This is a genomic window from Sphingomonas benefaciens (assembly GCF_052907485.1).
In genome coordinates this window covers 1-54087 of record NZ_JBREIC010000004.1, presented here as the reverse complement: position 1 = coordinate 54087, position 54087 = coordinate 1, and the positions used below count along the sequence as shown (strand labels likewise).

General features: G+C 67.2%; 59 protein-coding genes and 1 tRNA gene (1 of these 60 only partly in view). 30 read left to right on the top strand and 30 right to left on the bottom strand.

Going from position 1 to position 54087, the window contains the following annotated elements; all coding sequences use genetic code 11:
• Positions 1-337, top strand: the final stretch of a protein-coding gene (locus ACU5AX_RS13660) for an NADPH:quinone oxidoreductase family protein (protein ID WP_446691391.1). 668 nt of this gene lie to the left of the window's left edge; only the last 337 of its 1005 coding nucleotides appear in the window; its start codon lies beyond the left edge, outside the window; its stop codon occupies positions 335-337.
• 3 nt (positions 338-340) lie between these two features.
• On the opposite strand, the gene ACU5AX_RS13655 is transcribed toward ACU5AX_RS13660, so the two are convergent.
• Entirely contained in the window at positions 341-481 is a 141-nt protein-coding gene (locus ACU5AX_RS13655) for a hypothetical protein (protein ID WP_446691390.1), read from the bottom strand.
• A gap of 170 nt (positions 482-651) precedes the next feature.
• Here ACU5AX_RS13655 and ACU5AX_RS13650 point away from each other — a divergent pair, with 170 nt between their 5' ends.
• From ACU5AX_RS13650 to nadA, 9 genes are all read left to right on the top strand, one after another.
• Positions 652-975: a DUF1476 domain-containing protein gene (locus ACU5AX_RS13650; RefSeq protein ID WP_198354823.1), complete on the top strand. Its 324-nt coding sequence runs from the start codon at positions 652-654 to the stop codon at positions 973-975.
• 7 nt (positions 976-982) lie between these two features.
• Positions 983-1213 (top strand): BolA family protein, encoded by a 231-nt coding sequence (locus ACU5AX_RS13645; protein WP_198354824.1) that lies wholly within the window; start codon positions 983-985, stop codon positions 1211-1213.
• An 11-nt stretch (positions 1214-1224) separates the two neighbouring features.
• On the top strand, positions 1225-1536 hold the full coding sequence (gene grxD / locus ACU5AX_RS13640; RefSeq protein WP_446691389.1) for a Grx4 family monothiol glutaredoxin: 312 nt from the start codon (positions 1225-1227) through the stop codon (positions 1534-1536).
• A gap of 31 nt (positions 1537-1567) precedes the next feature.
• On the top strand, positions 1568-2824 hold the full coding sequence (locus tag ACU5AX_RS13635) for a glycosyltransferase (RefSeq protein WP_446691388.1): 1257 nt from the start codon (positions 1568-1570) through the stop codon (positions 2822-2824).
• 299 nt (positions 2825-3123) lie between these two features.
• On the top strand, positions 3124-3492 hold the full coding sequence (locus tag ACU5AX_RS13630; RefSeq protein ID WP_446691387.1) for a BlaI/MecI/CopY family transcriptional regulator: 369 nt from the start codon (positions 3124-3126) through the stop codon (positions 3490-3492).
• On the top strand, positions 3489-5069 hold the full coding sequence (locus ACU5AX_RS13625) for a M56 family metallopeptidase (protein WP_446691386.1): 1581 nt from the start codon (positions 3489-3491) through the stop codon (positions 5067-5069). Before ACU5AX_RS13630 ends, ACU5AX_RS13625 begins: the two co-directional genes overlap by 4 nt.
• Positions 5070-5146: 77 nt before the next feature.
• Positions 5147-6007 carry an MBL fold metallo-hydrolase gene (locus ACU5AX_RS13620; RefSeq protein WP_446691385.1) on the top strand — a complete coding sequence of 287 codons (861 nt, stop codon included), beginning with the start codon at positions 5147-5149 and terminating at the stop codon, positions 6005-6007.
• Complete coding sequence (locus ACU5AX_RS13615) at positions 5989-6729, top strand: DUF4230 domain-containing protein (RefSeq protein WP_446691384.1); 741 nt, start codon at positions 5989-5991, stop codon at positions 6727-6729. The genes ACU5AX_RS13620 and ACU5AX_RS13615 overlap by 19 nt, the downstream gene beginning before the upstream one ends.
• A gap of 41 nt (positions 6730-6770) precedes the next feature.
• Positions 6771-7769 (top strand): quinolinate synthase NadA, encoded by a 999-nt coding sequence (nadA, locus tag ACU5AX_RS13610; protein WP_446691383.1) that lies wholly within the window; start codon positions 6771-6773, stop codon positions 7767-7769.
• A gap of 4 nt (positions 7770-7773) precedes the next feature.
• On the opposite strand, the gene ACU5AX_RS13605 is transcribed toward nadA, so the two are convergent.
• Complete coding sequence (locus ACU5AX_RS13605) at positions 7774-7977, bottom strand: hypothetical protein (protein ID WP_446691382.1); 204 nt, start codon at positions 7975-7977, stop codon at positions 7774-7776.
• An 82-nt stretch (positions 7978-8059) separates the two neighbouring features.
• Here ACU5AX_RS13605 and nadC point away from each other — a divergent pair, with 82 nt between their 5' ends.
• The 3 genes from nadC to ACU5AX_RS13590 all read left to right on the top strand — a co-directional run bounded on the left by nadC (position 8060) and on the right by ACU5AX_RS13590 (position 10134).
• Positions 8060-8908 carry a carboxylating nicotinate-nucleotide diphosphorylase gene (gene nadC, locus ACU5AX_RS13600; protein WP_446691381.1) on the top strand — a complete coding sequence of 283 codons (849 nt, stop codon included), beginning with the start codon at positions 8060-8062 and terminating at the stop codon, positions 8906-8908.
• A 72-nt stretch (positions 8909-8980) separates the two neighbouring features.
• Positions 8981-9424: a hypothetical protein gene (locus tag ACU5AX_RS13595; protein WP_446691380.1), complete on the top strand. Its 444-nt coding sequence runs from the start codon at positions 8981-8983 to the stop codon at positions 9422-9424.
• Positions 9421-10134: a ribonuclease T2 family protein gene (locus ACU5AX_RS13590; protein ID WP_446691379.1), complete on the top strand. Its 714-nt coding sequence runs from the start codon at positions 9421-9423 to the stop codon at positions 10132-10134. The genes ACU5AX_RS13595 and ACU5AX_RS13590 overlap by 4 nt, the downstream gene beginning before the upstream one ends.
• A gap of 42 nt (positions 10135-10176) precedes the next feature.
• On the opposite strand, the gene ahpF is transcribed toward ACU5AX_RS13590, so the two are convergent.
• The 3 genes from ahpF to ACU5AX_RS13575 form a co-directional block, all read right to left on the bottom strand.
• Positions 10177-11763 (bottom strand): alkyl hydroperoxide reductase subunit F, encoded by a 1587-nt coding sequence (gene ahpF, locus ACU5AX_RS13585; protein WP_446691378.1) that lies wholly within the window; start codon positions 11761-11763, stop codon positions 10177-10179.
• Positions 11764-11986: 223 nt separating this feature from the next.
• On the bottom strand, positions 11987-12550 hold the full coding sequence (ahpC, locus tag ACU5AX_RS13580) for an alkyl hydroperoxide reductase subunit C (protein WP_446691377.1): 564 nt from the start codon (positions 12548-12550) through the stop codon (positions 11987-11989).
• Positions 12551-12710: 160 nt separating this feature from the next.
• Positions 12711-13484 carry a sulfite exporter TauE/SafE family protein gene (locus ACU5AX_RS13575; RefSeq protein WP_446691376.1) on the bottom strand — a complete coding sequence of 258 codons (774 nt, stop codon included), beginning with the start codon at positions 13482-13484 and terminating at the stop codon, positions 12711-12713.
• A 173-nt stretch (positions 13485-13657) separates the two neighbouring features.
• Between ACU5AX_RS13575 and epsC the strand changes: the two genes are divergently transcribed.
• Both epsC and ACU5AX_RS13565 read left to right on the top strand, forming a co-directional pair.
• Positions 13658-14356: a serine O-acetyltransferase EpsC gene (gene epsC, locus ACU5AX_RS13570; RefSeq protein WP_198354839.1), complete on the top strand. Its 699-nt coding sequence runs from the start codon at positions 13658-13660 to the stop codon at positions 14354-14356.
• On the top strand, positions 14356-14694 hold the full coding sequence (locus tag ACU5AX_RS13565; RefSeq protein WP_198354840.1) for a DUF2794 domain-containing protein: 339 nt from the start codon (positions 14356-14358) through the stop codon (positions 14692-14694). The genes epsC and ACU5AX_RS13565 overlap by 1 nt, the downstream gene beginning before the upstream one ends.
• 95 nt (positions 14695-14789) lie before the next feature.
• On the opposite strand, the gene ACU5AX_RS13560 is transcribed toward ACU5AX_RS13565, so the two are convergent.
• From ACU5AX_RS13560 to ACU5AX_RS13515, 10 genes are all read right to left on the bottom strand, one after another.
• Positions 14790-15818 carry a hypothetical protein gene (locus ACU5AX_RS13560; RefSeq protein WP_446691375.1) on the bottom strand — a complete coding sequence of 343 codons (1029 nt, stop codon included), beginning with the start codon at positions 15816-15818 and terminating at the stop codon, positions 14790-14792.
• Positions 15819-15982: 164 nt separating this feature from the next.
• Entirely contained in the window at positions 15983-16891 is a 909-nt protein-coding gene (locus ACU5AX_RS13555) for an SDR family NAD(P)-dependent oxidoreductase (RefSeq protein ID WP_446691374.1), read from the bottom strand.
• Between the two features lie 89 nt (positions 16892-16980).
• Positions 16981-17415: a hypothetical protein gene (locus tag ACU5AX_RS13550; RefSeq protein ID WP_446691373.1), complete on the bottom strand. Its 435-nt coding sequence runs from the start codon at positions 17413-17415 to the stop codon at positions 16981-16983.
• A gap of 121 nt (positions 17416-17536) precedes the next feature.
• On the bottom strand, positions 17537-18229 hold the full coding sequence (phoB, locus tag ACU5AX_RS13545; protein WP_198354844.1) for a phosphate regulon transcriptional regulator PhoB: 693 nt from the start codon (positions 18227-18229) through the stop codon (positions 17537-17539).
• Positions 18229-18927, bottom strand: a complete 699-nt coding sequence (gene phoU, locus ACU5AX_RS13540) for a phosphate signaling complex protein PhoU (RefSeq protein ID WP_198354845.1) — start codon at positions 18925-18927, stop codon at positions 18229-18231. Before phoU ends, phoB begins: the two co-directional genes overlap by 1 nt.
• Complete coding sequence (gene pstB / locus ACU5AX_RS13535; RefSeq protein WP_446691622.1) at positions 18927-19694, bottom strand: phosphate ABC transporter ATP-binding protein PstB; 768 nt, start codon at positions 19692-19694, stop codon at positions 18927-18929. Before pstB ends, phoU begins: the two co-directional genes overlap by 1 nt.
• Positions 19688-20986: a phosphate ABC transporter permease PstA gene (gene pstA / locus ACU5AX_RS13530; RefSeq protein WP_446691372.1), complete on the bottom strand. Its 1299-nt coding sequence runs from the start codon at positions 20984-20986 to the stop codon at positions 19688-19690. Before pstA ends, pstB begins: the two co-directional genes overlap by 7 nt.
• Entirely contained in the window at positions 20979-22355 is a 1377-nt protein-coding gene (pstC, locus tag ACU5AX_RS13525) for a phosphate ABC transporter permease subunit PstC (protein WP_446691371.1), read from the bottom strand. Before pstC ends, pstA begins: the two co-directional genes overlap by 8 nt.
• The gene (locus tag ACU5AX_RS13520) at positions 22352-23395 is read right to left on the bottom strand and encodes a substrate-binding domain-containing protein (RefSeq protein ID WP_446691370.1); all 1044 of its coding nucleotides are present in this window, start codon (positions 23393-23395) and stop codon (positions 22352-22354) included. Before ACU5AX_RS13520 ends, pstC begins: the two co-directional genes overlap by 4 nt.
• A 25-nt stretch (positions 23396-23420) precedes the next feature.
• Positions 23421-24671, bottom strand: a complete 1251-nt coding sequence (locus ACU5AX_RS13515) for an ATP-binding protein (protein WP_446691369.1) — start codon at positions 24669-24671, stop codon at positions 23421-23423.
• 140 nt (positions 24672-24811) lie between these two features.
• On the opposite strand from ACU5AX_RS13515, the gene ACU5AX_RS13510 reads away from it, so the two are divergent.
• From ACU5AX_RS13510 to ACU5AX_RS13495, 4 genes are read left to right on the top strand one after another with little or no spacing between them, the layout of a single operon-like run.
• Positions 24812-25222 carry a hypothetical protein gene (locus ACU5AX_RS13510; protein WP_446691368.1) on the top strand — a complete coding sequence of 137 codons (411 nt, stop codon included), beginning with the start codon at positions 24812-24814 and terminating at the stop codon, positions 25220-25222.
• Between the two features lie 4 nt (positions 25223-25226).
• Positions 25227-25493, top strand: a complete 267-nt coding sequence (locus ACU5AX_RS13505) for an HPr-rel-A system PqqD family peptide chaperone (RefSeq protein WP_446691367.1) — start codon at positions 25227-25229, stop codon at positions 25491-25493.
• Positions 25490-26344, top strand: a complete 855-nt coding sequence (locus ACU5AX_RS13500; protein WP_446691366.1) for an HprK-related kinase A — start codon at positions 25490-25492, stop codon at positions 26342-26344. Before ACU5AX_RS13505 ends, ACU5AX_RS13500 begins: the two co-directional genes overlap by 4 nt.
• Positions 26329-27315, top strand: coding sequence for a nucleotidyltransferase domain-containing protein (locus ACU5AX_RS13495; protein WP_446691365.1), 987 nt, complete (start codon positions 26329-26331; stop codon positions 27313-27315). The genes ACU5AX_RS13500 and ACU5AX_RS13495 overlap by 16 nt, the downstream gene beginning before the upstream one ends.
• 14 nt (positions 27316-27329) lie before the next feature.
• Here the strand turns inward: ACU5AX_RS13495 and ACU5AX_RS13490 are convergent, their stop codons facing one another.
• Positions 27330-28025: an HAD hydrolase-like protein gene (locus ACU5AX_RS13490; RefSeq protein WP_446691364.1), complete on the bottom strand. Its 696-nt coding sequence runs from the start codon at positions 28023-28025 to the stop codon at positions 27330-27332.
• Positions 28026-28084: 59 nt separating this feature from the next.
• Here ACU5AX_RS13490 and glmU point away from each other — a divergent pair, with 59 nt between their 5' ends.
• Both glmU and glmS read left to right on the top strand, forming a co-directional pair.
• Positions 28085-29437, top strand: coding sequence for a bifunctional UDP-N-acetylglucosamine diphosphorylase/glucosamine-1-phosphate N-acetyltransferase GlmU (gene glmU, locus ACU5AX_RS13485; RefSeq protein WP_446691363.1), 1353 nt, complete (start codon positions 28085-28087; stop codon positions 29435-29437).
• A gap of 76 nt (positions 29438-29513) precedes the next feature.
• Entirely contained in the window at positions 29514-31337 is a 1824-nt protein-coding gene (gene glmS, locus ACU5AX_RS13480; protein WP_446691362.1) for a glutamine--fructose-6-phosphate transaminase (isomerizing), read from the top strand.
• 82 nt (positions 31338-31419) lie between these two features.
• Here glmS and ACU5AX_RS13475 read toward each other — a convergent pair whose 3' ends face one another.
• Positions 31420-32706 carry a glycoside hydrolase family 130 protein gene (locus ACU5AX_RS13475; protein WP_446691361.1) on the bottom strand — a complete coding sequence of 429 codons (1287 nt, stop codon included), beginning with the start codon at positions 32704-32706 and terminating at the stop codon, positions 31420-31422.
• 165 nt (positions 32707-32871) lie between these two features.
• Between ACU5AX_RS13475 and ACU5AX_RS13470 the strand changes: the two genes are divergently transcribed.
• From ACU5AX_RS13470 to ACU5AX_RS13460, 3 genes are read left to right on the top strand one after another with little or no spacing between them, the layout of a single operon-like run.
• Entirely contained in the window at positions 32872-33786 is a 915-nt protein-coding gene (locus ACU5AX_RS13470; RefSeq protein ID WP_446691360.1) for an ROK family protein, read from the top strand.
• A 49-nt stretch (positions 33787-33835) separates the two neighbouring features.
• A complete protein-coding gene (locus ACU5AX_RS13465) occupies positions 33836-35740 on the top strand; it encodes a putative bifunctional diguanylate cyclase/phosphodiesterase (RefSeq protein WP_446691359.1) in 1905 nt (634 codons plus the stop codon).
• Positions 35740-37593: a CHASE4 domain-containing protein gene (locus ACU5AX_RS13460; RefSeq protein WP_446691358.1), complete on the top strand. Its 1854-nt coding sequence runs from the start codon at positions 35740-35742 to the stop codon at positions 37591-37593. The genes ACU5AX_RS13465 and ACU5AX_RS13460 overlap by 1 nt, the downstream gene beginning before the upstream one ends.
• Before the next feature lie 12 nt (positions 37594-37605).
• Here the strand turns inward: ACU5AX_RS13460 and ACU5AX_RS13455 are convergent, their stop codons facing one another.
• Together ACU5AX_RS13455 and dinB are read right to left on the bottom strand one after the other, a co-directional pair.
• Entirely contained in the window at positions 37606-38742 is a 1137-nt protein-coding gene (locus ACU5AX_RS13455) for an SET domain-containing protein (RefSeq protein WP_446691357.1), read from the bottom strand.
• A gap of 59 nt (positions 38743-38801) precedes the next feature.
• On the bottom strand, positions 38802-39908 hold the full coding sequence (gene dinB / locus ACU5AX_RS13450) for a DNA polymerase IV (protein ID WP_446691356.1): 1107 nt from the start codon (positions 39906-39908) through the stop codon (positions 38802-38804).
• Between the two features lie 68 nt (positions 39909-39976).
• Here dinB and ACU5AX_RS13445 point away from each other — a divergent pair, with 68 nt between their 5' ends.
• A complete protein-coding gene (locus tag ACU5AX_RS13445; protein ID WP_446691355.1) occupies positions 39977-40591 on the top strand; it encodes a cysteine hydrolase family protein in 615 nt (204 codons plus the stop codon).
• Between the two features lie 4 nt (positions 40592-40595).
• On the opposite strand, the gene ACU5AX_RS13440 is transcribed toward ACU5AX_RS13445, so the two are convergent.
• Positions 40596-40672 (bottom strand) — tRNA-Pro (locus ACU5AX_RS13440).
• Positions 40673-40770: 98 nt separating this feature from the next.
• Between ACU5AX_RS13440 and pnuC the strand changes: the two genes are divergently transcribed.
• Positions 40771-41382 (top strand): nicotinamide riboside transporter PnuC, encoded by a 612-nt coding sequence (gene pnuC, locus ACU5AX_RS13435; RefSeq protein WP_446691354.1) that lies wholly within the window; start codon positions 40771-40773, stop codon positions 41380-41382.
• Positions 41379-41933 (top strand): AAA family ATPase, encoded by a 555-nt coding sequence (locus tag ACU5AX_RS13430; RefSeq protein ID WP_446691353.1) that lies wholly within the window; start codon positions 41379-41381, stop codon positions 41931-41933. Before pnuC ends, ACU5AX_RS13430 begins: the two co-directional genes overlap by 4 nt.
• Here ACU5AX_RS13430 and ACU5AX_RS13425 read toward each other — a convergent pair.
• Positions 41920-42921, bottom strand: a complete 1002-nt coding sequence (locus ACU5AX_RS13425; protein WP_446691352.1) for a CsgG/HfaB family protein — start codon at positions 42919-42921, stop codon at positions 41920-41922. The genes ACU5AX_RS13430 and ACU5AX_RS13425 overlap by 14 nt on opposite strands.
• 136 nt (positions 42922-43057) lie before the next feature.
• On the opposite strand from ACU5AX_RS13425, the gene lepA reads away from it, so the two are divergent.
• Entirely contained in the window at positions 43058-44869 is a 1812-nt protein-coding gene (gene lepA, locus ACU5AX_RS13420) for a translation elongation factor 4 (RefSeq protein ID WP_446691351.1), read from the top strand.
• Positions 44870-45352: 483 nt separating this feature from the next.
• Here the strand turns inward: lepA and ACU5AX_RS13415 are convergent, their stop codons facing one another.
• The 5 genes from ACU5AX_RS13415 to ACU5AX_RS13395 all read right to left on the bottom strand — a co-directional run bounded on the left by ACU5AX_RS13415 (position 45353) and on the right by ACU5AX_RS13395 (position 49331).
• The gene (locus ACU5AX_RS13415) at positions 45353-45808 is read right to left on the bottom strand and encodes a hypothetical protein (RefSeq protein ID WP_446691350.1); all 456 of its coding nucleotides are present in this window, start codon (positions 45806-45808) and stop codon (positions 45353-45355) included.
• Positions 45809-46385: 577 nt separating this feature from the next.
• Positions 46386-46622, bottom strand: a complete 237-nt coding sequence (locus ACU5AX_RS13410) for a hypothetical protein (protein WP_446691349.1) — start codon at positions 46620-46622, stop codon at positions 46386-46388.
• Positions 46619-47245 carry a hypothetical protein gene (locus tag ACU5AX_RS13405; RefSeq protein ID WP_446691348.1) on the bottom strand — a complete coding sequence of 209 codons (627 nt, stop codon included), beginning with the start codon at positions 47243-47245 and terminating at the stop codon, positions 46619-46621. The genes ACU5AX_RS13410 and ACU5AX_RS13405 overlap by 4 nt, the downstream gene beginning before the upstream one ends.
• A gap of 45 nt (positions 47246-47290) precedes the next feature.
• On the bottom strand, positions 47291-47521 hold the full coding sequence (locus tag ACU5AX_RS13400) for a KTSC domain-containing protein (RefSeq protein ID WP_446691347.1): 231 nt from the start codon (positions 47519-47521) through the stop codon (positions 47291-47293).
• 73 nt (positions 47522-47594) lie between these two features.
• Entirely contained in the window at positions 47595-49331 is a 1737-nt protein-coding gene (locus ACU5AX_RS13395) for a DEAD/DEAH box helicase (protein WP_446691346.1), read from the bottom strand.
• A 61-nt stretch (positions 49332-49392) separates the two neighbouring features.
• Here ACU5AX_RS13395 and ACU5AX_RS13390 point away from each other — a divergent pair, with 61 nt between their 5' ends.
• The gene (locus ACU5AX_RS13390; protein WP_446691345.1) at positions 49393-49611 is read left to right on the top strand and encodes a hypothetical protein; all 219 of its coding nucleotides are present in this window, start codon (positions 49393-49395) and stop codon (positions 49609-49611) included.
• A gap of 17 nt (positions 49612-49628) precedes the next feature.
• On the opposite strand, the gene ACU5AX_RS13385 is transcribed toward ACU5AX_RS13390, so the two are convergent.
• Positions 49629-50807 (bottom strand): BaiN/RdsA family NAD(P)/FAD-dependent oxidoreductase, encoded by a 1179-nt coding sequence (locus ACU5AX_RS13385; protein ID WP_446691344.1) that lies wholly within the window; start codon positions 50805-50807, stop codon positions 49629-49631.
• 143 nt (positions 50808-50950) lie between these two features.
• On the opposite strand from ACU5AX_RS13385, the gene ACU5AX_RS13380 reads away from it, so the two are divergent.
• Entirely contained in the window at positions 50951-51781 is an 831-nt protein-coding gene (locus ACU5AX_RS13380) for an HpcH/HpaI aldolase/citrate lyase family protein (protein WP_446691343.1), read from the top strand.
• Between the two features lie 37 nt (positions 51782-51818).
• On the opposite strand, the gene ACU5AX_RS13375 is transcribed toward ACU5AX_RS13380, so the two are convergent.
• The 3 genes from ACU5AX_RS13375 to ACU5AX_RS13365 all read right to left on the bottom strand — a co-directional run bounded on the left by ACU5AX_RS13375 (position 51819) and on the right by ACU5AX_RS13365 (position 53272).
• Positions 51819-52202, bottom strand: coding sequence for a glycine zipper 2TM domain-containing protein (locus tag ACU5AX_RS13375; protein ID WP_198354873.1), 384 nt, complete (start codon positions 52200-52202; stop codon positions 51819-51821).
• 87 nt (positions 52203-52289) lie between these two features.
• Entirely contained in the window at positions 52290-52940 is a 651-nt protein-coding gene (locus ACU5AX_RS13370; protein WP_446691342.1) for a peptidylprolyl isomerase, read from the bottom strand.
• A 134-nt stretch (positions 52941-53074) separates the two neighbouring features.
• A complete protein-coding gene (locus tag ACU5AX_RS13365) occupies positions 53075-53272 on the bottom strand; it encodes a hypothetical protein (RefSeq protein WP_446691341.1) in 198 nt (65 codons plus the stop codon).
• Between the last annotated feature and the right edge of the window lie 815 nt (positions 53273-54087).

Here is a 54087-nt window from a genome sequence, read left to right as displayed (position 1 = left end):
GGTCGGCGGCGACTATGCGGAGCCGGCCTTGCGCGCGATCGGCTGGGAGGGGCGGTATCTCGTCGTCGGCTTCCCGGCCGGCATCCCGCGCCTGCCGCTCAACCTCACGCTGCTGAAAAGCTGCGACGTCTGCGGCGTTTTCTGGGGCGCCTTCGCTGCCCGCGATCCGCAGGCCAACCAGGCGCATGTCGCAACGCTGATGCGGCTGTGGCAGGACGGGCGAATCACCCCGCGGGTGACGCAGACCTATCCGCTGGCTCGCGGCGGCGAGGCGATCTCGGTGATGGCCTCGCGTCAGGCCATCGGCAAGCTGGTCGTGACCCTCGACGAGGGGTGACGCTCAGACGATCGCCAGAACCGCGGCGGCGATCAGCGCCCAAAGAATCAGGGAGATGAGCACGCCCAGCACGAGACCCATCATCGGTGTCGGCCTGTGGCGAATGGGAGCGTGGGTGCCGCGTGCGACGACGGCGGGGGTCATGATTCTCTCCTAACCTTAGTCTCTCCGCACTCACGGTGCGGTATAAACCTACCAGCGCTTGAGTTACCCGCTTTGTTCCTCGCTCGGACATGCACGGCAGCGGCGCGTTGCGCCGGATGCCGGCTGTTCCTATGTGAAGCGCGACGACGACAGTTCGGGGGTTTGACGCGATGGCCATGTTCGAAGATCGGGGGCGTGCCGAAGAAGCCAAGTTCGCGCGTGACGAGGAAATGGCGTTCCGCATCACGGCCCGGCGCAATCGCCTGCTCGGTCAATGGGCGGCGTCGCAGATGGATCTGACGCCGGCCGAGACGGATGCCTATGCCAAGGCCGTGGTACAGGCGGATTTCGAAGAGGCGGGGGACGAGGATGTCGTCCGCAAGCTGTTCGGCGACCTCACCGCGGCCGGCGTCGACACGGACGAAGCCTCCGTCCGCCGTGCACTCGACGAGAAGACGGTCGAGGCGCGTCGTCAGCTGATGCAGCCGGAGTGAGCCGCTGATGCCGATGGCTGCCGACGACATCGCCGCCCTGATCAAGGCGGCCATTCCCGATGCCGAGGTCGAGATCACCGATCTCGCCGGTGATGGCGATCATTATGCCGCACGGGTCGTGTCGGCGAGCTTCGCCGGCCTGCCGCTGCGCCGTCAGCATCAGGCCGTTTATGCCGCCCTGGGAGACCGGATGGGCGGGGAATTGCATGCGCTGCAGCTGAAGACGGCCGCGGCTTGAGGATGATCGATATGACCGACGATACCAATTCCCGCATCGATGCCGTGGTGAAGGCCAATCCCGTGGTGTTGTTCATGAAGGGCACGCCGCTGTTCCCGCAATGCGGCTTTTCCAGCCGCGCGGTGGCGATCCTCGACCATCTCGGCGCGCAATATGAAAGCGTCGACGTGTTGCAGGATCAGGCGATCCGTCAGGGCATCAAGGGCTATTCCGACTGGCCGACCATCCCGCAACTCTATGTTAAGGGCGAATTCGTCGGCGGCTCGGACATCATGATGGAGATGTACGAGAGCGGCGAGCTCGCGGAACTGTTGAAGGCGTGACGCGTCTCCCGGTCGACGGGAGACATGGTTCATGCTTTTTCAGAACGACAGCTTTCGCCGCGCGCCTGGCACGCGGCCCTTGCTGGTTTGCGATCTGACCCAGAGCTATTCGCCGGCCGGTGGCGGCGGGATCAGCACCTATCTGCGCGAGAAGCGCGACTATGTGCTGACCCGCACCCCGCACCATCTGCTGCAGATCGTGCCGGGTGCCGAGGACCGGATCACAGTCAACGGCCGTCATATCTTCGCCGAAGTGGCGGCGGATCCGGTGCGGGGCAGCCCGAATTACCGCTTCATCCTGCGTACGCGCGCCGTGCGGCAGTTGCTCGCCGAATACCGGCCCGACGTCATCGAATCCCTGTGCCCTTGGGTTCTGCCGTGGACCGCGATCCAGCACCGGCGGGCCTTTCCCGAGACGGCCCTCGTCGCCGGCTATCGCACCGACTTTCCCAATGCGCATGTCGATCGGGTGGCGCGCGACCTGTTCGGCCCGTTCGGGCGGATCTTCTACTGGCTCAGCCTCGGCTACACCGAGATGACCTATCGCGAATTCGATGCGGTCTACACCTTGGAGCAGGAAGCCCGCGAAACCTTACGCCGCCGCGGCATCACCAGGACCGACGTGCTGCCGCTCGGCGTCGACACCGACTTGTTCCACCCGCGGATGCGCGATCCGCAGCTGCGCCAGGCGTTCGGCCTGCCGGGCGAGGGGCCGCTACTCGTCTATGCTGGGCGGATCGATAATGAAAAGCGTGCCGATCGCCTGGTACGGATGATGCGGCAGCTGCCGCGGGAGTTGGGTGCCGCGCTGTTGATGATCGGCGACGGGAAGCTGCGCGCCCGGCTGGCGACCCAGGCTGCGGACCTGCCGATCGCTTTCGCCGGCTTCGAAACGGATCGCGCCGCGCTGGCGCGAATGCTCGCCTCGGCGGATATCTACGTCTCGGCGATGGCGGATGAGACCTTCGGTATCTCGGTGATCGAGGCGCAGGCGGCCGGTCTGCCCGTCGTCGGCGTCGCCAGCGGTGCGATGCCCGCGCGGGTGCCGCCGGAGCTCGGCCGGCTTGGCCCGGTCGATGACGTCGCGGCGATGGCGGCGAATGTGCAGGCGATCTGGCATGGTGATCTTGCGGGGATGAGCGTCGCGGCGCGGGCGCATGTCGAACGGCATTTCAGCTGGCGCGCCACCTTCGGGCGGTTGTTCGGGACCATCTATCCGAAGGCGTTGGCGGAAGCGGCGCAGCGGGTCGGCGTGCCGATCTCGGAGCCGGTGCTGGCGGAAGCATGATGCCGGGTGCGGGTGGGGGCCTGGATACCGGAAAGCGGCGGCCACCCACCCTGCTGAAGCGACGAGCGCTCGGCTGCCACTAACGATGCAGGCCGCGTGCCAGCCTCGATCAAGGACGTAAACGCGAGCTCACAGCGGTTAACGGCGGCGAAATCCCGCGATACGGTGTAAAGGAGCTCGACATTGCAACAGGGACAGCGGCCCTGCACCTCCCGCCGGCCGGTAGGGCGGTGGAACTGGACGCTTGACTACGCTCGTAATCGGTGAGACTACAGTTGTAGTTCATCGGAGAGCGAGTCATGGCCGAACGGATCAGCGATGCCGAACATGCGGTGATGGAGGTGCTCTGGGACGAGTCGCCGCTCACCGCGCAGGACGTGGCCGAGCGCGTCGACCCGGCGCGCAGCTGGAGCGTCAACACGGTCAAGACCTTGCTCGGCCGCTTGCTCGCCAAGAGCGCGATCGCGCATGAGGAGGATGGCCGCCGCTACCTGTACCGGCCGCTGGTCGCGCGGAGCGACTATGTGTCCGGCGAATCGCGGCGGTTGATCGACCGGCTATTCGGTGGCCGGCTGACTCCGCTGGTCGCGCACCTCGCCGAACGCGACGAATTGACCGCCCAGGACATCGCCGAGATCGAGGCGCTGCTCAAGGATCTGAAGCAATGACCGGCGCCGGGCTCGCCGCCTGGGCGATCGAGGCGCTGATCGCCTCGACGCTGCTCATGGCCCTCGTCCTGCTGCTGCGCGCACCGGTGCGTCGGGCGTTCGGGCCGCAGGTCGCCTATGCGCTCTGGGCCTTGCCCGTGCTGCGCCTCGTCCTGCCGCCGCTGCCGGCCGGCCTGCGCCAGGCGGCCGCGACGCCGCTCAGCCGGGCGAGCGAGACGATCACCGTCTTCGTCGTGGACCCCGCGCCAGGAGCTTCCACTCCGGCTGCCGTCTCCGCAACCGATATGGTGGCGTCGCTGCTGCCGGCGATCGCGGCGACGCTGGCCGTGCTGTGGGCGATCGGTGCCGCAGGCTTCCTCGTCTGGCACATGGCGCGCCACGCCCGCTTCTGCCGACGGATGCTGACCAGCGCCGCGGCGGTCGAACATCTCCGCGGCGTCCGCGTCATCGCCAGCCCGGCCGCGCCCGGTCCGCTCGCCTTCGGGGTGATGCGCCGATACGTCGCCTTTCCGCTCGATTTTTCGGACCGTTACGACGACGACGAACGCGCGCTCGCGCTGGAGCACGAGATCGGCCATCACCAGCGCGGCGATCTCGTCGCCAATTGGATCGCGCTCGCCGTGCTCGCGCTGCACTGGTTCAATCCCGTCGCCTGGCGCGCCTTCCGCGCGTTCCGCGCCGACCAGGAACTGGCCAATGACGCGCGCGTCCTCGCCGGCCGCTCCGCCATCGACCGCCACACCTACGCCTGCGCCATCCTCAAGGCGGCACACGGCGGGGCGGTATCGGCCGCCTGCCACCTGCACACCATCGACGATCTGAAAGGGAGACTCCGGATGCTGACCACTTCGCCACGCTCGCGTCGCCGCCTTGCCGCCGGCGGTGCCCTTGTTACCACCCTGATGGTCACCGGCCTCGGCCTCACCGCCTCGGGTACCAGTGCCGCCAAGGCGATCAGCACCAAGGTCGGGGCCGCGGTGGGCGTCGACCTGCAGGCCGTGCCGCCTGCGCCGCCTGCGCCGCCTGCGCCACCTGCGGCAGCCGCGGCTCCCGCCGCGCCTGCCGTTCCTCCGGCGCCAGCCAAGGCCCATCGCACACGCGTGACGATCGTGAAGAATGGCCGGGCGACGAGCTATGAGGGTGCGGCCGCCGATGCCTATGCCGATCCGGATGCGCGACAAGTGCCGCCGCCGCCCCCGGCCCTGGCGATGAACCAGGGCCCCGCGGTGGTCGCGCCGCCGGCTCCGCCCCTGCCGCCGATGCCGTTGATCGAATCCCGCAACTGCTCGACCGGCGGCAACGGTCGGACGAGCTACACGGAGCAACGTCGCGACGGTCGCGTCACCGTGATTTGCGTCAACCGGATTCAAGCCGCAGCGCGCAAGGCCGCGATCAGCGCAGTGGACGCCCAACGTATCAAGGTGTCTGCCATGGCCACCGCCATGCAGTCGCTGAACGCGACGCGCGCCTCGCTCGCCGCCAATGTCGACATGTCCGCCAAGGACCGGCAGGAGGCGCTCGCCGAGATCGACGGCGCCATCCGCGAAATGCAGTCGGAAATGCGCAGCGCCGATTGATGCGATCCATGCCCTCCCGCATCGATGGGAGGGCATCCCCCTTGCGCGGCGGGACGCTTGCCGCCACATCCGACCCAATGGCCGAGCATCCGACCGGTATCCCGATCCAGCTCGAGCCGCTCGTCACCCGCGTGCTCGCGCCCAACCCGTCTGCCTATACCTTTACCGGTACACAGACGCATCTGGTGGGCATCCAGGATGTCGCGGTCATCGACCCGGGCCCGGACGATGCCTCCCATGTCGCGGCCTTGCTCGCGGTGATTGGCGATCGCCCGGTCCGTGCCATCCTGATCACCCACCACCATCGCGACCATAGCCCGGCTAGCCGGCCGCTTGCTCACGCGACCGGTGCACCGATCCTGGGCGCGGCTCCCCATCATCATGGTGGCGGCGACCCGCGCCACGACGCGGCCTTCGATGCCGATTATGCCCCCGACCGCGTGCTGACCGAGGGTGACCGGGTGACCGGCGACGGCTGGACGCTGAGCGCCTTGGCGACACCGGGCCACACGTCCAATCATCTCGCCTTTGCCCTAGCGGAGACGCAGGCGCTGTTCTCCGGCGACCATGTCATGGGCTGGGCCACCAGCGTCGTCTCGCCACCCGACGGCGACATGGGTGCCTATATGGCCAGCCTCGACAAGTTGCTGAGCCGGGACGACCGTATCTATTACCCCGGCCATGGCGAGGCGGTCGAGCGGCCCCAGCGTCTGGTTCGCGGCATGCTCGGTCACCGCAAGCAGCGCGAGGGGCAGATCCTGCGCCTGCTCCGCGACGGCACGATCATGACGCTGCCGCAGATGGTGGCGCAGATGTACGCCGGTCTCGATCCCCGGCTGATCGGAGCCGCGGAACGCTCGACGCTCGCGCATTGCTACGACCTCGCCGCACGCGGCCTGATCGAGGAGGAGGCGACCGGATGGCGCAGCAAGATCTGAACTCTTTACCCCAGCCGGTCGCGCGTCCGCGGGGTTCGGTCACCGCGTTCCTGGCCAAGGCCGCCGGCTTTTTGGTGCTGCTCGTCCTTGCCGGGCTGCTCGCATTGTGGGGCGTCCAGCGCTATGTCGCCTCGCGCCTGTCGCCCGATCCGACGACGATCGCCAGCGCCAGCCTTGAAGGGTTGCGTGAACAGAATCGCCTGTCCGCCTTCGCCGCCCGCTACGTCGCCGTCGTCACCTCGCGCCAGTCTCAGCTCGGCCTGTCCAGTGAGAGAACGCTGATCATGCCGGGCATGGTCCGCTATGAGGTCGATCTCGGCAAGCTCAGTCAACGCGACGTCCGCTGGGATGCCACTCGCAAGCTGCTGTCCGTTCGCCTGCCGCCGCTTGAGATCGATGGCCCGCAGGTCGATCTCGCCGCCATTCGGGAATATGGCTCGGGCGGCCTCTTGTCCCATATCACCGATGTCGACCAGCGGCTGGAGGCGGCAAATCGCCGCGCCGGCCAAGCCGAATTGTTACGCCAAGCACGGGACGCAACGCCGATGAAATTGGCCCGCGACGCGACCCGCCACGCCATCGAGCGCAGCTTCGCGATGCCGCTGCGCGCCGCGGGGCTCGATGCCAACGTCGGCGTGCATTTCGCCGACGAGCCGGATGCAACGCCGGAACGCTGGGACACGACGCGTTCGCTGGAGGAAGTGCTCGGCAACCAGCGCTAATCCGCTTGATCCCGGCCGCCCGGCGGGCCATCTCGCACGCCATGGAACAGCAGCACAGCTTTGCGGGTCTCGACCTGCGCGCCGAGATCGAACGCCTCCGCCGCGAGCGCAACGCCGTGATCCTGGCCCACTATTATCAAAAGCCGGAATTGCAGGATCTTGCCGATTTCGTCGGCGACAGCCTCGACCTTAGCCGCAAGGCACAGGCCACCGATGCCGAGGTGATCGCCTTCTGCGGCGTGCGTTTCATGGCGGAGACGGCCAAGATCCTGTCGCCCGACAAGGTCGTGGTGCTGCCCGATATGGACGCGGGCTGCAGCCTGGAGGACAGCTGTCCCCCGGAGCAATTCGCCGCCTTCCGCGCCGCGCATCCCGACCATATCGCGCTGACATACATCAATTGCTCGACCGAGGTGAAGGCGCTTAGCGACATCATCGTCACGTCATCATCGGCCGAGACGATCCTGGCCCAGCTGCCGCCGGATCAGAAGATCATCTTCGGCCCCGATCGCAATCTCGGCGGCTATCTGGCGCGCAAGACCGGACGCGAGCTGCTGCTGTGGCCGGGCGTGTGCATCGTGCACGAGGCGTTCAGCGAGACCGAGCTGCTCAAGCTCAAAGCGCAGCATCCCGGTGCGCCGATCGCGGCCCATCCCGAATGCCCGGCGGTGATCCTGGATCATGCCGATTACGTCGGGTCGACGCGCGGCATTCTCGAATTCGCGATGGCGATGCCGGGCGACACGCTGATCGTCGCGACTGAGCCGCATATCATCCATCAGATGGAAAAGGCGCTGCCCGGCAAGCACTTCATTGGTGCCCCCGGCGCGGATGGCAACTGCAACTGCAACATCTGCCCGTACATGGCCTTGAACACCATGGAAAAGCTGTACGTCGCGCTCCGTGACCTGGAACCCCGGATCGAGATCGCCGAGGACTTACGCCTTCGCGCGAAGACGAGTCTCGATGCGATGTTGGCGATGGCGTCGGGTACGATCGGGCAGGGCGATCTCGGGCCGGCGAAGGTGACCGGCGATTGAGCGATCAATGTGCGGCGGGGCGTGGCGGTTTGGCCTCCGCCTCCCGTGCCAAGGCTTGATACGCTTCTTCCACATGGATGGCGACGAGCATCCATTCGCAGCAATCCGCCAGCGCCAAGGCTTCGCGCAGAAGCCCTTCCAGACGCGTCCGCGCTTCGTCGTGAGCGATGGTCATAAGTGCACCGGCAACTTGGACATGCTGATTCATAGACGATCCAGCGGCTGACAGGAGTAATCGCGTATCTTGTATGCGGAATACCCAGCGCCGTCGACCATAGTGGAACTATCCCATGACCCTATTCCAACTTGAAGGTTTCGAATTGTCCGCCTTCGTTGCAGCAACGCTGGCAGAGGATTGCGGTACGGCTGGCGATGTCACCGCGGCGGCGGTGATCCCGGACGACGCGCGGTTCCACGGCGTGATGGCGACACGGGAGCCGATCACGGTGGCGGGTCTGCCGATCGCGGCGGCTTTCTTCGCCGCGCTCGATCCCGCCGCCCGGATCGAATTGGCGGTTGCAGAGGGTGCTTCGGTCGACGCCGGCGCCGTGCTGCTGCGCGTCGAGGGGGCCGCACGCGCGCTGCTGACCGCCGAACGTTCCGCGCTGAACACCGTCCAGCATCTGTCCGGCATCGCGACGCTGACCCGCCGGTACGTGGATGCTATCGCCGGCACCGGTGCGACCCTGCTCGACACGCGCAAGACCATACCCGGTCTGCGCCGACTGGAGAAATATGCCACGCGGACCGGCGGCGCCCGTAACCACCGAATGGGTTTGTGGGATGCGGCGATGATCAAGGACAATCATATCGCGGTCGCCGGGAACATCGCCGAAGCGGTGCGCCGCGCCGTGGCGGCGGGAATTGCAGAGGTGATTGTCGAGGTCGACCGGCTCGACCAGATCGCTCCCGCGCTTGATGCCGGCGCAACCCATCTGCTGCTCGACAATATGACACCGGACGAATTGCGGGCCGGGGTGGCGGAGATCGCAGGACGCGTGCCGACCGAAGCATCGGGAGGAGTGCGGTTAGACACGATCCGCGCGATGGCAGAGACGGGAGTGACCTACATTTCCGTCGGCCGACTGACCCAGTCGGCGCCGGCGGTCGATATCGGGCTCGACTTCGCGATCGTCTGACCGGCACGGACCCTTTGCGGCGCTCCCCAGGACCGGCTAGGATCGCGGCGGTTCACAAGGGGGGCTTTTGTCATGACCAAACCACCGTCGATCGCGCGTTTCGAGATGCTGTATTGGCCGGCCGTCGTTCTAGGCTGGCTGAACTCCGCATTGAACTGGCGAACGTCGCAGGCGGCGCTCGATGCCAATCCGATGCTGGCCAATGTTCACTGGTTCCTGCCGGTATCGGCGGCGGTCGGCGCGCTGATTTCGATCGCGATTTGGTTCTTCATCGCCCGCAAGGCGAGCGTGGTCGCCAAATGGATCCAAGTGGTGTTCGCCGGCCTTGGCGCGATCGGGATCCTGACCGGCATCTACACGCTGGTGTCCGGCAAGGCGCCGTCGGCGCTTGCCGTGGTGGTCGTGATCGTCGCCAATGTGCTCTATGTCGCGGCCGCCACGATGCTGTTCAAGCCCGATGCCAAGGAATGGTTCGGCGAGGGGCTGGACGAGGACGATTCGGAGACGCTGGCATGATCAGCCGCGTGCTGCTGGCCGGTGCCTTGCTTGTGACGCCGGCACTGGCGCAGGCGCAGGCCTTCCAATGCTCGGTGCACGGACAGGTCGAGCGGCCACATCCGGACCTGGCCAGCGCGGATCAGCCGCAACGGCTGTTGCCGATCGGCGGCTATACGCTGGCGATCACCTGGGCACCGGAATATTGCAAGACGCATGGCCGTGACGCCTCGGCACGATTCCAATGCGGGCAAAGCAATCGTTTCGGCTTCACGCTCCATGGGCTGTGGCCCGACGGTATTGGCAAGGATTGGCCGCAATATTGCCGGTCAACGGCGTTGCTTCCGCAGGCGGTGATCCGGCGCAATCTCTGCTCGACACCGTCAGCGCAGCTGTTGCAGCACGAATGGTCCAAGCACGGCACCTGCATGGCGGGCTATCAGCCGGCGAGCTATTTTGCCAAGTCGACCGGACTGTATGCCAAGCTGCGCTATCCCGACATGGACAGCCTGTCTCGCGGCCCACTGACTGCGGCCGGCTTCGCGCAGGCGATGGCCAGGGCCAATCCCGGTATGACCGCGGACATGATGCGGGTTACCGCCAACCGTCAGGGCTGGCTCGACGAGGTCTGGATCTGTCTCGACAAGGCCTTTGCCTATCAGCGCTGCCCCGCCCATCAGGGCGGCCTCAGCCCGGACGCCAGCCTCAAGATCTGGCGCGGTAAGCGCTAAAGGCGCTCCCCCTCCCGTCCAGGGAGGGGGAAGCCGACATCCTTAAGCGGCCACTTTCTCGCGCGGCTGCTCGGCCGGCGCCAGGCGGATCAGGTGATCGAAGGCCGCCAGTGCCGCGCGTGAGCCCTCGCCGGCCGCGATGACGATCTGCTTGAACGGCACCGTCGTCGCGTCGCCTGCGGCAAAGATGCCTGGCCATGACGTCGCGCCACGATGGTCGACCTCGATCTCGCCGCGGGCGCTGAGCGCGATCGTGTCGGTCAGCCATTCGGTGTTGGGTACCAAGCCGATCTGCACGAACACGCCCTCCAGATCGACGCGGTGCAGGCTGCCCTGGTGGCGGTCTTCATAAGTCAGACCGGTCACCCGCTCCCCGTCGCCATGGACTTCGGTGGTCAGCGCGGACGTGACGATCCGCACGTTGGGGAGGCTGGCGAGCTTGCGCTGCAGCACCGCATCGGCGCGCAGGTCGCCGTCATATTCGATCAGCGTGACGTGAGCGACGAGTCCGGCCAGGTCGATCGCGGCCTCGACACCGGAATTGCCGCCGCCGATCACCGCGACACGCTTGCCCTTGAACAGCGGCCCATCGCAATGGGGGCAATAGGCGACGCCCTTGTTGCGATATTCCGCCTCGCCGGGCACGTTCATCGTCCGCCAGCGCGCGCCGGTCGACAGGATCACCGTCCGCGCCGACAGCGTCGCCCCACTGTCCAGAACTAGCTCGTGCAGGCCACCCTCCTGCGCCGCCGGGACCAGCTTGGCGGCGCGCTGCAGGTTCATCACGTCGACGTCATAATCGCGGACATGGCGTTCCAGATCGCCGACCAGCTTGGGGCCTTCGGTATGCGGTATCGAGATGAAATTCTCGATCCCCATCGTGTCCAGCACCTGTCCGCCGAACCGCTCGGCGACCAGGCCAGTACGAATGCCCTTGCGCGCGGCGTAGATCGCCGCCGCGGCCCCAGCAGGGCCGCCGCCGACGACCAGCACGTCGAACGGATCCTTGGCCGCGATCGTCGCCGCCGCGCGTGCCGAGGCACCGGTATCGAGCTTGGCGACGATCTGCTCCAAGTCCATCCGGCCCTGGCCGAACGGCTCGCCGTTGAGGAACACAGTCGGAACCGCCATCACCTTGCGCTGCGTGACCTCGTCCTGGAACAAGGCGCCGTCGATCGCGGTGTGCGTGATCCGCGGATTCAGCACCGCCATCAGGTTCAGCGCCTGCACGACGTCGGGGCAATTCTGACAGGACAGCGAAAAATAGGTTTCGAAGGCGAAATCGCCATCGAGCCCCCGCACGTGATTGAGCAGGGCGGGCGCCGCCTTCGACGGATGACCGCCGACCTGCAGCAGGGCGAGGACCAGAGATGTGAATTCATGCCCCATCGGCAGGCCGGCGAAGCGCACGCCGATGTCGGTGCCGGCGCGGCGGATCAGAAAGCTGGGGGTGCGGGCGTCGGTGCCGTCGACGACCGTGATATGGTCGGACAGCGCCGCGATCTCACCCAACAGCTCGCCCATCTGGCGCGACTTGGCATCGTCACCCAGGCTTGCGACCAATTCGATCGGCTGCCGGATATTGACCAGATAGCCCTTGAGCTGCTGCGTCAGATTGGCGTCGAGCATGGAACACTCCTGGAAACGTGAGATCGGGGAGGGCGCGGCGCGGGTCGTGCCCGGCGTCGCTGCGCCGCTTGCCTGCGGGAGCCGCCGTTGTGGCGACGCCCGCACGCTGGCCTTGGAACGTCATCGACACACGACGACTCGTCCGCCCGCCGTCACCCTCGCGACGAGGGGGATCCGGAAGCCGGATCCCCGCCGACGCGGGGATGCGTATGCCCTCAGCGGCTTAGATCTTGCCGACGAGGTCGAGGCTGGGGGCGAGCGTCTCTTCGCCCTCTTCCCACTTCGCCGGGCAAACTTCGCCCGGATGCGCCGCAATATATTGTGCCGCCTTGATCTTGCGGAGCAGTTCCGCGGCATTGCGGCCGACGCCTTCCGACGTGACCTCGATCAGCTGGATCACGCCCTCAGGATCGATCACGAAGGTGCCGCGATCCGCCAGGCCCTGGCCGGCGCGCAGGATCTCGAAATTGTTCGAGATCGCGTGGCTCTGGTCGCCGAGCATGTAATAGTTGATCTTGCCGATCGCCGGCGAGCTGTCGTGCCACGCCTTGTGGCTGAAGTGCGTGTCGGTCGACACGCTGTACACCTCGACGCCCATCTTCTGCAGCGTCGGATAGATGTCGGCCAGATCCTCGAGCTCGGTCGGGCAGACGAAGGTGAAGTCGGCCGGATAGAAGAAGAAGACCGCCCACTTGCCGAGCACGTCCTGGTCGGTGACGGTGACGAACTTGCCTTCCTTATAGGCCTGGGTGGTGAACGGCTTCAGCGTGCTGCCGATAAGCGACATGAGGGGTCTCCCGAGAATTGAACAAGACCGATCTAGCCGGTTTATGCCGCAGTGCAAAATTGAAGTCGTTTCGCGGGGCGATCGATCCAGTCGATCAAAACAACGGATACTGGCCGTCTCGGCAGGGGTGTCTGGATACCAAGCTGCTCAGTCGGCACGATTATCTCGCAAGCGCGGCATAGATCGACCAAAGGCTGGTCAGCGTCAGCAAAACGCCGACGAACGCCATCAGCTGACGCGTCGGCACCCGCTTGGCCAGCACACCACCCAAAGGCGCGGCGAGCAGGCCGCCGAGCAAGAGCCCCATCGCCTGCAGGGTGAACGCCGCCCATCCGAGCGAGACGAAGAAGGCGACCGAGGCCGTGAGCGTCAGGAAGAATTCGGCCGTATTGACCGTGCCGATCGTGTGTCGCGGAGTCGCGCCCTGGACCAGCAGGTTGGACGTCACCACCGGCCCCCAGCCGCCGCCGCCCGCGGCATCCAGGAAGCCGCCGATCAAACCGAGTGGTGCGATCACGCGAGGCTGCCGCCGTTCGATCTCGCCCCGCCAGGCGCGGAACAGCAGATAGACGCCGATGGCGGCGAGATAGGCCATGACGAACGGGCGCGCGACCGATGCGTCGAGGCGGCTGAGCACCGTCGCGCCTAGTGCGGCGCCGATGACTCCGGGGATCACCAACCGCCGGAACAGCTTCCAGTCGACGTTGCGGTTGACGATATGGCTCACCCCGGAAGCCGCCGTGGTGAAGGTCTCGACCGCGTGCACGCTGGCGGAGGCGAGGGCAGGGGGCGTGCCCATCATCGTCACCATCAACGTCGAATTGATCAGGCCGAACGCCATGCCCAGCGCGCCGTCGACGATCTGGGCGGCGAAGCCGATCGCCACGAACGGCAGCAGTTGCGACCAGTCGATCTGGGTAAGAAAATCCGGCATAGGCGGTGGTGTCTCCTGGACAGGCGGCACGTCGCCGACGCGCGCACCGTGCACGCCTGGCTCAAACCCCACAACAAAGCTCGGGTTTCCATCGCTCAAGGGGCGGGCGCCAGAGAGTGGAAATCGCCCGCCCGCGTCATTAGATGGTGCCGATACGCATGAAGGGGACGCGGATGTTCGGACGCTTGGCGGCCTATCTCGATTCGATCCGGGCACGTGACCCGGCGCCGCATTCGCGTGCCGAAATCCTGACCTATCCGGGCGTCTGGGCACTCGGCTGGCATCGCGTCGCGCACCGTCTGTACCGGTCGCGCGCCTTCTTTCTGGCACGGCTGGTCAATCATATGTCGCGGGCGATGACCGGGATCGACATCCACCCCGGTGCGACGATCGGCCGCAACTTCTTCATCGACCACGGCTTCGTCGTGATCGGCGAAACGGCAGAGATCGGCGACGACGTCACCATCTACCAGTGCGTGACGCTTGGCGGCACCAGCCCCGACAACGGCGTTGCCGGTAAACGCCATCCGACGCTTGCCAATGGCGTCATCATCGGTTCGGGCGCGCAGGTGCTCGGGCCGATCCACGTCGGCGCCGGCGCGCGGATCGGCGCCAATGCCGTCGTCACGCGTGACGTTACGGCGGGCGCGGTGATGGTCGGCATTCCGGCGCGGCCGACGCTGGTGGAGGGCGGCAACGTCCCCGAACCGCGCTTCGTCCCCTACGGAACGCCGTGCAGCGAGATGTTCGATCCGGCGACGCAGAAGCTGGAAATCATGCGCTGCGAGCTGGAATCGATGCGCAAGCGGCTGGACGCCTTGCTCGCCGAACGTGGTCCCGCCTTTCCCGAGGCGGAGCGCGATCGCGCCTGATGGGTACGGTCACGCCATTCCCGCATGCCGGCAAGCCCAACCAGATCGGCTTCGAGCGGCTCGAACTGACCCGTATTCTCGATCTTTACGGCCGGATGGTCGCGGCGGGTCACTGGCGCGATTACGCGATCGAATTGGGGCAGGATGCAGCGATCTTCGCCGCCTTCCGGCGCGCGGCGGAGCGTCCCGAATTTCGCATCGAGAAGCGTCCGGCGCTACGCAATCGCCAGGGCATGTGGGCGCTGATCGGCGAGCACGGCGTGGTCTTGAAGCGTGGGCATGAGCTCGGCCCGGTGCTCGCGCCGGTGGAACGCCGGCTGGTCAAGCTGGTCGAATAGCCGGCCTCTGCCGGCTCGGATGGGCACGGCAGATCGGAAAATGGCCGCCCCGGCATGAACCGGGACGGCCAAGCCCGTCGCTCGGTAATGCTGGCTTATGCCGGCTGCTGGACCGGCGGCAGCCGGAGCCGCAGCGGCTGCGACAAAGCGCCCACGATGCTGCGCCGCATCGGCTGCCAGAAGGCGGAGAGCGTCAGCAGCGCCGAACCGATCACCAAAGCGGTGAAGGCCGCCCCCAGCTCGATCGCGCCCGCACTGCGGATCAAGCTGTAGAGGGCGTAGAGCACGTAGACGAGGCTGGAGACGAGCAGCGCACGCCGGTCGACGGCCAGCGCCAGCGCCCCGAACAGCACGTACAGGATCAACACCAGCGCGGCAGTGCCGCCGCCGATCTCGCCGTTGAACACACCCAGCATCTGGAAAATTGGATGCGCGATCATCGGCGCGGCGGCCAGGTGCAGCCAGAAGGCGACGTCGGATCGGCGCGTTTCCCGCCGGACATCCGACATGTCCCACCGCATGGCGAGTGCGAACACGCCCAGGCCGCCGATCAGCAGCAACGGCCAGACCCCCTGTTTCACGTCCGGGATCACCGCCATCAGCAGGCCGATCGCCACCGCCACCGTCGCCGCAGCCCCCGCCGCCACCGTGATCGGTACCATGAAGCGGCGCCAGTGCAGCCACGCCGCCCCCGCTGCAACGATGCCGACCGCCGAGACGGCCAGCGCCCCGGCGCGCTCGTCGATATGCGGGAAGGCAGTTTCGATTCCGCCCGCCAGCGCCCCGGCCACGCCCCCGACGAAGCTCAGCAGCAGTAGGATGCTGGGTAGCGCCATCCGCCGCCGCGCCGTGAAGTAGAGCGCGAGCGGCCACGACGCCGCGGCGACGAAGGCCCCGCCCAAGGCATGGGTGATCTGGAAGCCGATCTGCCCGACCGCAGTCAGCAGCAGCACCAGGGCGATCGACACGAAGATGTCGTTGAACCCGGTGAGCAGCCGAAAATGCTCCTCGTCCACCGCCGGCGCCGCCTGGGCCGTGGCGACGTAGCGGCGCAGCGCCATGGCGGCATCGGGCGAGATCGCCCCCGCCGCCACCGCACCGTCGATGTCGCTTTCGCTGTACATGACGTTCTCCCTGTTAACGAACAGGCAGGATCGCGCATGTGTGTTACATAGTCAATACACTGTGAGTTGAGCGTCTTACCAGAAAGGCGGCACGCTTACCTGCTCATGGTGCTCGAACCAGGGTAGCTTGGCGGGTTCCGCAGTTCCGCCGGCAACGATACGGTTCAATCCCCTTGTAGCCGCTGTCCGATCGTCATCGCCTGCTCGGCGCCGGATTGGGGCGTGATCTCGCCGACGCGATCGCTGATCGCAGGCCATTGCGCCGCAACGCCTTCCGGCGACAGCGCATCGCCGGCGAGCGCCGATCCCCGGGTCAAGGTGACATAGGACGTCTGGAATACCCCCGCTCCGGCGCCCAGGATCACGCCTTGCGGCGCATCGTCGCCGACCAGATAGAGCGCGCCAGGCGCCACCGACTCCGGCGTGAAAGCATCGAAGGCTGCCTGCGGGAACAGCCCCTCCGTCATTCGCGTGCCAGCGGTTGGCGCGAGGGTATTGACGCGGATGTCGTGCTTCGCGCCTTCCAGCGACAGGGTCTTGGCAAGACCGACGACGCCCATCTTTGCGGCGGCATAATTGGCCTGTCCGAAATTGCCGAACAAGCCGCTTGACGACGCGGTCATCACGACGCGGCCGTAATTCTGGTCCCGGAACGTTTCCCAGCATGCTTTGGTGGCGAAGGCGGAGCCCAGCAGGTGGACGCGGACGACGAATTCGAAATCGGCCGGATCCATCTTGGTGAAGCTTTTGTCCCGCAGCACGCCGGCATTGTTGATCAGGATATGGACGCCGCCCCAGCTTTCCTTGGTGCGCGCGACCATGGCCGTCATCTGTTCATAATCGGCGACATTGCCGCCGTCCGCCATCGCCTCGCCACCGGCGGCGCGGATTGCCTCGACAACTTTCATCGCTGCGTCGGAATGGCCCGTGCCGTCACGCGCGCCACCCAAGTCGTTGACCACGACTCTGGCACCGCGTTCCGCAAGGGCGAGCGCATAGGCGCGGCCCAAGCCGCCACCGGCGCCGGTAACGATCGCGACACGCCCGTCGAAGCGAAGGGGAGCAGGGGACATAAGAAGGGCGCCTCGTCCATAAAGGATGAAGCGCCCTCCATACCGAACCTTCGAACGGGCGCAATGCCCGTCCGGAGGGTCGATCGCGATCAGCGACGCGTGCGGCGCTTCGCCTTGGTCATCTTCCGGCCTTCGACCTGGCGGCAGCCGTCATACTGGCCGGCCTTGCAGACCGGATATTCGGCCTTGGGCGCCGGCGCCGGATAGGCTTGATCCGGGGTCGGTGCCGGACGGAAGGTCACCGGCGCACCGGGCGTCGCCGGGCCGGACAGTGCCGAACCACTCGGCTGGTATCCGCCGGCCGGGGTACCCGAACCCGTGGTCATCGGTGCAGGGGTGCCGGCCTGCTGGGTCGGCGCCATCGTGTCCGTGGCGGGCGGCGTTGCAGTCTGATCAGCCGGCGGCGGCGGCGTGGTCTGATCGGTCGGGGCAGGGGTGGCCGTCTGCGGCGCCATCGTGCCGGCTTGCTGAGCCATCACGGGGGCAGCGATGAGGGCCGTGGCGGCCAAAAGAATGAGCTTCATTGCGAATCTCCCAAATCTGTCGCGCAGGTTTGCGTAAGCGCCCCCGCCTAACGTCCGATCCGGAACTTGGGTCCTTTGTTTCGCTCGCGGTTCTGTTTCGCCCGCCAACTCTCTCCCTTGCTCAGGCGCCCGAGTCCAACGAATAGCCGGCGGACCGGACGGTACGGATCAAGTCTGGCCGATTGCCGATATTGATCGCCTTGCGCAGCCGACGGATGTGCACGTCGACCGTCCGGCTTTCGATATCACTGTCATGGCCCCAGACCGCGTCGAGCAGCCGTTCGCGACTGAATACCCAGCCGGGATGTTCGAGGAAGTGCTTGAGCAGCCGGAATTCGGTCGGCCCCAGCGGCACGACTTCGCCGCCGCGCCGAACTTTGTGACCGACGGTGTCCATCTCAATATCGTCATAGGTCAGCTGCTCACCTGCCAGCGCCGGCCGCACCCGGCGCAACACCGCACTGACTCGCGCTACCAGCTCGCGCGGCGAGAAGGGCTTGGTGACATAGTCGTCGGCACCTGTCTCCAAACCACGAATGCGGTCTTCTTCTTCTCCGCGTGCGGTCAGCATGATGATCGGCACGTTCGCCGATTCCGGCATGCGGCGCAGCCGACGGCAGACCTCGATCCCGGACAGACCTTCGACCATCCAGTCGAGCAGCACGATGTCCGGCGCCTTTTCCTTGGCGAGCAGCAGCGCCTCCTCGCCATCCGGAGTGTGCGCGACCTCGAAGTCTTCACGGCGGAAATGATAGGTCAGCAGCTCGGCGAGGGCGGCGTCGTCCTCGACCAGCAGCATGCGTGCGCGTGCCATCAGCGTTGCTCCTCGGTGGTACGAGGGCCGCCACGAATGTGGTCGGCCATCTGGGTGCCGGTTGCGGCGAAATAGACCATCTCGGCGACGTTGGTCGCGTGATCGCCGATCCGCTCCAGGTTCTTGGCGACGAACAGCAAATGCGCGACCTGGCTGATCGTCCGCGGATTCTCGACCATGTAGGTGACGAGCGTTCGGAAGATGCTGTCGTAGAAATCGTCGAGCGCGCGGTCGCTCTCGACGACCTCGACTGCGGCGTCCGGGTCGCGTGCGGCGAAGGCGTCCAGGGCACGGCGAACCATGCCGCTCGCCATGGCCGCCATGGACGGCAGGATGGAGATCGGCTCGATGCGGTGTTCGCCGTCGATCATCGGCACGCGCCGCGCGATGTTCTTGGCATAATCGCCGATCCGTTCGACCACCGAGGCGATCTTCAGCGCCGCGACGACCTCGCGCAGGTCGACCGCCATCGGCGCGCGGAGCGCGATGATGCGCACCGCCAGCCGTTCTACCTCGCGTTCGATCGCGTCGATGGCTTTGTCATCGGCGTCGACGCGTCGCGCCAGTTCGGGATCGGGCCGTTGCAGCGCCTTGATCGCCTGCACGATCGCATCCTCGGCAAGCCCGCCCATCTGCGAGATCATGCCGCGCAACTGACCGATGTCGGCGTCGAATGCCTTGACCGTATGGTCTACCATTATCCGTACCTGCCGGTGATATAGTCGCGGGTCCGTTCCTCCCGCGGATTGGTGAAGATGTCGCTGGTGGGGGCGAACTCGACCAGCTGGCCGAGGTGGAAGAAGGCCGTCTGCTGCGACACGCGCGCCGCCTGTTGCATGTTGTGGGTGACGATGACGATCGCGTAGCGGCCCTTCAGCTCGTGGATCAGCTCCTCGATCTTCGCGGTGGCGATCGGATCGAGCGCGCTGCACGGCTCGTCCATCAGGATCACTTCCGGATCGACCGCGATGGCGCGGGCGATGCACAGCCGCTGCTGCTGGCCGCCCGACAGCGCCGTGCCGCTGTCGTCGAGCCGGTCCTTGACCTCGTCCCACAGGCCGGCGCGGCGCAGCGAGCGTTCGACCATCTCGTCGAGGTCGGCGCGCGCCGCGGCGAGGCCGTGGATACGCGGGCCGTAGGCGACATTCTCGTAGATCGACTTGGGGAAGGGGTTGGGCTTCTGGAACACCATGCCGACGCGCGCGCGCAGCTGCACCACGTCCATGTCGGCGGCGTAGATGTCCTCGCCGTCGAGCAGGATCTCGCCCGTGACCCGGGCGCTGGCGACGGTGTCGTTCATCCGGTTGAGCGTGCGCAGGAAGGTCGACTTGCCGCAGCCCGACGGGCCGATGAAGGCGACGACATTGTCCTCTGCCACGTCGATCGAGACATGATCGATGGCACATTTGTCGCCGTAAAAGACGCTGACGTCGCGCGCCTGGATCTTGGAAGGAGAAGTCACCAGCGGGTCTCGAAACGGTTGCGGAGATAGATGGCGAGGCCGTTCATCGCGAGCAGGAAGACGAGCAGCACGATGATCGCGGCGCTGGTCTTCTCGACGAAGCCGCGGTCGACCTGGTCGGACCACAGGAAGACCTGCACCGGCAGCACGGTGGCCGGGTCGGACAGGCGCGACGGCGGCGCGGCGATGAAGGCGCGCATGCCGATCATCAGCAGTGGCGCGGTCTCGCCCAGCGCCCGCGCCATGCCGATGATCGTGCCGGTCAGGATGCCGGGCAAGGCGAGCGGCAGGACATGGTCGAACACCACCTGCACGGGCGACGCGCCGACGGCGAGGGCGGCGTCGCGGATCGACGGCGGCACCGCCTTGATCGCGTTGCGCCCGGCGATGACGATCACCGGCATGGTCATCAGCGCCAGCGTCAGGCCGCCGACGATCGGCGCCGAGCGCGGCAGATGCAGCGTGTTGATGAAGACGGCGAGGCCGAGCAGACCAAAGATGATCGACGGCACCGCGGCGAGATTGTTGATCGACACCTCGATCAGGTCCGTCCAGCGGTTCCGCGGGGCATATTCCTCGAGATAGAGCGCGGCGAAGACACCGATCGGGAAGGCGAGCGCCAGCGTCACGATCATCGTCAGCAGCGAACCCTTCAGCGCACCCCAGACGCCGACACGGGTCGGATCGTTCGAATCGGCGGACGACAGAAAGCCCCAGTTCCACCCGGTCGACAGCGCGCCGCGGGCATTCAGCCGGGCGACGATCGCCTCGTCGGTGGCCGATCCGTCATGGCGCGCGGCGATATCGAGCGCACTGGTGACGGGCACCTCGACGGTGGTTCGCCGTTGCAGCAGGGTCGGGTCCCGCTTGATGGCATCGCGCACCACCAGCCAGGCGCCGTCCGACAGATAATCGGCCGAGGCTGGGCCGTAAGCCGCCGTCGCAGCGCGATCGACCGCGGCCTCCAACCCCGCGCCCGCGAGGGCGAGATCGGCGCCACGGCCGCGCAGCTGTGCCGGCGTCACCTGCAACTTCGCCGCGGCGAGATCGATCGGCAGTGCGATCCGCGTCTGACGGAAGCCACCGATCCCGCCGGCCAGCATCGACAGCAACAGGAACGCGAGGAACCCCGCCGACAGCCAGACGGCCGCCAACCCGAGCAGCCGAAAACGCCGTTCCGCGGCGTAGCGGCGCTGCGTGCGGCGGCGCACCGATTGCGTCGTCCAGTCGGTCGGACGACGCGGTTCGGGATCGTGCCCTTCCGCCGGCACACCTGGGACCAGCGGGCTATTCATAGGCCTCCCGATACCGTTTGACGACGCTGAGCGCGACGACGTTGAGCGCGAGGGTCACCGCGAACAAGGTCAGGCCGAGCGCGAAGGCGGCAAGTGTCTTGGCGCTGGTGAACTCCGCCTCGCCGGTCAGCAGGTCGACGATCTGCTTGGTCACGGTGGTCGTGCTGGAGAAAGGGTTGAGCGTCAGCGTCGCGACGCCGCTGGCGGCCATGACGACGATCATCGTCTCGCCGATCGCCCGCGACACGGCGAGCAGGATGCCGCCGACCACGCCGGGCAGAGCCGCGGGAAGGATCACCTTGCGGATCGTTTCCGAACTCGTCGCGCCCATCGCCAGGCTGCCGTCGCGCATGGCGGCGGGAACGGCGGCGATCGAATCGTCGGCCATCGAGGATACGAAGGGGATGATCATCACCCCCATCACCGCGCCGGCCGCCAACGCGCTTTCCGACGAAGCCCAATGGATGCCGAGCGCCACGCCGAGCTGCCGTACTGCCGGCGCGACGGTCAATGCGGCGAAATAGCCGTAGACCACGGTCGGTACGCCGGCGAGCATCTCCAGCACCGGCTTCATCCAGCGCCGCGTCGTCGGATGGGCATATTGGGTCAGGTAGATCGCGCTCATCAGGCCGAACGGGATGGCGACCGCCATGGCAATCACCGCGCCGATGAAGAAGGTGCCCCAGAACAGCGGTACCGCACCGAGTGACGCGCCGGGATCGCGCGGGTCGATCACCTGGGGGCTCCAATGCGTGCCGAACAAGAAGTCGCCGATCGGCACCATGCGAAAGAACCGACCCGACTCGTACAACAGTGAGGCGACAATGCCGACCGTGGTCAGGATCGCGATCAGCGAGGCGACGAGCAGCAGCAGCATGACGCCGCGCTCCACTTGCGTGCGCGCCGCGAAATCGGGACGGATACGGGTGAAGGCGAGCGATCCGCCGGCAAAGGCGAGTAACAGCGCTGCAGCAGTGGCGATCCAGTCGTACCGGGTCTGCGCGGCGGCATAAGCCGGTGCGAGCGTCTCGGCGAGATCGTGAAACGCCCCATAGCTACGGCCCGCGGCCAATTCACGGGCTTCGGACAGGATCGACGCGCGCTCGAAGCCCGGCGCCGGCAGTGCGGCAGCAGCGGGCGTGGCGAGCACGGCCTCCGTCACCAGCGCCGGCGCCGTCATCGCCCACACGGCAAGGAAGATCAGCGGCGGCACCACAGTACAGACGGCGACAAACCAGCCGTGATGCGCCGGCAAAGCACTGAATCGTGCCACTCGCGGGCGACGGAAGGTCGCAGCCCGCATGCGTGCGGCCAGCCAGCCGATCAATGCGAGGCCGATGACGGTAAACAGCAGGCCAAGCGCGCTCATCGGTCGAGATCCGCCGCGGCGAGCGCCGCTTCATGCGCGATGATCGCCGCGGAGCGCGCTCGAATGGACGCAGGCGATGCGATCAGCCCGCGGCGCACAAGCGGTCCTTCGGGGCCCCACGCTTTCGCATAAAGGTGCAGGAACGTCTTCAAACCGGGGATCGCGCGCAGATGCGCCTTCTTGACGTAGAGGAACAGCGGCCGCGATCCCGGATACCGGCCGTCCGCGATCGTCGCATAGGTCGGCGCAACGCCATTGATCGTCACCCCGGTGACGCTGCCCTTGTTCTCTTCGAGATAGCTGTAACCGAAGACGCCGATCGCGCTTGGGTTGGTGGCGAGCTTCTGTACGATCAGATTGTCATTCTCCCCGGCGTCGATGTAGGCGCCGTCCTCGCGCACGCGTGTGCACAGCGCCTTGTGCGCGTCGGGGTCGTCGGTCGCCAGCGCCTTTGCCCGCGGATCGACAATCTCGCAGCCGCGCGTCAGGATCAGTTCGGCGAGCGCGTCGCGGGTACCGCTGGTCGCTGGCGGGCCGTAGACTTGGATCGGCGTGGCCGGAAGCGTCGGATTGACATCGTGCCATGTCCGCGCGCCGTTCGGCCGGCCGTTCACCTTGGCCGCCAGCGCGCGATACAGGTCCGCTTCCGTCAGCGCCATCCTGGGGCCGTTCAGCGCTTCGGCAAAGGCGATGCCATCGATGCCGACCTGGATTTCCAGGATCGCGCCGACCCCGTTGCGCTGGCACTCCTGGAACTCGCCCGGCTTCATGCGCCGCGAGGCATCCTCGATATCCGGATGGGCCGCGCCCAATCCGGCGCAGAACAACTTCATGCCCGCGCCCGTGCCTGTCGACTCGATCACCGGCGCGCGCGCGTCGGCATCGTTGGCGACGAACTGTTCGGCGACGATCGTGGTGAACGGATAGACGGTCGAGGACCCGACGACGGTAATCTGGCTCCGCGCGCCGCCACCGCCGCCATTGGCCTGATCCTGACAGCCCGCGAGGCAAAGCCCGAGAGCGACTATCGCGATACGCATGATGTTCCCGCCCCGGGCGCGACTCCTAGTCCCGCTCCGCACGCCCCTGTGTGACGGTTACGTTACCCTTTGATGACACCGCTTCCGCTGGCGGCAAGGCGACGGACACGATCGTGCCCACCCCCACCTTGCTGCTGATGTCGAACCGGCCGCGATGTCGCTCGACGATATGCTTGACGATCGCCAGGCCGAGACCGGTCCCGCCGACGCTGCGGCTGCGCCCGGCATCGACACGGTAGAATCGCTCGGTCAGGCGCGGAATGTGCTGGGGCGCAATGCCTTCGCCTTCGTCGGCGACGGTGAAGCGAACCATGCCGGACCGGTCGCGGCCGACCGTGGCGGTGACCGGCGAACCCGGCCGGCCGTATTTCATCGCGTTGCCGATCAGATTGTGGACCAACTGGGATAGCTGCGCGGCGTCCCCCGTGACGGCGGGCAGGTCGTCCTCGAAGCCGATCGTCACGTCGCCGACCCGCTCACCACCGCCCGCTGCCAATTCGGCATAGACGTCCTCGAGCACCTCTCCCAAATCGATCAGCTCGCCGGGCAGCCGGTATTTCTCGCCTTCGATCCGCGACAGCGAGATCAGATCCTCGATCAGCCGCTGCATGCGCTGTGCCTCGTCGAACATGACCTTCAGGAAGCGGGTGCGTAATGCCGGGTCTTCGCCCGCGTCGTCGCTGAGCGTTTCGACGAAGCCGAGGATCGAGGCGAGGGGCGTGCGCAATTCGTGGCTGGCGTTGGCGACGAAGTCGACCCGCATCTGCTCCGCCGCGTAATTGCCGCTCTGATCGACCAGATGGACGATGCGGGCGCCGTCGGACGTCTCGCCGACCGCCATTTGCCAGCGTTGGTCGGCGCTGCCGAGCCCGACCAGTTCGACCGGACGCCCCGGCAAGGCGGAACCGGCGGACAGCCGGTCGGCGGCGGCGGGGTGGCGGATCGCGACGCGGACGTCCTCGCCGACGATATGCTGGCCGAGCAGCCCGCGCGCCGCGACATTCGCGCAGGCGACGACCCCGCCACGGATCATCAGGACGGGGTCGCCGATGCCGTCCAGCACCTCGCCGATCAACGCGCCGGCATCCGCCCCGGTGGGGCCGTGTGCGACCGGGGTGGCACTGCGGATGCCCATCGCCGCAAGTCCGGCAGCGATGGCGCCGATCACCGTCACCGCCACGGCGTCGATCGATCCGTCCAAGGCATAGACGGCAAGTCCGCTGAGCAGGGCGATCACGATCGCGCCGCTGAGGCGCTGGACGAATCTGGGCGGCATGACGGTCCGCTGGCTAGCTCAATTCCGCTGCGGCTGCACCTGTTCGCGTCGGAACGTCTTCCGCGGTCCCGGATCGGCACCGGAGCGCCGCTTGCCAGTGGTTAGCGAATGTGAAAGGCAGACACTCTAGGATCTTGGCCATGACCGACGACGCAACGCCTTCTGATCAGCCCGCTGCCACCGGGGCGGCCAGCCGCCGCCGCGTGCTGATGCTCGGCGCGGTCACCGCCGGTGCGGTGGTGTCGATTCGGCCGGCGCTGGCGCAAACCGCGGGATCGGTGATGAATTGCGAGATCCCGGTGCCCGACATGACCCGCGCGGGCGGCTATATCGATCCCGACGGCAATGTCGTGCCCGCGGGTACCAAGGGGGCGTTCGCGCCGCCGGGGCGGCCGTTCAAAGGCGAGGACGTGAAGCGTGCGCTGGCCGGCGGCATGCTGCCCGGCACCACCTACGAAACCAATCGCGCCTATATCAGCTACATCCGTCGGTTGCAGCGCGGGCAGGGTGGCTTCACCTGCTTTGCCTCGCTGCAGATGCCGCGCGCCTGATCGCTTGCGGTATCGCGCCGCGTCGGCCGACACGCTGCTCAGCGTCGGGCTGGACACGTTCACGGCGGTGTTTCACCGCCCGTCGGGCATCACCCACCTGCTCGCCAGCCCCGCGCCTGAAATCCTCGCCTGCCTTGCGGATGGGCCGTTGGACGATGCGGCACTGATGGCGCGGCTCGAGGTGAGCTTCGACGTCGCCGATGCGGACGTCGCTGCGCTTCGGGCACGGCTGGCGGAACTGGTCGACACCGGTCTGGTGGAGGTGTTGTGAGGCACGTCTGCTCGCTGCGCATCGGCCCCGTCGGTTTTCGGGTCGGGTCGGATTGGGCGACGCCGATCGCCATGCTTGCCGACCTCTATCGCGATTATCCGCAGGCAGACATTGCGGACTTCACCGTCCGGTTGGAGGCGACCCGGCCCTGGCGGCGCTGGATCCGGCCTTCGGTGCGGATCGGCGGCGACTATATGCTCCCCGAAGCGGCACCGTTGCCGCTCGCCCATGCGCTGCTCGCCGCAGAGATGGGGATGAACCTGCAGGTTGCGCTCGGATCGCAACGTTGCCTGCTGCTCCATGCCGCAGCGGTCGAGCGCGACGGGCGCGCGCTGCTGATCAGCGGTCAGTCGGGCGCCGGTAAGTCGACGCTTGCCACCTTGCTCGCCGCACGGGGCTGGCGCTTCATGGGCGACGAGTTCGCGATGATCGATCCGGACAGTGGAGAGGTCTTCGCCTTTCCCCGGCTGGTCAGCCTCAAGAACGAAGGCATCGCCGCCGCGATTGCGGCCTTGCCGAAGGCGCGGCTGGGACCCGAGCTTGCCGGCACGCCGAAAGGGACGATCCGACACCTCGTCCCGGACGCGCATGCGATCGCGGCGATGGACGATCCGGCGATGCCCGTGCTGCTGCTCTTCCCGCGTTTCGGTGCTGCGCCCGCGGTACGATCGATGCCGGCCAGCGAAGCGTTCGTGCGGCTGTCCCACGCCTCCACCAATTATGTCGCGCTCGCGGAACGGGGGTTCGCCTGTCTGACCGCACTGGCCCGCGACGTGCCGGCCTATGCGATCGATTATCCCGACGGCGTTGCGGCAGTCGACCAGGTGGAGGCGTTGTGGCGGACGCTCTGAGCCTCGCACGCGCGCTTGCCGACCCGACGACTTTGCGACTGGACACCGACTGGACCGGGCTGATCGCGACCGCGCGGGCGGAGCAGCTGGTCGGCACGCTCGCCTGGCGGTTGCACGGCCTGCCGCTGCCCGAGCCCGTGGCGCTTCTCTTGGCCGAAGCGCGTGCCGCTGCAGAGGGCGCCCGCCGCACCGCGCTTTGGGAAGCGGAAATGGCGCGACGTGCGCTCGCGCCGCTCGGCTGTCCGGTCGTGTTGCTGAAGGGTACGGCCTATGTCGCGGCCGGTCTGATGGCGGGCCAGGGCCGGTCGATCGGCGATCTCGACATTCTCGTGCCGCGGGGGTCGCTCGACGCGGTCGAGGCGGCCTCGCTCGCCGCAGGATGGGAATGGGTCAAGCCCGATCCATATGACGATGCCTATTACCGCCGCTGGATGCACGAACTGCCGCCGCTGATCCATCGCGAGCGCGACCGGATGATCGACGTGCACCACACGATCCTGCCGCTCACCGCCCGCATCACCCCCGATGCTGAAGCGCTCGTCGCCGCGGCCCAGCCGCTGGCCAACGGCCTCCTGGTGCTCTCTGCACAGGATATGATCTGCCACGCCGCCGCGCATCTGTTCGCCGACGGGGATCTGACCGGCGGGCTGCGCAACCTGTGGGACATCCACTGCCTGCTGACCGAATTCGGCAGCGACGGACTGGCTGATCGCGCGGCGCGGCATGGCCTCGATGTGTCGGTTCGGCGCGCCGCACGACACGCGGCGGGGCTGTTCGGGACCGACATCCCAGGCAATTGGCGACGCTCAGACGCACTCGACCCCTGGATCCGCCGCCGCCTGCTGGCCCGCGACGGGTGGGGGCGAGCCACGCGTCCGGCGACGCGTTTCGCCTTCTATGTGCGCTCACATTGGCTGCGGATGCCGCCTGTCATGCTGGCGCGCCACCTGTGGACCAAGGCCCGGCGCTGACGGGCCGGCGTGGATCAGCGGGGTCGCTCGGCGAGCCGCTCCAGCGTCGGTAGCAGCTCGTCATAGCCATCGATCACCGCCTCTGCGCCAAGTGTCTCGACCGGCTCCATCAGGAAACCGAACGAACAGGCGATCGCCGGCAGACCTGCCGCCTGCGCCGCCGCCACGTCGAAGCGCGAATCGCCGACGAACGCTGCTCGCCCACCGCCGCAGCGGCGTAGCATTTCCTCGATCGGCACCGGCGAGGGTTTGGCGTTGCCAGGCCCCATTGTATCGCCACCGATGATGCAGGCGAACCGATCGGTCAGTCCCAATTGGTCCAGCACCTGGCGCGCCAGCCCCTCCAATTTATTGGTCACCACCGCCAGCGTCGTCCCACGCGCGGCCAGCGAATCGAGTGCGTCGAGGCATCCAGGATAGGGCGCGGTGAGCACGGCGATATGCGATTCATAATAGGCGAGCAGGCGCCGGTGGAGCACGTCCAGCGTCGCTTCGTCGCAGCCGCCGGTCGCCGCCATTCCTTGCGCCAGCATATGCCGCGCGCCGCCGCCGATCATCGGCGTCACCTGCGCCACGGTCAGCGTCGGCCGGTCGATCGAGGCCAAGGCATGGTTGACCGCAGCGGTCAGATCGCCGCTCGTGTCGAGCAGCGTGCCGTCGAGATCGAAGCCGACGAGGTCGAAGGGGCGGGGGACGGCAGCGGAAGACATCGCCTGCGCGTGGCGGGATGGTGTGGAAATGGCAAGCCTTCCGTGGCAGACGCTGCCGCATGACCACCCAACTCGCCGTCATCATCCTCGCCGCAGGCAAGGGTACCCGCATGAAGTCGGACCTGCACAAGGTCCTCCACCCGATCGCCGGGCGGCCGATGCTGCTGCATCTGATTGCCAGCGCGTCTTCCCTGCACCCGGAACAGATCGTCGTCGTCACCGGTGCGGGCCGCGAACAGGTCGAGGCCGCGGTCGCGCCGCTGGGCGTGGCGACGGCCCTTCAGGCGGAGCAGCTCGGCACCGGCCATGCTGTTCTTCAAGCGAAGGACGCGCTGGGCGGTTTCGGGGGCGACGTGCTGATCCTCTACGGCGACGTGCCGCTGGTCGCCGCCGCGACGATGCAGCGGATGCTCGACGCTCTCCACGTGCCGCAGCCGCCCGCCGCGGTCGTGTTGGGGTTCCGCCCCGACGATGCCGCCGCTTATGGCCGGGTCATTGCCGATCCGGAGGGCCGCATCGTCAAGATGGTGGAGTTCAAAGACGCGACCGCCGACGAGCGCGCCGAGACCCTGTGCAACTCGGGCTTGATGGCGGCGCGCGCGGACGATCTGTGGCGCTTGTTGGCCCAGGTCGGCAACGACAATGCCGCGGGCGAATATTACCTGCCCGACATCGTCATGCTCGCCGGAGCCGAAGGCCGCTACGCCTCGGTGATCGAAACCGGGGCGGAGGAAGTCGCCGGCGTCAACAGCCGCGCCGAGCTCGCCAAGGTGGAAGCGATATGGCAGACGCGCCGCCGGGCGCAGGCGATGGCCGACGGCGCCACGCTGATCGCGCCCGAGACGGTATGGTTCGCTCACGACACGCGTATCGGCCGCGACGTGGTGATCGAACCGCATGTCGTGTTCGGCCCCGGCGTCGCCATCGCCGACCGGGTGACGATCCACGCCTTCAGCCACATCGAGGGCGCGACGGTTGCCGAGGGCGCCGACATCGGCCCCTATGCCCGTCTGCGCCCCGGTGCCGTGGTCGGCCGCAACGCCAGGGTCGGCAATTTCGTCGAGATGAAGAAAGCGGTACTGGGCGAGGGCGCCAAGGCCAATCATCTGACCTATTTGGGCGATGCCGAAATCGGCGCCGGCGCCAATATCGGTGCGGGCACGATCACGTGCAATTACGACGGATTTTTCAAATACAAGACGCAGATCGGGGCGGGAGCGTTCATCGGCTCCAACTCGGCACTGGTCGCGCCGGTCGCCATCGGCGAGGGGGCCATCGTCGCTGCAGGTTCGGTCGTCACGCAGGACGTCGAAGCCGGCGCCCTCGCCCTGGTCCGCCCCCCGCAGATCGCGAAAGCCGGGTGGGCGACCCGCTTCCGCGCGATGATGGCGGCGCGCAAGGCTGGTCAGTGACGGCGTTTCTGTGCCATCCCTTCCGGTGACGCGCGGCGTTCACCTCTCCAATACCCTCTAAAGGCAGACCCCCTTCATGTGTGGAATCGTTGGAATCGTCGGAGCCGAAGACGTCGCGGATCGTTTGCTCGATGGGCTGAAGCGGCTGGAATATCGCGGTTACGACTCAGCCGGTATCGCCACCGACGTCGACGGCACAATCGAGCGCCGACGCGCCTCCGGCAAGCTGGTCAACCTGGCCAAGGAACTGGCGGCACATCCGCTTGCCGGTACCACGGGCATCGCCCATACGCGCTGGGCGACACATGGTGGCCCGACCACCAACAACGCGCATCCGCATGCTACCGCCGAAGTCGCGGTCGTCCACAACGGCATCATCGAGAATTTCAAGGCGCTGCGTGACGAACTGACCGCACGCGGCCGCGTCTTCACCAGCGAAACCGACACCGAGGTCGTCGCGCATCTGATCAGCGAGAAGGTCGAAGCCGGGCTCGATCCGATCGGCGCCGTACGTGAGGTGCTGCCGCGCCTCCATGGCGCGTTTGCACTCGCCATCCTGTTTCGCAAGCATCCCGACCTGCTGATCGGCGCACGGCTCGGCTCGCCGCTGGTGGTCGGCTATGGCGATGGGGAGACCTATCTTGGCTCGGACGCCCTGGCATTGGCGCCGCTGACGCAGCGCATCGCCTATCTCGACGAAGGTGATTGGGTCGTCTGCATGAAGGAGGGGGCGGAGGTCTACGATCGCGACAATCATCGCGTCGAGCGGCCGGTCACCATCTCCGGCGTCACCGGCGAACTGATTTCCAAGGGCAATCATCGGCATTATATGCTGAAGGAGATCTACGAGCAGCCGATCGTCGTCGCCCAGACACTGCGTTCCTATCTGCAGCGGATGGAAGAGCGGGTCACGCTGCCCATCCCCGACTTCGATCTCGCCGCGATCAAGCGCGTGACGATCGTGGCCTGCGGCACCAGCTTCTATGCCGGCATGGTCGCCAAATATTGGTTCGAGCAGTTCGCACGCGTGCCCGTCGACCTCGATGTCGCGTCCGAGTTCCGCTACCGCGCGCCGGTGATGGAGCTGGGCGGCTTGATGATCGTCATCAGCCAGTCAGGTGAAACCGCCGACACGCTTGCCGCGCTGCGCCACGCCAAGAGCGAGGGGCAGAAGATCGCCGCCGTCGTCAACGTGCCGACCAGCTCGATGGCGCGCGAGGCGGATTTGTTGCTGCCGACGCATGCCGGGCCGGAGATCGGCGTCGCCAGCACCAAGGCCTTCACCTGCCAGCTCGCGGTGCTCGCTGCGCTCGCCGCCAACCTTGCGCAGGCCAAGGGGCAGCTCAAGCCGGGCGAGGAGAAGCAGATCGTTCGTCACCTCGGCGAGGCGCCGGCGTCACTCAACGCGGCGCTCGCCTATGACGAATCGATCCAGGAGATGGCGGGCGTCATCGCGTCGGCGCGCGACGTCCTCTACCTGGGCCGCGGCACCGATTATCCGCTGGCGCTGGAGGGGGCGCTGAAGCTGAAGGAAATCAGCTACATCCATGCCGAAGGCTATGCGGCCGGCGAGATGAAGCACGGCCCGATCGCGCTGATCGACGAGAACGTGCCCGTCATTGTCATCGCGCCGTCCGGGCCGCTGTTCGAGAAGACTGTCAGCAACATGCAGGAGGTGCAGGCGCGTGGCGGCAAGGTCGTGCTGATCAGCGACTATGACGGCATCCAGGCGGCGGGCGACGGCTGTGTCGCGACGATCACCATGCCCAAGGTCCACCCATTGATCGCGCCGCTGGTCTACGCGGTGCCGGTGCAGCTGCTCGCCTACCATGTCGCAGTGGCTAAGGGCACCGACGTCGACCAGCCGCGGAACCTCGCCAAGTCGGTCACGGTGGAATGACGACGCCACTGGACTGAGTTTGGTCCGTCATCCGGGTCAATGCCCGGGGGGACGGGGACCGGATTCAGAAGGTCATCGCGCCCTATTCCATCACGCTCAACAGATCGTCCAGCGATCCCACGGCAAAGGCGGTGTGCTCGTCGCCGATGCCATAGGGCAGCAGCACGTGCCGTCCGTGGACCAGCGCTCCACAGCTGTACGTCACGTTGGGCACATAGCCGCCGCGTTGTTCCGCACTGGGAAACAGCAGGGGGGACGGCGTGCGGGCCAGCACCTTGGACGGATCGTTCTTGTCGAGCAGGCAGGCGCCGACGCAGTAGCCGCGTACCAACCCGACGCCGTGCGTGAAGACCAGCCAGCCCTCGTCGATTTTCGTCGGCGATCCGCAATTGCCGATTTGCACGAACTCCCACGGATATTTCGGCTCGAGCAGCGGTTCGGCATGTTCCCAATGGTGCAGATCATCCGATCGCAATAGCCAGATCCGCTCATTATCCTGCCGGCCGAGCATGACGAACCGCCCGTCGATCCGCCGTGGGAACAGCGCCATGCCCTTATACGCCGCCATCGCGCCGGTCAGCGGCCGCATCTCGAAGGTGCGCTCGTCAATCCCGCGCAGCAGTTCGCTGCGCGCGTCGCGTCCGTCGAAGGCCGTATAGGTCCCGAGCACGCTTTCCACGCCGTCGTGATCGGTGAAATGGACCAGGCGCAGGTCCTCGACCCCCTGTCGTTGGCTGGGCAGGATCGGGAAGATCACCGTCTCCGACAAATCCTGGCTGTCGGGGCAATGCAGCTTGACCCAGCCGGCATCGTCGTTGTTTTCCACGACCGGCGGCACGCCCTGGCTGCTGGCCGGATCGATGACCAAGCCGCGGTCGCCGTCCCAGGTGCCGGTGCGGAACGTCACCGATGAGACATGGCCTTCGCCGATCCCGCGCAGTGAGAGAATGAAGCGGACGCAATCCTCGCGCTGTGCCTCGCGCGGAATGCGGACGATGCTGGGGTTGAACAGCGCCGCCGATTCGAAGGCATATTCCTGGCTCAGATAGGCACCGAACAATAGTCGATCGCGCGCTTCGGTCATCTGCGCGCACGCATCGATCCGGTCACGCACCTCCTCGAAGCGCCGTAGGAAGATACCGTCAGCGTCGCGGTGACGCGGGCGCATCGCTTCCTGCAACCGCGTCAGCATCCGGTCGCGCATGGTCGGGTCGAGACGCATCAGCCGATCTGCCACTTCCTCGACCCGGGTCGGGCGGCCGTCGGCGAACGGCGCGGGATAGTCGAAGGAGAAGGGGCGGATCACCGTCCGCGCCGGGTCGGGCTTCAATTCGATGTCGAGCGTCTGAAAAACGTCGGCGGCGTTCACGGGCATCTCCATCGAGGCGGGTGGCACTGGGACGCGGGCTCAGCGCAGGGACGGCCGAATTGATCCATGATGGCGCGCGATTGCCCTGAGAGGCCAGCACACGGGCTCGCCTAATCCGGTATACTCGTCTAGCGCTCGGGCATAATCGCTAGCAGGGACAGGGATATGGTCAGCGTACCGCCATTGGTTGCCGGAATCGAGCTGGGGGGTACCAAGATCGTCTGCCTGCTCGCGCGCGGCCCGGATGCCATCGAGGATCGGGTTCAGCTGCCGACGGAACGCCCCGTCCAGACGCTGGCGGCTGTTGAGCGTGTGCTCGACGGCTGGGGCCGTTTCGACGCGCTCGGCATCGCCAGCTTCGGCCCCGTTTCGATCGACCGCGACGCCGCCGATTATGGCCACATCACCTCGACGCCCAAGCCCCATTGGGCAGGCACCGACGTCGCGGGCCGGCTTGCGCGCCGGTACGACGTTCCGACCGGCTTCCACACCGATGTCGTCGGGGCGGCGCTGGCGGAGGCGAAATGGGGCGCCGCCAAGGGTTTGCGCGACGTGGCCTATGCCACGGTCGGCACCGGTATCGGCGTGGGCCTGATCGCCGGCGGCAGACCCGTCGATGGGCTGACCCATTCCGAATTTGGCCACATCCGGCCTGCCCGGCTCGAGGGCGACGACTGGCTCGGCCTCTGTCCGTTCCACGGCAGCTGTCTGGAAGGGCTGGCTGCCGGCCCGGCAATCGGCGCCCGCGCCGGCTGCAAGGGTGAGGATATCGCTGCCAACGATCCCGTGTGGGAGCCCGTCGCGCATGTCCTGGGTCAGCTCTGCCACACGCTGGTCCTGACCGGCGTGCCGCGTCGGATCGTCATGGGCGGCGGCGTCATGGTCGGCAATGATCATCTCTTCCCACGCGTCCGGGCCGCCATGGTCAAGAGCCTGGCCGGCTATATCGCGCTGCCCGAGATTGCCGAAGACTCGTTCATCGTGCCGCCCACGCTCGGCAGCAACGCTGGGCCGCTCGGCGCGGTCGTGCTTGGCACCCAGGCGCTGGAGAACCGGCTGAAGGCGTTTACAGCCTTTTAACCGTGTCCGCTTACCTCCTCGGTCGAGCGATCGAGGGAATGCGCCTGATATGACTGCCTTGCCACCGCGGAACCTGCGCCAGCGGCTGCTGATCGTCGACGACGAACCGGCGATGCACGAAAGCTACGCGCGCAGCTTCGCCAAGGCAGACGGTGCCGCCGCACTCGGTTCGATGGCGGCGGAGCTGTTCGGGGATGCAGCGGACGTCGTCGCGGAAGATACGCCCGATTTCGATCTGACCTATCATCATCAAGGCCTCGACGCGGTCGCCGCGGTGGAAGCCGCGCTGGCGGCGGGCGATCCTTACGCCGTTGCCTTCATCGACGTGCGCATGCCGCCGGGGATCGACGGCCGCGAAACCGCACGGCGGATTCGCGCCCTTGATCCGGACATCAATCTCGTCATTGTGACCGGCTTCTCGGACTTTTCGCCGATCGAGATCAGCAAGGTCGCCGGCCCCGCCGACAAGATCTTCTATATCGCTAAGCCCTTTGAGGTTGCGGAGGTCGTACAGACCGCGACCGCGCTCGCCCGCCGCTGGGAGGTCGACCGCGAGCTCGCCGCCGCGCGCGCGCTGCTCGCGCGACAGGTCGTCCAGCTCGAAGAGCAGAGCGCGGAACTCGCCGCCAATGAAAGCCGTGCGATCCATATCGCGACGCACGATTCGCTGACCGACGCGCCGAACCGGCTCGCATTCCTGCGTGCGCTCGCCGACCGGGCCAAGCGCGATGGCCTGTTCGCCACCGCGATGCTCGACCTCGACCGATTCAAATTGGTCAACGACACGCTCGGCCATCTCGCCGGCGACGCCCTGATCCGCGAGATCTGCACGATACTTCATACCAACGCGCCGGAGGGCGCGATTGTCGCGCGGCTTGGCGGAGATGAATTCGGCGTGCTGTTCGACACGCCCGGGGTCGAGGCGGCGATCATGGCCTGCGACCGGATCGTCGTCGCCTGTTCGGGGACGCATCAGGTGTTCGGCAATTCGGTGCAGAGCGGCGCGTCCGCCGGTATCGTCGTCGTCGAGGGCGCCGGCTGTGATCCGATCGACGCGCTACGCCGCGCTGATCTGGCGCTGAACGATGCCAAGCGTAGTGGCCGCGGCGTCACGCGCCTGTTCGACGAGAGCATGGACGAGGGCATCCGCTTCCGTCGACGGGTCGAGGCCGGTCTTGGCCAGGCGATCGCGCGTGAGGAGCTCAGTCTCGCCTATCAGCCGATCGTCAGCCGCGATGCGCTGGAGGTGCTCGGCTTCGAGGCGCTCGTGCGCTGGAATACGGCCGAATATGGCCCGATCAGCCCCGCGATCTTCATCCCGATCGCCGAGGAATCCAATGTCATCCACGAATTGGGCGACTGGATACTCGATCAGGCACTGGAGATGCTGAAGCGTTTCCCCGGTCAGTACGTCTCCGTCAATTTCTCGCCGCGCCAGTTCCGCCGTCACAATTTCGTCGGGCACATCATGGAAAGCGTCGAGCGCGCCGGGGTTGTACCCAGTCGCGTCCAGATCGAGATCACCGAAACCGCGATCTTCGACGATGCCGAACGGGCGGCGGAAACGCTGTACAGGCTGCGCCAAATGGGCTTCCGCATCGCGCTCGACGATTTCGGGACGGGCTATTCGAGCCTCTACAACATCCGAAAGTTCGCGCTGGATAGCCTGAAGATCGACCGCAGCTTCATCGACGGCATGGGCCGCGAGCGCGAAAGCGCCGCGATCGTCCACTCGATCATCCACCTGGGCCGTGCGCTCGGCCTTGAGGTGATCGCCGAGGGGGTCGAGACGGAGGCGCAGGTTCAAGCGCTGCGCATCGCCGGCGCCAGCCATCTGCAGGGCTATTTCTTCTCGCGGCCGGTATCCGCCGAGCAGGCGCTCGCGCTGGCCGAGCTGCGCTACCTGGGTGGCCAGGCGGCGGCCGACGAGCCGAGTTTCGGAACCCACGGCTGATGCGCATGCTGCGCGGGCGGTACGGCTTCGGCCCTGCGTCCCTGGGCGGCAAGCTGGTGTTGATCCTGACGGTCGTCGGCCTCGCCGGCGCCCTTGGCATCACGCTGTTGCTCGCCGGGATCATCACGCCGAGCTTCAACAGTCTGGAGACCAAGGCGGTCGACGGTCACGTCGAGCGCACGCGCGCCGCGCTGGGCGACTACGCCAGCAAGGTCGAGAATGCGGTCCGCGACTATGGTGACTGGACGCAGAGCTACGAGTACATGGCGCAGCCGAGCGCTGCTTTCGAGCGCGACAGCTTCTCGCCGCTGGCGATGAACAATCTCGGTGTGCAGGGCATGGCCTATGTCGGCCTCGACGGACGCATCCAGATCGCACGTTGGCTCGACCAGGGCAGCGGGCACGAACGGCCCGACCTGCGCGCGGCGATGATCGCGATGATCCGGCGCAGCGATCTCGCGCGCGTCGTCAACAAGGGCAATTCGGGGCATTTCTATGCGCGGCTGGGGCCGGTCGTCGCCGCGGTCGGCGTGGCGCAGGTCCGCCGATCCGACGGCACCGGCACCCCGCGCGGCTATGTGCTGATGGCGCGCCAGATCACCTCTGGTCAGATCGCCGATCAATTGCGCCTCGACGCCCATATCGACCTGTCGCCGCACGGCGATCATGAGATCGCGACGCCGGGACCGACGACGGTGCAGATTTCGGTGCCGATGCGCGGCGCCGACGGTCATGCGGTGGCGACCACGCGCTTCCGGGTGGTGCGCGACGTCTCGCTGCTGGGCCGGCGCATGCTGCTGCTCGCCGTCGCGGGATCGACGCTGCTCCTCCTCATCGTCCTGCTGGTGCTGCGCCGCGCCCTGGCCCGGCTGGTCCTCGCGCCGCTGCTGCGCGTCGAACGGCATATGCAGCGGGTGCGGGCCTCCGGATCGATGGCGCTGTTCGAGGATGACGGCCGCCGCGACGAGTTCGGGTCACTCGGCCGCAGCCTCAATGCGATGCTGTCGCAGCTCAAGGCGATGCGCGAGCAGATCGAGGTGCAGAGCTTCGCATTGGGCCGGTCGGAAAGCGCCGTCGCCGTGATGCACAATGTCCGAAACGCGCTGAACCCGATCAGCACGATCCTCAGTCAAGGGATCGCCCAGGCGCCGCCGATCGACCGGTCGATGGTCGAACGTGCATTGGGCGAGCTCGCCCGCGACGACCTGCCGGCGGCGCGGCGGGAGAAGCTGGTCGCGTTCGTCACCGCGGCCTTCGCGGCGGAGGGCGGCGCGCGCGACACGATGCGCGGCGAACTGCAGGTCGGTCGCGAAGCGATGGCGCATGTTCTGGAGATCATCGGCCAGCAACAGAAGCAGGCGCACGAGCGCCCGACGCTCGAAATCTGCGATCTGAGCGAGATCGTCGCCCGCAACGCCACGATCGCCCGCTACGCACAGGGCGCGTCGATCGCCTTCAGCTTCCCCGCGGAGCCACATTATGCACTCGCCAGCCGCGTCATCCTCAGCCAGGTGATTGGAAACCTGCTCGGCAATGCCGCCGAGGCGATTGCGGCGAGCGGGCGTGACAGCGGCTCGATCAATGTAACGATCGTCGAAGGGCAGGCTGGTGTCGTCCTTGCCATTCGCGACGACGGCGAGGGGTTCGATGCGGAAACCGGCGCGACCCTGTTCCAGCGTGGCTTCTCGACGCGCGCGCACAAGTCGGGGGGGCTAGGCCTCCATTGGTGCGCCAATTCGATGACCGCCATGGAAGGCGCGCTGCGCCTCGAAAGCGAGGGCAGGGGGCGTGGCGCCGCCGCCATCCTCACCCTCAAGGCCGCTCCCAGTACTCCCATCGCCGCCGCGGCCTGATAGGCCCTGGGCCTAGGCCGCGCGCTCGCGTCCCGGTTCGACCGTCTCAACCAGATAGGGCGCCACGACGCCGCGCAGGCGGTACCAAATTTGCCGTTCCACCGGCAGCATTGCAAAAGCGCCGATCGTTCCGCGACACGTCGCCGCTCCGCAGCGGCACTCCATCGACCACTCGGGGTCGTCGAGAGTGGTCGAATAATCCCAGCAAATCTCGTCGTTCGGCGCGATCGGCGTTAGCGCGACCAGGACGACGCCTTCGCGTTCGAAGCGCAATCCGGCGTTGGGCGCGCAGCTGTGGTTGATCAGATCGTCGATCCGGCCGGATGGCCCCATGTATCGGTCACGCGCGATCTGCAGGAACCGGTCGCGTGCGCCGTTCAACGCGCGTGGTACCCGCGACGCGGCGACGCGGCGGCCGGTGAAGCGGGTCAGTTCCTCGCCCTCGGCAAAGGCGCGGGCGGCGAAAACCGCCTTGCCCACGTGGGTCGTGCCGATCGTGAAGGGGTTTGCTGGCACATAGGCATCGAGCAATTTCTGCCCGCGGGAGCGCACGCTGAGTGCCTGCCGCGGATCGATCGTATCGAGGCCGACCATCACCCACACGCTGGCATGGCAGGTCAATTCTACCAGGATATAGGCATAGCCGCCGATGCCGAGGCCATGGGTGCGCACCGCGACGACCAGCGTCGCCAAATCGCCCAGCGTCCACAATCCCCAAGCGGGGGACCGTTCCCGCGCGCGGTCCTCCACTACGCTCGCCCAGGTCGGCCAGAAGCCGAGCGGCACCGCCGCGACGACCAGCATGTGGGCCCAGAACGTCTCTTGCAGCGGCAGCCACAACACGACGGCGGCCAGGCTTGCCGCCATACAAATCGCCTCAGTCGGCGAGGGACGGGTCCAGCGCGACCGTTGCCACATGGCCAAGGTGATGATGATGCAGGCGACCGCCGAAAAGATGAAGACCAGCCCCTGCGGCTTGCCCGGGTTGACCGCGAGATAGGTCGCCGCCTCGACACCCGTCGCCACCGCCCAGATCAGCCACGAGGCGCGGCTCGGCTCGACCAGATGGCGTCGCAGCCCGGCAAGGTAGAGGCAATACCCGGCCAGGCTCAGCACCATCGCGACGATGAACCACGGCTCGACTGTCATCCCCCACCTTCAACGTGTGAAGGTTGCGTAAACGAGCGCGGTGAATCCGTCGAGTGGCGTCAGAGCGGCAGGCTGGCCTGGCGCGGTTCGGTTTCCGCGTCGCGGTCGCCGTCGCGCAGGATGCCGGACAGCGTCAGGCCCAGCAGCCGGATTCCCTCCGCGACCGGCAGTTGCGCGTCGAGCAACTCGCCGCCGATCGCCAGGAATGCCGCCCTGTCACGCACCGGCTGGTTGAGCGACCGGGCGCGCGTGATGGTGTGGAAATCCGCCCGGCGCAGCTTCAGCGTGACGGTTCGGCCCTGCGCCCCGGATTTGGCGACCCGCGCCCATGCGGCGTCGGCGATGTGCGACAGTTGCGCGTGCAAGGCGTCGCGGTCGGTCAGGTTGGTGTCGAACGTGCGCTCCGCTCCGATCGACTTGGACGGACGGTTAGATCGCACCGGCCGATCGTCGACGCCGCGCGCCGCGCGGTACAGATAGTCGGCGTAGGAGCCGAAATGCGCCTGCAGGAACGCCAGCGGCCGATCGCGCAGATCGGCACCGGTGACGATACCCAGCCGCTCCATCTTCTGCGCGGTGACCGGGCCGACGCCGTGGAAGCGCTTAACCGGCAATCCCGCGACGAACGCCGCGCCCTTGTGCGGCGGGATGACGCACAAGCCGTCCGGCTTGTTCTGATCGGATGCGAGCTTGGCGATGAACTTGTTGTAGCTGACCCCGGCCGAGGCCGTCAGCCCGGTGTCGGCGCGGATGCGGGCGCGGATCTCCTCGGCGATCGCACGCGCCGTACCGCGGCCCAGCCGGTCGTCGGTGACGTCGAGATAGGCCTCGTCCAGCGAAAGCGGCTCGATCAGGTCAGTATAGTCGGCGAAGATCGCTCGGATCTGCAACGATACCGCGCGATAGACCTCGAAGCGGGGCTTCACGAAGACAAGATCGGGGCAGCGTCGCATCGCGGTTGCCGACGGCATTGCCGATCGCACCCCGAACACCCGCGCTTCGTAACTTGCCGCGGCGACCACCCCCCGCGCCCGCGATCCGCCGACCGCCACCGGCCGGCCACGCAGGTCCGGGTCATCGCGCTGCTCCACCGATGCATAGAAGGCATCCATGTCAACGTGGATTATCTTGCGCTGAATCGGCGGCGGGGCGGCATCGTCGGCCATGATCCCGTTTCGTTCCAATCGCGCGGCAGATCAAGGCGGCGGCCGTCCTGACGTGCTAAATTCCTGCCATGACGGACAATCGCACAGCGCCGGGGCGCACGGCCCTGATCATCATCGACATGGTCAACGCACTCGCCTTCGAGGGAGGGGATGCGTTGCGCGACACTGGCGAGGCGGCGGTCCGCCCAATTCTGGCCCTTCGCGACGCGGCGGACGCGGCGGGGGTGCCGGTCATCTACGTCAACGACAACAACGGCCAATGGCATTCAGAGCGTGATCGGCTGATCGAGGCGGCGCTGGCGCAGACCGATGCGCCGGGCCGACATCTGACCGAGGCGCTTCGTCCGCGGCACGACGACTATTTCATCATCAAGCCGCAATTTTCGGGCTTCTACGCCACCAATCTTCCGGTTCTGCTGCCGCAGCTGGGGGTCAGTCGCCTGGTGCTGACCGGCATCGCCGCGGACATCTGTGTCCTGTTCACCGCGGCCGACGCGCACATGCGCGACTATGAATTGTGGGTGCCGGGCGATGCGGTCGCGGGCGAGGATGCCGAGCGGACGCGCTGGGCGCTGGAGATCATGCACAATGCCATGCAAGCCGATGTCCGTCCGACGGACCAAGTCTCGCTCGACGACTGGATCGCCGCCGATGCGGCGGACGATCCATCGGCGATGTCGTAAAAAATGGTCGGGAAGAGAGGATTCGAACCTCCGGCCCCTGCCTCCCGAAGACAGTGCTCTACCAGGCTGAGCTACTCCCCGACGGAGCCCGGTCGTCAGCTTTCGGGAGCCGACCGGATCGCTTGGAGGCGCGCCTATACGCAGGCTTTTTTGGGGATGCAAGCGCCGAAGATAGGCTCTTGCGAAATCCCACCCGCCGCCTAGGCATCGACGGTGTGAACCCGGTCGAACTCTGTGCCGCTGCACTGGTCGTGATCAATGTCGTGCTGGTCGCGCGGCGCAGCGTCTGGAACTATCCGGTCGCGCTGGCCGCGGTCGCCATCTACGGCTGGGTGTTCGCCGGCGCGCGTCTCTACAGCGACGCGCTACTGCAAGGGTTCTTCTTCGCCGCCAACCTCTACGGCTGGCGCAATTGGGCGCGCAGCCGCGCCGCTGCGGGCGAGGTGATGGTTGAGCGCCTGTCGGACGGTGCGCGGACCGGCTGGGTCGCGGCGGGCCTGGTCGCCACCCTGTTGTGGGGGACGCTGATGCACCGCTTTACCGACGCCTCCTATCCATGGTGGGACGCGGGGCTGGCGATCACCTCGGTGATCGCACAATGGCTGCAGGCGCGGCGCGCGATCGAAAGCTGGTGGCTGTGGATCGCAGTCGATTGCGGCTCGGTGCCGCTCTACCTGGCCAAGGGGCTATGGGTCACCGCCGCCCTGTACGCGCTGCTGCTGGCGATCGCCGCCGCCGGCCTGATCGAATGGAGCCGGGCGCGCGGTCGGCAGCATATGGTGCCGGCATGAAGCCGCGGTCGATCTGCCTGCACGGGCCGGAGAGCACCGGTAAATCGACACTCGGCGCCCGGCTGGCCCGGCATTTTGATACGTCGCTCGTCGATGAGTTCGGCCGGACCTATTGCGAGCGGTTCGGCACCGACCTGACCATGGCCGACCTGGTCGAGATCGGGAAGGGCCATGATGCCAAGGTCCGCGCGGCACTGGCCGGGCGCAACTTTCCGGTCATCGTCGATACCGACCCGCTGATGACCGCGGTCTGGGCGGACATGATGTTCGGCCGGCGCGATCCCTGGTTCTCGACCTGGAACAACACCGCCGACATCTACCTGCTGTTCGACATCGACCTGCCCTGGGTCGATGACGGCACCCGCATGTTCGGCAGCGCCGCCGAGCGCCAGCGGTTCTTCGACCTGTCGCGCCGCGAACTCGACCGGCGGCGCGTGCGCTGGGCGATGGTCAGCGGTGAGGGGAGCCGGCGGTACCTCAACGCGCTGGAGGCGATCCGCCGGCTGTCCGAGGGTGAGGACGGGCGCGATGCGCCCGTCAGTGAACGATGAGCACGGGCACGCCCTGATCGGGCTGCGGCGTCGGCGCGAGCTTGGTGTTGAGCACCCAGCCGACGTTGTCGTTCTCGTCGGCGACCTCCCACCACAGCCCGTCCTTGTTACCGGTCGGATAGACGATCGTCCCCTGCGGCAGAGTGCGCAGCGTCTTGGCGCTGGCGGAGGCGCTGGCATGGAGCGTCAGCGCCGCCTGCACGGTGAAGGTCTTCGCCGGTGCGGCCTGGGCAGTGCCGGCATCGCCCGGCTTGACCAGGCCGAGGCTAGTGACGAGCTTGCCATAGGCCTGAATGAATGAGAGGGTGATGACCCGGCCGATGTCGGTATTGTCGTAGCCGCCGCCGATGCCGCCCGCCAGGCCGGCGAAGCCGGATGCGCCGAACGACAGGTCCTTCTTGGCGGCATAGCCCTCTTCGGTCGCCAGCGTCTCGGTGGTGCGGACGTTGGTCAGCGAGAGGACGGTGTTCGCCTCGAGCTTCTTGCTCTTGATGCCGCCGAGCAGGCCGCCGATCGTCCCGCCGAGCACCGCGCCGACGCCACCGGCGACGGCATTGCCGCTGACATTGGCATTGGCGTCCTGCACCTCGGCGACCAGCACGTAATCGGCCGCCTTGATCTGACCCTGACCGGTGTTCGAGCCGCGCTGCAGGCCGAGGTCGGTGCCGATCGACCGCTCGCGCTGGGCGGCGCTGAGGCCGCTGCCGCGATCGACGAGGTTGAAGCAGCCCGACCGCTGGACGAGGACCTTGAGCAGCTTGGAGGGCGGCGCCAAGCTCCACTTGGTCCAGGTCGGATCGTCGCCGTCGACGATCGACAGGGTGCCGAGCTTGCGGGCGCAATGCGGCACGTCGCGGGCGGTCTGCTCCTGCAGGCGCTGGCCGCTCGACGGCTTGGCGAGCTTTTGCGCCTCGACCGGCGCGGCCAGGGTGAGGGCCGTGCCGGCGAGCAGCGCCAGTGCGGCGCGCGCGGACTGCAATTGGGTCATCGTCGTCTCCTTCCTCCCGATCGGCGCGCCCCCCGCGCCATTGGTCGATTATCGACATATAGATTGGAAGGAGACACTTTCGTGACGGCGGGGACGGCTGGCGCTCGGCGGGCGAGTGCGCTAGGTCGCGCCGATCATGGCAACCCCGCTCAAGTCCATCCGAAACTTCTCGATCATCGCGCATATCGACCACGGCAAGTCGACGCTGGCCGACCGGCTGATACAAAGGACAGGAGGGCTGTCCGATCGCGAGATGTCGAGCCAGGTCCTCGACAATATGGACATCGAGAAGGAGCGCGGCATCACGATCAAGGCGCAGACCGTGCGCCTGTCGTACACCGCCAAGGACGGCGAGACCTATACGCTCAACCTGATGGACACGCCGGGCCACGTCGACTTCGCCTATGAGGTCAGCCGCAGCCTCGCCGCCTGCGAGGGCGCGCTGCTGGTCGTCGACGCGGCGCAGGGCGTCGAGGCGCAGACGCTCGCCAACGTCTATCAGTCGATCGAGCACGACCATGAGATCGTGCCCGTCATCAACAAGATCGACCTGCCCGCCGCCGAGCCCGAGATGGTCCGCAAGGAAATCGAGGACGTGATCGGCCTCGACGCGTCCGAGGCGGTGCTGGCCAGCGCCAAGTCGGGGATCGGCATCGACGAGATCCTGGAGGCGATCGTCACCAAGATCCCGGCGCCCAAGGGCGATCCGGACGCGCCGCTGAAGGCGATGCTGGTCGACAGCTGGTACGACCCCTATCTCGGCGTCGTCATCCTGGTGCGCGTGATGGACGGCGTGCTGAAGAAGGGGCAGCAGGTCACCTTCATGCAGGCCGGGACGCAGCATCTGGTCGATCGCGTCGGCTGTTTCCGGCCGAAGATCGAGCAGCTGACCGACCTGGGGCCGGGCGAGATCGGCTTCATCACCGCGCAGATCAAGGACGTCGCGCAGGCGCGCGTCGGCGACACGCTGACCGATGCCAAGAAGCCCGCGGCCGAGGCGCTGGCCGGGTTCAAGGAAGTGCAACCGGTCGTGTTCTGCGGGCTTTTTCCCGTCGATGCCAATGACTTCGAGAAGCTTCGTGAGAGCATTTCGAAGCTGCGCCTGAACGACGCCAGCTTCTCGTTCGAGATGGAAACCTCCGCCGCATTGGGCTTCGGCTTCCGCTGCGGCTTTTTGGGGCTATTGCATCTCGAGATCATCCAGGAGCGGCTGACCCGCGAATACGACCTCGACCTGATCACCACCGCGCCGTCGGTGGTCTATCAGATCGAGCTGACCCACGGCGGCGGCCATATCGAGCTGCACAATCCGGCCGACATGCCCGATCCCAACAAGATCGAGAGCATCAGCGAGCCGTGGATCGAGGCGACGATCTACGTCCCCGACGAATATCTCGGCTCGATCCTCAAGCTGTGCCAGGACCGCCGCGGCATCCAGAAGAACCTGACCTATGTCGGCGGCCGGGCGCAGGCGACCTACGAATTGCCGCTCAACGAGGTGGTGTTCGACTTCTACGACCGGCTGAAGTCGCTGTCGAAGGGCTATGCCAGCTTCGACTATCACCAGATCGGCTATCGCGAGGGCGACCTCGTCAAGATGAGCATCCTGGTCAACGAGGAGCCGGTCGATGCGCTGAGCATGATCGTCCACCGCGGCACCGCCGAGGTCCGTGGCCGCGGCATGTGCGAGCGCCTGAAGGAATTGATCCCCAGGCACCTGTTCAAGATCCCGATCCAGGCGGCGATCGGCGGCAAGGTGATCGCGCGCGAGACGATCAGCGCGATGCGCAAGGACGTCACCGCCAAATGCTACGGCGGCGACGCAACACGTAAGCGCAAGCTGCTGGAAAAGCAGAAGAAGGGTAAGCTGAAGATGCGCGAATATGGCAGCGTCAGCATCCCGCAGGAAGCCTTCATCGCCGCGCTGCGCATGGGCGACGAAGGGTAGGATCGATCGACCTTCGCCATAGCAGGCCGCAGTTCGTCATCCCCGCGGAGGCGGGGATCCAGAACCACTGACGTCAGGGTTCTACAAGCAGCCTCCGCGCGTCTGGATCCCCGCCTTCGCGGGAATGACCAAGCGGCGTTTTCAAAGCTTGCGATGCAGAATCTCGATCTTCCCTAGAATAATCGCTCCGGTAGCGGTGGATTTCGGCGGGCGATCCCCGTGCTTTGGGCAGGCATTGACGAGGGCGTAGGCGCTGCGTTGCGCAGAGAGCCCCTTCCGTCAGCGCATTGGCGCTGCCACCTCCCCGCAAGCGGGGAGGAGTTTGAGTGACACGGCAATCCTCCCCGCGTGCGGGGAGGGGGACCGCCGCAGGCGGTGGAGGGGGCCATCCGCAAGCATGGCGCTGCGGGACCAGCCCCATCCATCAGCGTTGAAGCGCTGCCTGCTCTTCGGGAGCGGGAGACATGGGGCTCCCGCTACCGCTCACATATAGTTCTGCGGGTCCGGGCTCGGCATGTTGCAGGCGCGGGTGTGGCCGCGCTTGCAGGCGGCGACCTGTGCGCGCCAGTCGGCCATCGCCATCGCATAGGCCCGCTCGCGATCGGCCTGCAATGCGGCATCAGCCGCTGCGATCCGGCGGTTCATCCGCATCGACGCGCGATAGCGGCGCAGATCGGCCTGATATTCTGCGCTGTTCGCCAGGTTCACCGCGGTGGCGGCGTCCGCCTGCACCTGGGCCTGGGCGGCGGATTGCTGGTTGGCGGCGGCAACCCCCGGGGCGGTCTGCGCGGCGATGGCATTGCTGCGCGCCGAATTGCTGTCGTGACCGGGGTCGTAGGGCAGCGGCGTGCTCGGCTGATCGGCTGGGTTGGAGGTCTGCGTCTGGGCGGCGACGGGGGCGGTCACCAGCAGCGCGCCGAGGATGAGCGTTCGAAACATGGGCGAATACTCCTCGCTGTGATGCGCGGGAGAATGAGTGGAAGCGGGAGTGGTTCCGATCCGGGGTGAACCGAGGCGTTTAGAACCGGGCTTCGGCAAGTACGCGGTAATTGGATCGCTGCATCGTCACGCGGACGCCATGGCCATCCTCCTTTCGCGTAATCCGCGCGATCAACCGCTTCCCCTCAGCCCGCGCACCGAAAGTAAAGCCCGTCGCGGTCGTACAATTGATCGCGAAAACCCGGTTCGCAATCGGCCGTGCGACGCTGATCGCCCGGAGCGATTCGGCTTCGGTGATGCGCAGTTCCGCCGCTTCCCTTGCGGAAGGACCGGCTGAAGCGACCATCGCCGCAACCCATGCCAGCATCAGGAATCCCCCGCGCCGAATGAACTCTTCGAATGCTATATAGCTGGCGTCAGGGCGTTCCTCTTTAAGCGAGCCGGCGTTTCCCAGCCGAGGGTCGTGACGGTCGACGGCACGCCTGGGTCCGTGGTGATGGGATTATTCACGGGACGGTGGAGCTGTCCCGGCAACGCGGACGCCTCACGACCCTTGCCCGCGCATGCTGTCCGATCCTCAGCTCCGGCGTGGTGCTCGTTTGCGGGGGCGAGAGGGCGAGACAGAGGCCGCGGCGGCATCGACCCGCTGCAATGCCGCATCGTCGCCAAGCAACTGCCATTCCGGTTCGCCGGGAACGAACGGCGGGGGACCGTCCTCGACGCCGCCTTCCATCTCGCCGATCAGGGTCTCGCCGACGTCGCCGGTGGATACATAGGGCACGTCCGTATCCTCCTCCGGCAGCGTCTCGCTCACCCTCCGGGCATTGTCGGCGAGGGCGGCGAGGATGGCCTGTTGCGCAGCGGCATCGAGCGGGATGCCGGAAAGGCGGCGAGCGCCTCGCTTTGCGCGTCGGCCAGTTCGGCCGCGCTGGGCGTGGTGGTAACGCTGGCTTCGGCGGCGGCGGCGGCGCTGCCATCGGCGGCCGACGCGCTGGCCTTGGCGCTGATGTGGCGGATCAGGTGGCGTGGTTCGGCGGCACTGGCGCCGTAATGGCGCAGAACGAACATCAGCAGCCGGTCGTTCTTGCGGCGGCGATAGCCCATCAGCCGGCCGCCCGCGAAGACGGGTTCGAGCTGACCGTTGATCGCACGATCGAACGCCTCGTCCTTCAATCGCTGGACGCCCAGGCCGAGCGCGGCCTCCCAGGCGGCGCGGAACGGCGCGGCCTGCGGATGGCGGCGCAGCGCATAGGCGCTTTCCGGCGACATGTTGACCATGTTGGCGGCGGTGCGGACCGATCCCGTGTCAGCCAGCGCCTCGATGAAGGCGCGCTGGCGCTCGGCGGTCCAGCCGTCATGGCGCGGTATCGCGCGCGGCACGGGGGTGAAGGGAAGAGCATGGCGCTCGGCGGGCGGGGTGGGGGTGAGGTTCTTCATGATGAACATGAAGTACCAAATAGGTTCGTTGTAGGACAGCGCTAATCATGGCGCGTAGCGCTTGCCCAGCCGGTGGCAGGGAAAATGCCCTTTGATCCGTTCGTTGAAGAAGTTGCCGGCGGAGGGCGCTTTCGCCAGTGCGTCGTAGATGGCGCGCGGAACCTGCTCGTAGAGATATTCGCGGCGGTTGCGGAAGCGAATCGCCAGCGTGTCCGCCTCGTCATCGTGGCGAATCCGCTCGATCAGCGCCGAATCGAGGCGACGGGCACGTTCCATGCCCGCGGAATCGACGAGCGACTCACCGGTTCCCGGCGAGTCGCTCGATCGAATCGGGGGTGCGGCGAACCGATCAGCCGTTGCGCTTTGGGCGGAAGGGCTTGGCCGTATGTCGTGCCGCGCCCCCATGGCCGCGTGCCGGACTGTTGCCGCCGCTGCGCGGCGGGCGGGCGGCATTGTCGCCGCGGCGCTGCGTCGCCTCGCGCGGATTGCCGCTGAAGGGCGCGATCGTCAGGCTGCCCTCGTCGCTTTCCGGATTGGCGGTGCGGCGGACGCTGGCGAGGAAGCGATCGGCGACGCCGCGCGGCAGCTCGAACAGCGTGTCGTTCGGATTGATGCGGATCGCGCCGATTTCCGCCTTGGTGACATGGCCGCGGCGGCAGATCAGCGGCAGCAGCCAGCGCGGATCGGCATTCTGGCGGCGGCCGATGTCCATGCGGAACCAGACTGTGTCCTCGAAGCCGGGGCGGGGGCCACGGTCGCGCGCGGTCTGCGGCGCGGTGTCGGCGTCGAGCAGCTCCTCGGCCTGCGGCAGGCTGGCGCGGTGGGCGTGGACCAGCGCGGCGGCGATATCCTCCGGCGACTTCTCGGCGATCAGGCGCTGGGCCAGCTCGCGATCCTCGTCGTCGACCTCGACCGGGGCGAGCAGGGCGGTGAGCAGCCGCTCGCGATCGGCGGACCGGATGTCGGCGGCGCTGGGCGCCGGGATCCATTCGACCGGGATCCGCGCCTGCCGCAACATCATGTCGACACGTCGACGGCGCGGATAGGGGACGATGAGCACGGCCGTGCCCTTCTTGCCGGCGCGGCCGGTGCGGCCCGACCGGTGCTGCAACGTCTCGGCGTCGCGCGGCAGTTCGACATGGACGACGAGCGTCAGGCTGGGCAGGTCGATGCCGCGCGCGGCGACGTCGGTGGCGACGCAGACGCGGGCGCGGCGATCGCGCAACGCCTGCAGCGCGGCGTTGCGCTCCGACTGCGAATGCTCGCCCGACAGCGCCACGGCGGCAAAGCCGCGCTCGAGCAGGCTGGCGTGGAGGTGGCGGACGTTGTCGCGCGTCGCACAGAACAGGATCGCCGTCTCCGCCTCGTGATAGCGGAGCAGGTTGATCACCGCATGCTCGATGTCGGCGGGCGCGACGGTGACCGCCTGATAGGCGATGTCGCCATGGCCGCGCTCTTCCGACGCGGTCTCGATGCGCAGCGCGTCATGCTGATAGCGGCGGGCGAGCGCGACGATCGGCTTGGGCATCGTCGCGGAGAAGAGCAACGTGCGGCGAGTGTCGGGCGTGCCGTCGAGGATCTGCTCGAGATCCTCGCGGAAGCCCATGTCGAGCATCTCGTCCGCCTCGTCCAAAACGACCGCGCGCAGCGACGACAGGTCGAGCGCGCCGCGCTCCAGGTGATCGCGGAGACGGCCGGGGGTGCCGACGACGATATGCGCGCCGTGGTTGAGGTTGCGGCGTTCCTTGGACGGATCCATGCCGCCGACGCAGGTCGCGATGCGCGCATGCGCGCCGGCGTACAGCCACTGCAATTCCCGACTGACCTGCAGCGCGAGCTCGCGCGTCGGCGCGATGGCGAGCGCGAGCGGCGCGCCGGCCGGGGGCAGGTCGCCGTCGCCGAGCAATTCGCCGGCAAAGGCGAGGCCGAAGGCGACGGTCTTGCCCGAGCCGGTCTGCGCCGAGACGATCAGGTCGCGGCCCGCGGCTTCCGGCTGGATGACGGCGGCCTGGACCGCGGTGGGGGCTTCGTAACCGCGCGCGACGAGCGCCTCGGCGAGCACCGGGGGGAGGGAGGAAAAGGGCATGAGGGTAACCTAAATGGGGGCGCGCGCCTTAGCGGCAAGTGCGCGGGAAGGAAAGGGAAGGGTGTTTGCGCGCGGCAATATCCCGGCAATGTGGCGGTGGCAGGGCGGCGACATGACGCCATCCCCGCCTCCTTTTGAACGGCTGATCCGCGAGGCGGAGGCCGCGCGCGACCAGGCTGGTTCCGAACCGCTGGCGCGAGCCTTCGCACAACTTGCCGCCGCTTATGCGCTGGCGGCGGGCGAAGGCACGCGGCCGTCGCGGTCGCCGACGCGGCCTTAGCCTGTCGCGGCCTTGCGCTACAGTTCTTGAGCCGCCGCCCAGCCGCTCGCCCAGGCCCATTGAAAATTGTAGCCGCCGAGCCAGCCGGTGACGTCGACCGCCTCGCCGATCGCATGCAGGCCGGGCACGCGCCGCGCCTCCAGCGTTTGCGACGACAGATCGGCGGTGCTGATCCCGCCGACCGTCACCTCCGCCTTCGCGAAGCCTTCGGTCCCGTCGGGATGGAAGGCCCAGGCGGCGAGGCGGCGCTCCGCCTCTTCCAGCCTGCGGTCGGGCGTGTTGGCGAGCTCCGCCGGCAGCGCCAGGCGTTCGGCGAGCGTCTCGGCGAGCCGGTCCGGCAGGGCGATGGCGAGCTGCCGGCGCACGGTGGTGCGCGGCTGCGCGCGCTTGGCGGCACGCAGCCAGCCGCGGTCGGCGTCAGGCAGGAAATCGACGCGGATCGGCTCGCGCGACCGCCAATAGCTCGATGCCTGCAGGATGGCCGGGCCGGACAGGCCGCGGTGGGTGAACAGCGCCGCCTCGCGGAACGCGGCGCGGCCGGCCTCGACGACGACCTCTGCCGCGACGCCCGACAGGCTGCGGAACAGCGCCTCGTCCGCTCCGAGCGTCAGCGGCACGAGCGCGGGGCGGGGCTCGATGACCTTCAGCCCGAACCGACGGGCGAGGTCATAGGCAAAGCCGGTCGCACCGAGCTTCGGGATCGACGGCCCGCCGGTGGCGATGACGAGCCGCGGCGCGCCGACGGTGCGCGCGGGCAGCGAGACGCGAAACGCGTTGCCGTCGTGATCGACCGCGGCGATCGGGCTGGACAGCGCCAGCTCGACGCCGCCGATCTCGCACTCGCCGGCCAGCATCGCGACGATCTGCCGCGCCGAGCCGTCGCAGAACAACTGGCCCAGCGTCTTTTCGTGCCAGGCGATGCCGTGGCGTTCGACCAGGGACAGGAAGTCGGCGGGCGTGTAGCGGCCGAGCGCCGATTTGGCGAAATGAGGATTGGCCGACAGGAAGCGGTCCGGCGCGGTGCCGATGTTGGTGAAGTTGCAGCGGCCGCCGCCGGAGATCAGGATCTTCTTGCCCGGCGCATCGGCATGGTCGACCAGTAGCACCCGTCGGCCGCGCTGGCCGGCGGTGGCGGCGCACATCAGCCCGGCGGCGCCGGCGCCGAGGATGATCGCGTCATAGAGGTCGTGGGCCATGGCGCGGGCGCCTAGCCGATACCCGGTCGCCGCGACAGGGGCGATGGTCCGAGGCAGCGGCGGGGTTTCGGGTCGGGCAAGCCGCTGCCCTTGCCGATCGCATCGGAAATCGCGAAGGCGGAGGGATCTGGGAGGATGATGTGATGCGGCTGAGATCGTTGCTGTTCGTGCCGGGCGATCGGCCCGAGCGATTCGCCAAGGCGGCGGCGAGCAGTGCCGATGCGATCATCCTCGACCTCGAGGATTCGGTCATCGCTGCGGCCAAGCCGGCGGCGCGCGAGGCGGTGGCGCGCTATCTGGCGTCGCCCGCGGACGGCGTCCTTCGCTTCGTGCGGATCAACCCGCCGACGGAAGGGTTACTCGATGCCGATCTGGCGGTGGCGCGGGCGGCGGACGGCGTGATGCTGCCCAAGGCGGAAGGTGCGGCCGATGTCGCGCGGCTTGCCGCGGCCCTGCCACCGCGGCCACTGCCGATCCTGCCGGTGGCGACCGAAACTCCGACGGCGGTGTTCGCCCTCGGCGGCTATCGTGCGGTGGCGGATAAGCTCGCCGGGCTGACCTGGGGCGCGGAGGATCTGCCCGCGGCGATCGGCGCGGCCAGCGCGCGCGAGGCGGACGGACGTTATACTGCGCCTTATGAGATGGTGCGATCGCTGGCGCTGTTCGGCGCCCATGCCGCCGGCGTCGCGGCGATCGAGACGGTGTATCCGGCGATCCGCGACGAGGCGGGACTGGCCGCCTATGCGGCGCGCGGCGCGCGCGACGGTTTCACCGGCATGATGGCGATCCACCCGGCGCAGGTTGCGACGATCAATGCCGCCTTCACGCCCTCCGCCGAGCAGCTTGCCGCAGCCCGCGCGATCGTCGAGGCCTTCGCCACCAATCCGGGGGCGGGGGCGCTGCAGGTCGACGGGCGCATGGTCGATGCGCCGCATCTCAAACAGGCGCAGGCGCTGCTGGCGCGGGCAGGTTAGCAGGGGCGGCCGGTCATACGACCGCCCCATGAGCCGCTTAGCGGCAGCGGACGTTGCCGCGATCGACCGAACGGCCGAGCAGCGCGCCGCCACCAGCGCCGAGCAGCGTGCCGAGGGTACCGCCACCGACGAGATTGCCGAGAACGCCGCCGCCGACCGCGCCGACCACCAGGCCCGTCGTGCCGTCATTGCGGCGGCAATAGGTGCGCCCGTCCTGGCCACGATAAATACGGTCGTTGCGGCCGAGGCGACGCTCGCGGTAATTGCCGTTGCGATAGTGATCGGCGGGGTTCCAGTCGCCGTCGCGATCGCCGTTCCAGCTGTAATCGCGATCGTCGTGGCGCTGCGCCTGCGCGCTGTCGATCGTCACCGGGGCCGTCAGCGTCACCACCGCCAGCGCGGCAAGCAGACCATTCTTCATCGTGCGTCTCCTAATAAGGCGTTGGCACAACCGGTTGCGGCCGAGTTGGTTGCGGAGGCGAATGGGACGCAAAGTGGCGCGGGTCGTTCAGCGCGTCTTGACGAGCCAGGGTTTGACCCGGCCGCTGGGGTGCGGCGTGCCGCTCAGCCGCTCGACGCGCGTCACCGTCACCGGCTTCAGCAACAGCTGCCCACCCATGCCGCCGCCGGTCGGCAGCGCCAGGATGCGACGGACCACCGGCATGCCAGCGACGACATGGCCAAAGGCAGCATAACCGGGCGAGGTGGCGGTCGCATCCATGCTCGGCATGGCGCCGACGGTGATGAAGAAATTGCCGCCGGCGGAGCTGGGATCGCCCCGTCGCGCCATCGAGATCGTGCCGTCGACGTGCCGCAACCCGGTCTGGCGCGTGGTTTCGAGCGGGAAGGGCGGCAGGATGCGGCGCGCATCGGTGCGAATGCCGCCCTGGACGAACCCGTAATTCGGGGCGAGCCGGCTGCGCGCACTGCGGTAGAAACTGGCACCGTTGAACCGGCCGTCATCGACATAGGCGAGGAAGTTGGCGACGGTCGCTGGCGCGCGCTTCGCCTCCAGCAGCAAGGTGATCGCGCCAAGCGACGTGACGATGCGAACACGCACCTGGGCCGGCTCACGCGCAGCGGGAGCGCGGGCCGGCGACGGCGCCGTTATGGTTGCGGTGGCGAGGATCGCGGAGGCGAGAAGGGCGGGTCGGGTCATGGATGCCGGCTAGGCGGGGAAGCCGGGACAGTGCAAGCGCGACGCCAATTCCTATCGATTGCGTGGAACAAAAGCACGATTGCATTTTTCGCACTTGATCGTATACGTGCTGCGGTGCACAAGGATCGGGCCTTTCAGGCATCCTCTCCTAAAAACTTCATGGCCGGTCGTTGACCGGCCTTTTTTTTGCGCTTACGCCCTTCCAGCCCAGGCCGCACCGTCTGAAAAGGATAAACGGAGCGGATGTCGCCGGTCAGACCGGCACGCGGTACGGTTGGGGCGCGGGGGATGATGCGCCGACGGACGCTGCTCTCCCCCGCCTTCTTCTCCATCGTTGCGACTCGCGGACGCCCACCTGATGGGCGTTCGTCATCGGTCACACTCGAGATAACGACCGACGCGTAGGATATGCACGCCGCTGCCGATCCATTTACCGATACCGGGCTCGGCATGGCTCGGTGATGGCACCGGCAGCGAGGCGAGGTACGATTGACCCGCATAATCGCGCGGCACGATCGACCCGATACCGACTGGCCATTCGCGACCGCTGTGCCGACGCCTTCTCGTCGGCATCACGCCCCGGTCTTACGGCGCCGCCGCGAGTTGCCGATACGCTCACTCTTACCGGCGGCGCGACATGGATCGCGTACCGAGGTCGTGAACGGGGTCCGTGAGCCTAGGTGGAGCGAAGCGCATCCCCAAACCACTCATGCGGGGGCAGGGGGTCTTCTCCATGAGCTGACGGTGCCGTCTCAGCAGTCCGAAAGGTGCAACCGAATGGGGAAGGCGGCGTTGTGGGATGAGGTCGTCGACGAACGGCCCCGCCAGGGCCCATGCGCGGCCCGCCAGGCAACTTTTTTGGCCGGCTGCCAAAAAAGTGCAATTTTCCTGTTGACCGTTCGGAGCGACCCTCCTAGATGGGTGTCACCGCAGCGGTGGCCGACACGGTCGCCGAGGCAGTCACAAAAAATCTGGCGCGCTGACCGCCCCGAGAAAAAGGGGTAAGGGAGCTGTGCCGGTGTTTTTGTCGGCTCTTTGACATTGTAGGTAAGATGAAGGGACATGTGGGCGGCGGCCCCGGGTCTTGGCAACCTCAAGGTGCCAGGTTCTCGGAAAAAGCCAAGCCTATCCTAATGGGTCCCCGTCG

What these genes read in the sequence shown, in the direction of transcription:
- lepA (WP_446691351.1), top strand. Translation starts at nt 43,058, where the DNA reads ATGGCAACCCCGCTCAAGTCCATCCGAAACTTCTCGATCATCGCGCAT.
- ACU5AX_RS13400 (WP_446691347.1), bottom strand. Translation starts at nt 47,521, where the DNA reads ATGGAACGTGCCCGTCGCCTCGATTCGGCGCTGATCGAGCGGATTCGC.
- ACU5AX_RS13430 (WP_446691353.1), top strand. Translation starts at nt 41,379, where the DNA reads ATGAAGCCGCGGTCGATCTGCCTGCACGGGCCGGAGAGCACCGGTAAA.
- glmS (WP_446691362.1), top strand. Translation starts at nt 29,514, where the DNA reads ATGTGTGGAATCGTTGGAATCGTCGGAGCCGAAGACGTCGCGGATCGT.
- ACU5AX_RS13370 (WP_446691342.1), bottom strand. Translation starts at nt 52,940, where the DNA reads ATGACCCGACCCGCCCTTCTCGCCTCCGCGATCCTCGCCACCGCAACC.
- ACU5AX_RS13655 (WP_446691390.1), bottom strand. Translation starts at nt 481, where the DNA reads ATGACCCCCGCCGTCGTCGCACGCGGCACCCACGCTCCCATTCGCCAC.
- glmU (WP_446691363.1), top strand. Translation starts at nt 28,085, where the DNA reads ATGACCACCCAACTCGCCGTCATCATCCTCGCCGCAGGCAAGGGTACC.
- grxD (WP_446691389.1), top strand. Translation starts at nt 1,225, where the DNA reads ATGACCGACGATACCAATTCCCGCATCGATGCCGTGGTGAAGGCCAAT.
- ACU5AX_RS13445 (WP_446691355.1), top strand. Translation starts at nt 39,977, where the DNA reads ATGACGGACAATCGCACAGCGCCGGGGCGCACGGCCCTGATCATCATC.
- ACU5AX_RS13615 (WP_446691384.1), top strand. Translation starts at nt 5,989, where the DNA reads ATGGCGCAGCAAGATCTGAACTCTTTACCCCAGCCGGTCGCGCGTCCG.
- ACU5AX_RS13385 (WP_446691344.1), bottom strand. Translation starts at nt 50,807, where the DNA reads ATGGCCCACGACCTCTATGACGCGATCATCCTCGGCGCCGGCGCCGCC.
- ACU5AX_RS13635 (WP_446691388.1), top strand. Translation starts at nt 1,568, where the DNA reads ATGCTTTTTCAGAACGACAGCTTTCGCCGCGCGCCTGGCACGCGGCCC.
- ACU5AX_RS13630 (WP_446691387.1), top strand. Translation starts at nt 3,124, where the DNA reads ATGGCCGAACGGATCAGCGATGCCGAACATGCGGTGATGGAGGTGCTC.
- ACU5AX_RS13415 (WP_446691350.1), bottom strand. Translation starts at nt 45,808, where the DNA reads ATGTTTCGAACGCTCATCCTCGGCGCGCTGCTGGTGACCGCCCCCGTC.
- ACU5AX_RS13550 (WP_446691373.1), bottom strand. Translation starts at nt 17,415, where the DNA reads ATGAAGCTCATTCTTTTGGCCGCCACGGCCCTCATCGCTGCCCCCGTG.
- ACU5AX_RS13395 (WP_446691346.1), bottom strand. Translation starts at nt 49,331, where the DNA reads ATGCCCTTTTCCTCCCTCCCCCCGGTGCTCGCCGAGGCGCTCGTCGCG.
- ACU5AX_RS13375 (WP_198354873.1), bottom strand. Translation starts at nt 52,202, where the DNA reads ATGAAGAATGGTCTGCTTGCCGCGCTGGCGGTGGTGACGCTGACGGCC.
- ACU5AX_RS13425 (WP_446691352.1), bottom strand. Translation starts at nt 42,921, where the DNA reads ATGACCCAATTGCAGTCCGCGCGCGCCGCACTGGCGCTGCTCGCCGGC.
- ACU5AX_RS13380 (WP_446691343.1), top strand. Translation starts at nt 50,951, where the DNA reads ATGCGGCTGAGATCGTTGCTGTTCGTGCCGGGCGATCGGCCCGAGCGA.
- ACU5AX_RS13455 (WP_446691357.1), bottom strand. Translation starts at nt 38,742, where the DNA reads ATGACAGTCGAGCCGTGGTTCATCGTCGCGATGGTGCTGAGCCTGGCC.
- ACU5AX_RS13575 (WP_446691376.1), bottom strand. Translation starts at nt 13,484, where the DNA reads ATGCCGGATTTTCTTACCCAGATCGACTGGTCGCAACTGCTGCCGTTC.
- ACU5AX_RS13605 (WP_446691382.1), bottom strand. Translation starts at nt 7,977, where the DNA reads ATGAATCAGCATGTCCAAGTTGCCGGTGCACTTATGACCATCGCTCAC.
- ACU5AX_RS13650 (WP_198354823.1), top strand. Translation starts at nt 652, where the DNA reads ATGGCCATGTTCGAAGATCGGGGGCGTGCCGAAGAAGCCAAGTTCGCG.
- ACU5AX_RS13460 (WP_446691358.1), top strand. Translation starts at nt 35,740, where the DNA reads ATGCGCATGCTGCGCGGGCGGTACGGCTTCGGCCCTGCGTCCCTGGGC.
- ACU5AX_RS13560 (WP_446691375.1), bottom strand. Translation starts at nt 15,818, where the DNA reads ATGTACAGCGAAAGCGACATCGACGGTGCGGTGGCGGCGGGGGCGATC.
- ACU5AX_RS13565 (WP_198354840.1), top strand. Translation starts at nt 14,356, where the DNA reads ATGGGTACGGTCACGCCATTCCCGCATGCCGGCAAGCCCAACCAGATC.
- ahpC (WP_446691377.1), bottom strand. Translation starts at nt 12,550, where the DNA reads ATGTCGCTTATCGGCAGCACGCTGAAGCCGTTCACCACCCAGGCCTAT.
- ACU5AX_RS13515 (WP_446691369.1), bottom strand. Translation starts at nt 24,671, where the DNA reads ATGCCGCCCAGATTCGTCCAGCGCCTCAGCGGCGCGATCGTGATCGCC.
- phoB (WP_198354844.1), bottom strand. Translation starts at nt 18,229, where the DNA reads ATGGCACGCGCACGCATGCTGCTGGTCGAGGACGACGCCGCCCTCGCC.
- ACU5AX_RS13365 (WP_446691341.1), bottom strand. Translation starts at nt 53,272, where the DNA reads ATGGAGAAGAAGGCGGGGGAGAGCAGCGTCCGTCGGCGCATCATCCCC.
- nadA (WP_446691383.1), top strand. Translation starts at nt 6,771, where the DNA reads ATGGAACAGCAGCACAGCTTTGCGGGTCTCGACCTGCGCGCCGAGATC.
- ACU5AX_RS13625 (WP_446691386.1), top strand. Translation starts at nt 3,489, where the DNA reads ATGACCGGCGCCGGGCTCGCCGCCTGGGCGATCGAGGCGCTGATCGCC.
- ACU5AX_RS13620 (WP_446691385.1), top strand. Translation starts at nt 5,147, where the DNA reads ATGGCCGAGCATCCGACCGGTATCCCGATCCAGCTCGAGCCGCTCGTC.
- phoU (WP_198354845.1), bottom strand. Translation starts at nt 18,927, where the DNA reads ATGGTAGACCATACGGTCAAGGCATTCGACGCCGACATCGGTCAGTTG.
- ACU5AX_RS13405 (WP_446691348.1), bottom strand. Translation starts at nt 47,245, where the DNA reads ATGAAGAACCTCACCCCCACCCCGCCCGCCGAGCGCCATGCTCTTCCC.
- ACU5AX_RS13595 (WP_446691380.1), top strand. Translation starts at nt 8,981, where the DNA reads ATGACCAAACCACCGTCGATCGCGCGTTTCGAGATGCTGTATTGGCCG.
- ACU5AX_RS13520 (WP_446691370.1), bottom strand. Translation starts at nt 23,395, where the DNA reads ATGCGTATCGCGATAGTCGCTCTCGGGCTTTGCCTCGCGGGCTGTCAG.
- epsC (WP_198354839.1), top strand. Translation starts at nt 13,658, where the DNA reads ATGTTCGGACGCTTGGCGGCCTATCTCGATTCGATCCGGGCACGTGAC.
- ACU5AX_RS13470 (WP_446691360.1), top strand. Translation starts at nt 32,872, where the DNA reads ATGGTCAGCGTACCGCCATTGGTTGCCGGAATCGAGCTGGGGGGTACC.
- pstC (WP_446691371.1), bottom strand. Translation starts at nt 22,355, where the DNA reads ATGAGCGCGCTTGGCCTGCTGTTTACCGTCATCGGCCTCGCATTGATC.
- pstA (WP_446691372.1), bottom strand. Translation starts at nt 20,986, where the DNA reads ATGAATAGCCCGCTGGTCCCAGGTGTGCCGGCGGAAGGGCACGATCCC.
- ACU5AX_RS13555 (WP_446691374.1), bottom strand. Translation starts at nt 16,891, where the DNA reads ATGTCCCCTGCTCCCCTTCGCTTCGACGGGCGTGTCGCGATCGTTACC.
- dinB (WP_446691356.1), bottom strand. Translation starts at nt 39,908, where the DNA reads ATGGCCGACGATGCCGCCCCGCCGCCGATTCAGCGCAAGATAATCCAC.
- ACU5AX_RS13590 (WP_446691379.1), top strand. Translation starts at nt 9,421, where the DNA reads ATGATCAGCCGCGTGCTGCTGGCCGGTGCCTTGCTTGTGACGCCGGCA.
- nadC (WP_446691381.1), top strand. Translation starts at nt 8,060, where the DNA reads ATGACCCTATTCCAACTTGAAGGTTTCGAATTGTCCGCCTTCGTTGCA.
- ACU5AX_RS13465 (WP_446691359.1), top strand. Translation starts at nt 33,836, where the DNA reads ATGACTGCCTTGCCACCGCGGAACCTGCGCCAGCGGCTGCTGATCGTC.
- ACU5AX_RS13510 (WP_446691368.1), top strand. Translation starts at nt 24,812, where the DNA reads ATGACCGACGACGCAACGCCTTCTGATCAGCCCGCTGCCACCGGGGCG.
- ahpF (WP_446691378.1), bottom strand. Translation starts at nt 11,763, where the DNA reads ATGCTCGACGCCAATCTGACGCAGCAGCTCAAGGGCTATCTGGTCAAT.
- ACU5AX_RS13490 (WP_446691364.1), bottom strand. Translation starts at nt 28,025, where the DNA reads ATGTCTTCCGCTGCCGTCCCCCGCCCCTTCGACCTCGTCGGCTTCGAT.
- ACU5AX_RS13645 (WP_198354824.1), top strand. Translation starts at nt 983, where the DNA reads ATGCCGATGGCTGCCGACGACATCGCCGCCCTGATCAAGGCGGCCATT.